Source organism: Candidatus Stoquefichus massiliensis AP9 (assembly GCF_000455285.1).
In the GTDB taxonomy this organism is placed as follows: domain Bacteria; phylum Bacillota_I; class Bacilli_A; order Erysipelotrichales; family Coprobacillaceae; genus Stoquefichus; species Stoquefichus massiliensis.
The window spans coordinates 138,191-195,861 of record NZ_HG005286.1; the positions used below are offsets into that span (position 1 = coordinate 138,191).

Below are 57,671 nucleotides of genomic sequence, written 5' to 3' on the forward strand. Positions count from 1 at the left end.
GGAGTTTTATTTATGAAAGAAATCAATGGCTTATATGCAAATGCTAAAGTCTTTACAGATATTATTGAAGAGAGTGCTTATGAACAAATTCAAACATTGTGTAATCAGTCATTTACAAGTGGTTCTCAAATTAGGATTATGCCTGATGTTCATACTGGTGTTGGATGTGTTATTGGCTTTACAGCTGATTTAAAAGATAAAGTTATTCCTAATATTGTTGGTGTTGATATTGGTTGTGGTATGCTGACTGTTGAACTTGGTCAGCAGTCTATTGATTTACCTCAATTAGACAATATCATTCGTCATTATGTTCCATGTGGAACATCTGTTCATAATGGAAGAATAATTCGTTTTGATAAGTTAAAAGAATTATACTGTTTTCGTTCTTTAAAAGATTCTAAACGTATTGAAAGAAGTATCGGCACCCTTGGCGGTGGGAATCATTTTATTGAGGTAGATATTGATCATTTAGGAAATCATTATTTAGTCATACACACTGGAAGTCGTAATTTAGGAAAACAGGTTGCTGATTACTATCAAAATCTTGCTTATGATTTATTAAGGGGTAAAGAGGAATTATTTGAAAAACAAGAAGAATTAATTGCAGAATATAAAGCATTAGGTAAAAGAAAAGAAATCCAGGCTGCTTTAAAACAATTAAAATTAGAATTTGTAGAAAAAGACATTAATTTACCTAGAAATCTTTGTTATTTAGAAGGAAAATATAAGGCTCAGTATTTACATGATATGTATATCTGTCAAGAATTTGCATCTCTCAATCGTTATATGATTGCAAATACAATTTTAAAGCATTTATTTCATCAATCTATAGAAGATTTTCATTTTTTTGAAACTATTCACAATTATATTGAACCTCAATATAATATTATTCGTAAAGGTGCTGTTTCTGCAAAGAAAGATGAAAAACTGTTGATTCCTATTAATATGCGTGATGGAAGTTTAATTTGTTTAGGTAAAGGAAATCCTGATTGGAATCAATCAGCTCCTCATGGTGCTGGACGTTTATATAGCCGTACAACAGCTAAGGAACAATTTACATTAGAAGAGTTCAAACAACAAATGAATGGAATCTATTCTACATCAATTCATGAAGGGACTTTAGATGAATGTCCTATGGCATATAAATCAATAGATGATATTATTGATAATATTAATGATACTGTTGATATTTTGGAAATTATTAAACCTATTTATAATTTTAAAGCATAAAAGGTAAAAATATGTATAGTACAATTATTAATAAACTCAAGAGAATTGAAGAAACAGAAAATGTAACAATTATATATGCTGTAGAATCAGGAAGTCGTGCATGGGGATTTGAATCAAAGGATAGCGACTATGATGTTCGTTTTATATACGTAAGAAAAATAGAAGATTATTTGAGTTTATATGAAAAACGTGATGTTATTGAATTCGAATTAAATAATATTTATGATATTAATGGTTGGGATATACAAAAAGTATTAAAACTAGCTCAAAAGTCTAATCCAACACTTTATGAATGGATTCATTCTCCTATTATTTACAAATCTTCTACTCTTTGGAATAATCTCCTTCCATTACTTCAGGATTGTTATGATTTATCAAAACTTATTCAACACTACTATCACATGACTCATCAACATTATTGTTTACAACAAAAAACTGTTAAAAACTATTTCTATAGTTTACGTACATTATTATGCTGTTTATGGATTATTCATGAAAACACATCTCCACCTATTTCATTTATAGAACTGATGAAATCACAATTAGATTCAACATATGTACAACAGATTGAAACTTTAATATCTATTAAAAAATCTAGTAAAGAATCGTATATATCTTATGATATGTTTCAATTAGATAAATATATTGAAGAACAACTTCAATATATTCATCTACATCTATATGATTTAAAACAAAATAATCATTTTACTCATAATGACTTTAATTTAGCATTTTTGCATATACTAAAAGAAACATCCCGATGATGTTTCTTTTTCATTCAATAGGTTCCTGATAAAAACGACCAGTAACGCCTTCTGATTTCACTACATTAATAAAGACTTTTGGATCTAATTTCTTTACAAGATGAATAACATCTTTCACTTCATCAGCCCCTACAACAGTATATAACATAGCCTTATTTTCTTTTAAATAACAACCTTTACCTTCTATATGTGTCACTCCATGATGAGTAAAATTCATTAACTCCTGTTCTAAATGATCTGGTTCATTTGTAACAATAAACAATGTAACCTTTTGATCCCTTTGATGAAATCTTTCAATAATCTGTGTAGAAACAAATTGAAAGATTATAGAGTACATAGCTTCTTCAAATCCAAATAACAGTCCAGCTGTTAATAAAATAACAACATTAATACCAAACACAAAATTCCATGATGGTTTTTTTAGCTTATTTGATAAATAAACAGCAATAAAATCAGTTCCCCCACTAGAAGCTTTTCCATGTAATGCAATGACAATAGCAATACCATTTAAAATACCTCCAAATACAGATACCAATAAAGGATCATATGTAATAGGTGTTACTGGAATCAAATCAACAAGAAATGAATTCAAGACAATCATAATAACCGAATAACTTGTAAACTTTTTTCCAATAATTTTAAAACCAATAAATGCAGGTAATGCATTTAAAGCTATATTAATAATTGAATAAGGAAGTGTTAATCCTAAGAATACATTTGCTGATCTTTGTATTAACAAAGATAAACCTGTAAATCCTCCTGGTATTAAATGACCTGCACGAACAAATGATTTGATATTAATAGACATAATTAAAGATGCTACTAAAACACAAATTAAAGATGTTGCGTGCTTTTCCCATTGTTCCTTTTCTTTAGTTTTTGCGTAAACCATACTGTCCTCCTAAAATACGCATTCATTATACGCTTGTATAAACATTAATACAATATTAAATTTGTTTTCTTATCTAAATGTCACAGTATTGTCATATTTATATGCTATAATAATTATAAGAAAGAAGGTATTCAAATGGAAACAGAACTCTGTATTGGAACAAAGCATAATGGTTATACAATTTATACCGAAAAGCAATGTTTAGTCATTCATCAAGTCATGAGTCTTTATGATAATTTAGTCGAAAAAAAAGAAAAGGATGTATTTATTAAATTTAAGGATATTGATTTTATTGAAGTGAATTATTCTACTTATGATTCTGGTTTATGGGGAATGAATTGTATGTTGGTATTAAAAGCACATTTAAAGGATGGTAATATTATTGATTTTCATGGGAAAATTGAAGCGAATCGTGATGATTTTGTTGCTGGATATAAACTCTTACGATCTTTAGATATCCAATTTAAGGATACATTTGGTATTTTAGACTATATCCTTAATTCAAATTTAAAACGTATTGATTATATTCTTACTGAAATGATTGATAATAAGAAATTGAAAGCTTTATAAAAGGAAAAGAAGTTGATTTAATCAACTTCTTTATTGTCTTAACTTTCCTTCTTTTAATAAACGTAGTAATTCTAAATTCTGTCTTGCACTTCCTGTATAATCTTCAATACCGTTTCTTTTTGCAAGTTCTCTACGTGATGAAAATGAAGCATCTACACCAATTTGTGTTAAAGCATCAACTAGTGAGTCACCACGATAAGTTGGATTTGATAAATATTTCATTGTTCCTGTAATACTTTCATTATTAACCCATCCTAATCCATTACCAATGAGATATGGATTTCTTGCATCTCTTACAATTCTAGTAATAGTTCCGTGATTCATATATGGAATTAAAGGAATACTGCTATCTGAAGATATATAGACATGATCAAATGTTACATGGTCTCCTACTTCATATTCTATTGGACCTTCATCAGGTTCTTCTTTATCAAAGTTATTGAAGCCACCTTCTCTAATTTCCACTGGAAAATCTCGATATGCATAATTACGATCTACAGGTGCATTAATCCCTTCTACAAATCCTTTATCAGTATATTGCCACATATCAAAGCCTTCTGCTCCTAATTCATCAGCATATCTTGCAACCCATTTTGTATATCTTGTAAAAAATGCTCCTGTCAATTTTGTTCTCCACCAATAATATGATGCATAGAAACCTGGGAAATAGTTATGTCTTGCTAATTCATCAGCCCATACTCTACAATTTCTTTCAATCTGATCATTAGATAAACGACCAACTCTAGGATCCTCTAAATCTAAATATATTGGATATTCCATTTTATAGTCTGCAATTAATCGTAAGACATGTCTTGCTTCTGATAAAGCATCTCTTTCATTTTGAGCATATGAATAAAGATAAACACCAAAAGGAATTCCTAATCTTGTACATTCATCTGCATTTCTTTTAAAAGTTGGATCATCTTGTCCTGGTATATCCTGTCCATATCCACATCTTAAAATTGCAAAATCAATATGCTTCTTTGCTAATTCCCAATTAATCACACCTTGATACTGTGATACATCTACACCATCTCTTACCATGAATTCACCTCCTTCAAAATACTATATGTTTATTTTCAAATATTGCCTTTACATTTGACACAGTTTTGAGACACTTTATAATATATGTTAATGGGGTGATAATCATGAAAGTCTTTTTATGTGAACCAATACATCAAAAAGCATATCGGCAATTAATTGAAAATTATGAAGTTATAGACTCTTTTGACAATCTTCATGAATGTCAAGTTATCATTAGTCGTAATTTAAAAATTAATCAGTCTCTTATTGATCAATGTCCTTTATTAGAATTGGTTGTTATTCACGGAACAGGTTATGATGATGTAGATATTGACTATTTAAAAGCAAAACATGTTCATTTATGCAATACACCTAGTCTTAACGCTCTAAGTGTTGCTGAACTTATTGTCACATTTGTGTTACAGTTATCGAGGCAAACAATACGTTTACAAAAAAACTATATTGAGGACAAAATACATACAATTGCACCAATTGAATACTTAGGACATGAAATTTCTCATAAAACATTTGGATTAATTGGAACAGGTCAAATTGCATTGAAAGCTGCACAAATATTACATGATGGTTTTCATATGAATATTATTGCATATTCACGATCTTTGACTCCTGATCGTGCAAAAGAATTAAATCTTACTTATTGCCAGTCTATGGAAGAAGTTTTTCAGAAAGCAGATTATGTTTCTATTGGAACATCTTTGAATCAAGATACATATCATATGATTGATAGAAAACTACTTTCTTTAATGAAACCGACTTCTTATTTAATTAACACTTCTCGTGGAGCAATTATTAATGAAAATGATCTATATGAATATTTGAAAGAAAAGAAAATTGCAGGAGCAGCATTAGATGTTTTAGAATTTGAACCCGTCAAACACACGCATCCTCTTTTATCACTTGATAATATTGTTTATACTCCACATATTGGAGGCTCTACAGATGAAGCATTGTTAAGAGTTGGTTTTGCTGTTGTTCAATCAATTGATAGATATAATCGTGGAGAATTATGGAAAGATTTATTGTTTTAACAAATATTGGTGGCTCACTGTTATAATTTTATGTTATAATGTTGAAGCAGAGGTGATAAAATGAAAAAAATATTAATGGGTCTCTTAGCCTTTTGTTCAGTATTATCTATGACAGTTTCTTCTAATCATGTTAATGCTGTTGACTTTGAAGGTAATGAATCTAAATACATAAAATTATGTTCATCTTCTTTAACAAATTCAAATAAAAAAGTTTGTGAAGAATTTAATTCGTATCTAAGTAAAAAGAATAGCAATCTAAAAAAAGAAATAAGTGAAACAAAAAAAGATTTAAGTGAAACAAATAACGATATAAATGAAGTCTCTTCTAAGATTAAAACAATCAATTCACAAATTGATTCTAAAGAAAAGGAAATTGATTATTTACTTACTTCTATTACAAAGATTGAAAAAGATATTGATAAAAAAGAAAAACAAATGCAAGAGCGTTTATATGTTATGCAAACAACATATAATTCTAATTGGTTAGTTGATTTCTTATTTGGTGCAGAAGACTTTTCATCATTCTTCTCACGTCTAACAAGTATTAATGATATTACATCATATGAAAAAGAGTTAGTCGCTGAATTAGCTAAACAAAAGAAAAATTTGAGTTCCCAAAAGGAAACATTGCTTAATGCAAAGGCGGCGTTACAATCACAAAAGAATGCACAAGTTGATTTACAAGAAAAACTTGTTAATTTAAAAGCTACTCAACAAAAAGAAATTGCTGATAATCAGGCAGAAGCAAAGAAAGTAACAGATGCCCAAAAGAAAATAGATGCTGCATTAACTGAATTGATGTCACAAGCACCTAGCGGTGGTGGTGGCGGTGGTTCATTTGTAGCTGGATCATCTGAAGTTGGAAATGCGATTGCTCAAAAGGCACTTTCTAAAATGGGCTCACGTTATTGGTGGGGAGCTAGTGGACCAAATTATTTCGATTGTTCTGGATTAGTTCATTGGGCTCATAACAATGCTGGAGTCAAACTAGGACGTACAACTGCTGCTGGGTATTCTAGAGCTGGTAAAGGAATTTCTAAATCTCAACTTCAACCAGGTGATGTTATTACATTTAGTTATGGTAGTGGTGTTGCACATATAGGAATTTATATTGGTGGTGGAAGTTTTGTTCATGCTGCTGGACAGGGATCTGGTACAGTTGGTCAATATCCAAATCAATGCGTTAAAACTGCACAACTTGATGGATACTGGTCACGTTATGTATACAACTATAGAAGATTATATTAAAAGATTTGGGATTAAAGTCCCAAATCTTTTTTAACATCTCTTTTAATTTTTCTTAATATTTCATAACTTTCATCAAACTTACTTTGATCAACACCATTTAATGGAAGCTCTATAATTTCCTTTATTCCATCTCTACCAATAATACATGGAACACCCATATAAATATCTTTATGCTTATATTCATGATCTAAGTAGGCACTTACACATAATATCTTATTTGAGTCATCAAATATAGATAAAATAAGTTTATTAAGAGATAGCCCTATACCATAATAAGTTGCTTTCTTTCTTTCAATAATTTCATATGCTGCATTCTTTACATCATTATAGATATCATTTAAATCATGCATATCTAATTTCTTTTCATCAACATATTCCATTAATGTTTTACAACCAACATATGTATTCATCCATGATATAAAAGATGAATCACCATGTTCGCCTAAAATATATGCTTCAATATCATCACTAGAAACATCTAGATATTCGCTTAATAAATATCTCATTCTAGCAGTATCTAAAAGTGTTCCTGTTCCAATAACTCTACTCTTATCAATACCCATTACTCTATAAACGACATAACTTAAAATATCAACTGGATTACTTGCAACAATAATAATACCCTGAAATCCACTTCCTTTAATCTTAAGTGCTATATCTTTCATAATACGTGTATTGATTTGAGTTAATTCTAATCTTGTTTGTCCTTCTTTTTGATTTGCTCCTGCACAAATAACAACAATATCACTATCTCTACAATCCTGATAGGTTCCTGCTTTAACTTTAATCTTATGACTGCTATAAGGAATGCCATGATTTAAGTCCATAGCTTCTCCTTTAGCTTTTTCTTCATCTAAATCCATAAGGACTAGTTCATCTATTCCTCCAGTATTTAATAGTGAATAAGCCATACTCATTCCTACCATACCAGTTCCAATCAAAACAACTTTTCTATTTTCCTTCATTATATCACCTATATAAGTATGATATTATTTTTAAATTTTATTCAAAAAGACTTCTTAAGAAGTCTTTTTGAACATAATAATCAAACAAGCACCAATTATTGTTGAAGAAAGCAATGCTATTATAAAATGAATTGGATTATTAATAAATATAACTGTAAATATACCACCATGTGGAAACAACTGTCCACAGCCATAATACATCACTAATGCTCCTGCAATACCAGAGGCAATAATACACGGAAGATGTATTCCTTTTCTATCCTTACTCATATAAGGAATAGCCTCTTCACTAACAAAACATAACCCTTTTATCATGCATTTCCATTTTTCCTTTTGTTCTTTTTCATTAAAAGCTTTTGGATAAATTAACATTGCCAGGCCAATGGCTATTGGTGGAACCATTCCTCCAATCATAGCGGCTGACATAATTTGATACTTACCTAATATAATACTCATAATCCCAATAAAATACGCAGTTTTATTTATAGGACCACCCATATCAATTGACATCATTATACCAATAATTAATCCAATGACTATTAATGTTATTTCATTCAATACCAATTCACTCATTATTACCACTGGATTAAATTCTGACTGATTAACAAATTGTAATAACAATATCATAATGAGTGTTCCACTAAGAGGTATAAGTAGATTAGGTATTATACTTTCTATAACATTAGGAAGATATGAGAAAAGTTTTTTTAAACCTAAAACTAAATATCCTGATATAAAGCCTATTAATATAAAACTAACCATAATATGGGAATAATTTATACAGGATAAAGAAGCTACAAATGCAACAACAAAGGCTGGTTTATCACCAATACTATCTGCAATAAAAGCACTCATGATTGGTATAATTCCAAATCCAATAATCAAATAAATTATCATAGATATATCCTTTAAATATGATATTTGAAAACTCATTTCTACTACCCCATTATAATATGTATTAGGGTCACCTTTTCCAATCCATTCTAAGACAGTTTTTAAAATACCATAAATCATTAAAATCGGTATAACTTGTGATACACCATTCATTAAATGATTATATAAAGTTTTTATAAAATTGAAATTAACTCCTTTTGATGAACTCACATTATTTTCTAAAATAATTTCTTCATCACTCATTGCTTGCTCAAGTATTTCTTTAGCATTATGTATTCCCTTCGCTACTGGAACTTGTATTAATTTTTTATTAGCAAATCTCTTCATTTCCACCTTTTTATCAGCTGCAATAATTATAGATTTAGCTTTTTGAATTTCTTCTTCAGTTAATATATTTTTTATTCCACTTGCACCATTTGTTTCTACTTTAATTTTAATTCCCAACTGTTTTGCAGTTTCTTCTAATGATTTTGCTGCCATATAAGTATGGGCAATTCCTGTTGGACATGCTGTTACAGCAAGAACATCATAACTATCTTCAATTTCATCTTTGATTTCTTCTTCCATTTTCCCAGTTAAAATATTGAGGAAATCATGAGGTGTCTGGGCATTCAATAATTTATGAACTGTTGTTTCATCCATAAGTATCTGAGATAATTGCGCTAGTATTTCTAAATGTTGTGATCCTCCATCTTTAGGAACAGCAATCATAAAGAATACTTTAGCTGGCAATTGATCTAACGAATCAAAGTTAACACCTTCTTGATCTACCATTGCAACTAAAGAAGGGTAATTAACAGTTTCATCTTGAGCATGAGGAATTGCTATCATCTGTCCAACTCCTGTTGAGGATAAATTTTCTCTTGCAAGGATTGCATCTTTATATTTGTCTTTATTTTTTATATGTCCATTTTTATAATGACATTCTATCATAGCATCTAACACTTCTTGTTTATTAGAGTAATGAGAATGAAGGAGAATACTATCTTCTTTTAATAAGTCATTAATATTCATAAACAACCTCTTGTACATTCTTAAAAAGTTCTTCTACTTCCTCTTTTGTTGCTAGGTTATCTGAAAATGCACTTGCACTTCCAGTTGCAACACCCATTTTAAATGCATTGACATAATCATGTGTCTGTACATATCCTGCAATAAATCCCGCTACCATTGAATCACCTGCTCCAACTGAGTTCTTAACAGTTCCCTTTGGTGCCTCACTAAAATAAACTTTTCCATTCTGACAGATGAATAACGCCCCATCCCCAGCCATAGATACGAGAACATTTTTTGCACCCATATCTTGCAATTTTTTTGCATACTTGACTATATCATCTAATCCAGAAAGTTTCACGTGAAACATTTCTTCTAACTCATGATTGTTTGGTTTAATAAGAAATGGTCCGTTTTCAAGAACTTTCATTAATAACTCTCCTGTTGCATCAACAACAATTTCAATGCCTTTATGAGACAGTTTTTTCATAATTTGATAATAAATATCATTTGACACACATTTTGGTATACTTCCAGAAAGGACTAAAACATCCCCTTCTTTTAAATGTTTGAATTGATCATATAACTGCTGTAGATGTACTTCAGTAATTAAAGGACCATTTCCATTTACTTCACTCTCTTTATCACTTTTCATTTTAAAATTAATTCTTGAATATCCATTATGTACATCTATAAAATCAGTTTTTATATTGAAATCTTTTTCTACTCGTTCTTTTATTTCTTGTCCAGTAAAGCCAGCAATAAATCCAAATACTGTACTTTCAATTCCCAAATTATTTAAAACAATTGATACATTAATACCCTTGCCTCCTGGTAATAAATATTCTGATGTTGTTCTGTTGACTTCTCCTAATTGAAAGTGATCAACTGTTACCATATAATCAATTGATGGATTAAATGTCATTGTATATATCATAAAGATTCCTCCTTTATACTTATCTTTATTATACTTTATTTAAAAATAAAAATGAATATATTTCTATACTCATTTTTGATGATATTCTTGATATACTATATTTTTTGAAATATTTCTTTGTTTTGCAACTTCTTTAATTGCATCTTTTGCAGACATACCTTTATTAATATATTCATTCACATGTTCTTGTATACTTTGTTCAAAAACCTGTTCTTCTTCTTTTTCATTATTTCCTTCAACAACAATAACCATTTCACCTTTCATATCATCTACAACCGAAAGAATTTCTTCTATTGTACCTCTATTTATTTCTTCATGTTTTTTTGTGATTTCACGGCATAAAGCTATATTTCTATTACCAAATATTTCTAACATAACAGATAATGTTTTTTTGATACGATGTGGCGCCTCATAAAACACAATTGTTTCTTTATATTTTCTTAATAAATCTAGTTCTTTCTTTTTACGCTTATCTAAATGATCTAAAAAACCATAAAAAAGGAATGGTTGTGGTGCTATACCTGAAACGACTAAAGCATTTAAACAAGCATTAGATCCTGAAATAGGAACTACATTAATATTGTTAACAATACATTCCTTTACTAATTCATATCCTGGATCACTAATTGCAGGATATCCTGCATCACTTACTAAGGCTAAATCATGACCTTCTAATAGAAGATTTATAATTTTAGGAATAGATGTCACCAAATTATGTTCATGATGTGATATTAATTTTGTTGTAATTTCAAAATGATTAAGCAATTTTACAGTATTTCTTGTATCTTCTGCAGCTATAAAATCAACATTTTTAAGTGTATCCACAGCTCTATAGGTCATTTCACTTAAATTACCTATTGGTGTTGCAACAAGAAATAATGTTGGTTGCTGATTTTCAAAACTTTTTTGTCTATTCATCACTATTTTCTCCAAACATTTGTTTTATCTCTTTTGTATATGTTCCATCAGCTTCATGAGCATATAAAGGGGATTCAATTTTTAACCCTTTATTTCCTTTATACATTCCTTCAATAAGAAATATATGTGATTCCCTCCCAACTTTAGGATATACAAATCTTACTCTTTTTGGTTCTATACCATATTTTTGCATACAATTAATAATTTCTATCATACGATCTGGTCTATGTACCATAGCAAATCTACCTTTATTATCAAGGATTGTAGCAGCACATTTTATAATTTCATCTAAACTAATCTTGATCTCATGTCTGGCAATTTGTAAATACTCATTATCATTAAGATTACTTCTTTCTCCTACTTTAAAGAAAGGTGGATTACATACAATAAGTTTAACTTTCATTTGTTCATGTTTGACATACTCTTTAATATCACTATGAATAATTTGAATTTGATGATCTAAATGGTTCATTTCAACATTCTTTTTAGCAAGTTTAACTGCTTCCTCTTGTATTTCTATTCCTATAATCTTTTTATCAGTTCTTCTTGTTAATAATAATGGTATAGCAGCATTATTAGTACCAAAATCAATAATTTCATTAATATCCTTATTAAGAGTACAAAAATTAGCTAATAAAACAGTATCCAAAGAAAAGTTAAACATATCTTTTCTTTGAATAATTTTCATGTTTTTATAAGCTAATAAATAATTAGTGACTTCGTTGGTCATGTTTATGATCCTTCTGAGGTAAAATTTTAATATCACTTAAAGGTACAAAAGAAATATTTCCATCATGTTCTATCTTAACAAGATCACTAATGACGTTTAGACCAACAACACGAACTATTTTATCTTCGTATCTCACACGAGACCCAATCTTTGGAAAACGTTTTTTTTCAATTGTATATGCCTCATCTTCATACTTAAGACAACAAAGTAAGCGACCACAAGCCCCTGATATCTTATCAATATTAATAGCAAGCATTTGATTCTTTGCCATATTAATAGAAACACCATCAAATTCACCTAAAAATGACGAACAGCATAATGGTAAACCGCAAGACCCCAATCCACCTATAATTTTTGATTTATCACGAGGTCCAATTTGGCGCAATTCAATTCTACACTTAAAAACACTTGCTAATTCTTTAAGAAGTTCTCTAAAATCAACACGACTTTCTGATGTATACATAAATATAACCTTTGAAGCATCTAGTGTATATTCACAATTAACAAGATGCATATCTAGTTTATACTCTTTTATAATATCTCGACATATTTCTAATGATTTGATTGCTTTTGTCTTATTAAACTCATACAAATCTAAATCTGCACGATTGGCACGTCTTTTAATTCTTTTTAATTCAGTATCTAGATTGAATTCAGATATATCTTTAAGTTCTGTAATCATCTCACCTAATTCTAATCCTCTCACTGTTTCAACAACGACTTTTTCTCCTTTATGTATATCTAAATCAGTAGAAAAGTAATATGACTTACCAACATTATTAAAACGTATAAGAGCTAATTTTTCTTCCATAAAATCTCCTTTCTATATTTTACACATCATACTATCAATTAATAGCATAACATTTGCATTTGTATTTAATAAATACTCAGTATTTAAAACTAAATCTATCTTTCTAACAATTTCATCATCTGTATCATCTACTCTTTCATATAAACTTCTAAATGATGGATATGTTAAACTCATAGAATGTTTCACGTGAAACAAATCTCTTAATCCAAGAACTAACATATTTAGAAATAATTGAACTTTCTCTTTATCCTTGTGATTTTTCATCAAATGTGTTTGAACATTTATAACAAGATTATCTCTATGACAATATAAATCCTCTATAAAATGAAAGACTTCCAATTTTAATGCTTCTAATAATTCAGACTCAATATATGGTTGACATTCATCATATGTGTCAAACAGTTCAGACAAAACATTAATATCATCCTCAGGTATATCATCATTTATAAGTTGACTTTTCAACAATTTCTTTGAACTTGGTAATAATTGGATAACCTGACAACGTGATTGTATTGTAGGAAGCACACGACTCAAGTTTTGGCATGTGAAGATTGCATATACTCCAGCAATAGGTTCCTCTAATATCTTCAATAGACTATTCATAGCCTCAGGTGTTGAATTTTCAATGTTTTCTAACAGATATATTTTTGCCTTCCCTTCCATTGAAGATTTTGCAAATTGTTCTTGAATATACTCAACACTACCTTTTTTTATTGATTCGTCCTTACCGTTAAAATAAATTAAATCACCATAGTTATGTTCATCAATACGTCTGCAATCATTACATTGATTACAAGCTAATATCTCCTGACTACATATCAAACTTTTTGCTATATAATGAGCAGCTAACCCACTGTTTTTCCCAACAAGTAGAAAAGCATGTGAAATTTTCGAACTTGTAAAACTTTTTATCAATATCTGATATAAAATAGGTTGCTGTTGCTTTAAATCATCATGAAAACTCATATAACATCTCTAATTCTTTCCAACACTTGTTGAAATACACCTTCTATATTCTGACTTGCATCAATTTTTACAATACGTTCAGGAAACATATCACAAATAGAAAGGTATCCTTGATATACATTTTTATGAAAATCAATTTTCTCTAAATCTAAACGATTAACTTCACGATCTTTATTTGCATAAACTCTTTCTAAACCATCTTCTGGCTTAATATCAAAAAAGATTGTTCTTTTAGGTAGAATGTTTTCTGTTGCAAATAAATTCATTTCATAAACTTCTTTCATTCCAATGCCTCTGGCAATACCCTGATAAACCATTGAACTATCAACAAATCTATCACAAATAACAATTTCTCCTCGATCTAATGCAGGGATTACCTTTTCTACTAAATGCTGGCGTCTACTTGCAGCATAAAGCAAAGCCTCTGTTTTTCTATCCATATTTGTATATTGAACATTATGAATAATATCACGTATCTTTTCAGCTATCTCTACACCACCTGGTTCTCTAGTTAAAGTTACTTGATATCCTTCTTTATCTAAAGCCTCTTTAATTAAAGCAGCAATTGTTGTTTTACCACTACCTTCTCCACCTTCAAAAGTAATAAATACTCCTGGCATTTATAACACCTCATTTCTTTCTCTATTATATAAAAAATCAGACAAGATATAAAGCATTATTTAAGAATTCACTAAAGGATAAATTTTAAAACAATACAGAGTATAACACCAAATATATCAAATAAAGAAATCATAATAATATTAAATATATTAAGTGTTAACGTTATATGTGTTATAGATTCAAAAGAATTGAAGACAAATATAAATAATGTTGCAAATAGCAACCTAATGAAAACTCTTGTTATTCTTTTTATCAAAAAATCACCTCATTAACTATATGAGATGATTTATAATTTCTTTCGTCCTTCTAATGATTTTAATAAAGTTAATTCATCCGCATAATCAAGATTACCACCAATAGGCAAGCCATTAGCAATTCTTGATGCTGGTATATTGTGTTTAGCTAATAATTTAGCTAGAAAAAGAGCTGTTGTTTCTCCCTCTCTCGTAGGATTTGTCGCAATAATAACCTCTTGGATATTTTCATTTAATCTGTCAAATAATGATTGAATATTTAAATCCTCTATTGTTTTACCATCCATAATTGACATAGTTCCATGTAGAACATGATATAATCCATGGTATTCTTTTAACTTTTCCATTGCATAAACATCTTTAGGAGATTCAACTACACAAATTGTTGATTGATCTCTTGTCTCATCATCACAAATTTCACAAATTTCACCTTCACAAATATGACCGCATTTCTTACAGTATCGAATATTTGTTTTAAAATCAACTAATGCACTTGAAAATCTTTGAACATGTTCAAAATCCATTTCTAATACATGATAAACCATACGCTCAGCACCCTTAGTACCAATTCCAGGTAACATTTTAAAACATTCAACAAGTTCTTCAAAACTACTAGGATATTCCATTATAGAAATGCAGATACATCAACACCATTTGTTGCTTTATTTAATGTATCTTCCCTTTCTTTTTCTATTTTCTGAACTGTTTGATTAATTGTAATCATTATTAAATCTTCAATATCTTCTTTGCTATCAATATTTAACAATGACTGATCTATATGTAATTCAGTAATTGAAAGATTTCCTTTCATTTTTCCAGTAATCAACTCATTTTGTGAAATAATATCAAACTCTTTTTCATTAAATTGTTTTTTTAGTTTATTTACTTTTCTTTGCATTTGTTGTGCTTGTGCCACTAAATTATTAAAATTCATATCTAATCCTCCTTAAATTCAACTATATCACCGAAAAGTTTAATTGCAAACTCTTGTGCTTCATTTAAATCAACATGATCTAGATCATGTGAATCAATATGCTTTAAAGTTAATTCATGTGGTGGTGGTAATTGTCCTTTTTTCTTTAAATCAATAAATTGACTTCTCATATGTATCCATTCATCTTGTTGAATAGCAATAAATCTATATTCCTGACCCAATATTTCTGTTAAAAAGTGACTTAATTGTTTGTAATTTTTGTAATAATTTACAGCATTAACTGCAGGCTGAAACTCGAACGAAATCACAAGCCCTCCTGGACAGGCTGCAACTGCTGACCCATCACATAACATTGATGCACTTTTTGCAGTATTCAAATTTGCTAAATATCTTTTGATAATTGGCCATCTTTCCTGAATTGTTTCTAATACTTCTCTCTTGGCTTGAACAAGAATATTCATAATATCATTTGGATCTACTTTGACATCATCATCAACATTTGATTCCACTTCTTCTTGTTTTTCAAATTCAAAAACAGGAACTTCTTCTATCTCAGATACTTCTTCTATTGGTTCACCTATCATCATATCAACTATAGGTTCATCATCAATAATAGGTTCTTGGATAATTGGTTCTATTTGAACTTGATTCACTTGCATAATGTCATCCAATGTTACTTCAGTGGGTGTGTCATCTAAAACTGGAGTAGACTGTGAAATACTAGTTGGTTCTTCAGGAATAGAAACTGTCTGCATAGGTGTTATCATTTCATTCTTAACCTGATTACACATTTTTAATATAGCCAATTCAAAATAAATAGTTGGATTAATAACTTTTGCATACTTTTCACTTGCATCCATTAAAATATCTATAAACTCTAATGCTTCTTCACATGATATATGAGGAACAATCATATCCAGATAATACTTAGACAAAACGAATAAAATAGATTCATCACTAGTATTTCTATAGATAACAACATCCTTTAATATATCAACAAGATCTAAAGTCAAACGTTTAATATCTATTCCATTCATTTTCATTTCTTCTAATAATGTTAATGCTTTTTTCATATCTTTTGTAAGTAAGACTTTTAGAAAATCAATCTTATTTTCTAATGATACAATACCATATATCTGATTAACATCTTGAACAGTTAAATGTTTGTCATTAAATGCTAAACATTGTTCTAAGATTGATAAAGCATCACGCATTCCACCATCAGCTAATTTAGCTATCATTTCTAATGCTTCATCATCACATATATTATGTTCATTTGCAATGACATCTTTCATTCTTTGTATGATATCCTGCATACTCAACTTAGTGAAATCAAAACGCTGACAACGAGAAATAATTGTTGGTAATATTTTATGCGGTTCAGTTGTTGCAAGTATAAAAACCACATGAGCTGGTGGTTCTTCCAATGTTTTGAGAAGAGCATTAAATGCTCCAGTAGACATCATATGAACCTCATCTATAATATAAACTTTATATTTTCCTTGAGTTGGTGCATATTTGACTTTTTCAATAAGACTTCTGACTTCTTCAACACCATTATTACTAGCAGCATCTATCTCAATAACATCAGGATGTGTTCCTAAAGTAATTTCCTGACAATTTTCACATTCATCACAAGGTTTTGAGTCTCCTGTACAATTGATTGCTTTTGCTAATAACTTTGCAATAGTCGTTTTTCCTGTTCCACGTGGACCACAAAAAAGATAAGCATGTGCTATTTTATTTTCTTCAACAGCATGTCTGAGTGTTGTAATAATATGTTCCTGTCCAGCAACATCTTCAAATTTTTGAGGACGATACGCTCTATATAATGTTTTATAAGCCATTTTGATCAACTCCTTTGTCAATTATAGCACATTTTAGAGACCATCAAAAGATAATAAAAGATATCTTTCGATATCTTTAACATCCATCAGCAATAACTGATAAAATATCAATAAATATATTGATAAAATCTAAATATAATTCTAAAGCTGATAATAATGCAGCACTTTCTACTTCATGATACTCTGCCTCTTCATACATAATTCTTGCTTTTTGTAAATCATATAAAGTCATACCAGAAAAAATAATAAGATCCAAAAAAATAATGACATAATACATTATAGAACTTTGCAAGAAATATAAAATAATATATCCAATGATAAGTATTGGAAGAACACTCAAACAGATCTTACCAATTGGTGAGAAATCAAAATTTGTATACTTCTCTATTGTATATAATAATCCAAAATACGCACATGTTAACCCAAATGCTAGAATACTTGCGAGAGGAGCAACCATCTGAATCCATAGTGATAAAGTTATACCATTAATTATTGAATAAATAATAAAGTATCTTTTTGCAGATTTTATTGAAAGTTTAGATAATTTTAAAGCTAATAAAATAACAAAAACAATTTCTAATAGACTAGAAACAATAAGTAATATTAAATACCCTATTTCAAAGATTTCTATGAAATTTATTAAAGATAACATAGTTGATGTTATTGTTGTAATGAGTAAAGCTATGAATAACCATTTTAACATAATAGCTTTAAAGTTTGTGTATGGCATCTTTTCGACACTATATTCTCCGTCCATATAATTCATCTCCTATTTAAAATATAAATAATTCAGATGAACTTACTATAAATAAGATGTGTAATTTTTATGTACGATTTCTTTTTAATTTAAAATAACTGGATAATAAATAACAACATTTTTCTTCTAAAATACCACCTATAACTTCTGGATGATGATTGAATTCATGATATTTTAAATATTCAGATATACCATGCCATCTTTGCCCACTAGCACCATACACAACTCGTTTCATACGACTTTGTATAATTGCTCCACTACACATAATACAGGGCTCTAAAGTAGTATAAAGTGTACAATCTTCTAAATGCCACGTTCCTAATTTTAAACATGCTTGTCGAATTGCTAACATTTCTGCATGTGCAGTAACATCATGCAAAGTTTCCTTTTGATTATATGCTTCAGCAATAACTTGACATTCCTGATTCACAATTATTGCACCAATAGGTACCTCATCAAGTTCTTTTGCCAATAGAGCTTGTTGGTATGCATATTCCATATATTTAACATCATCCATATATTTAACTCCTTTGAAAAAAGCCACTACACATAAACGGACATTCTTAATGCTGCTACCTTCCGGTCCTGACATGGTTCGAAGCCGCCTATTGTAATGGCAAGGTTTATTATAACAAGAATTGACTCACAAATCAATAATGTAATTTATTCTTTTTCATAAATGTCTGATAATCTTTATTCCATTGTACATATTTAGGATTATCACGATGATCAGTTAACTCATAGTTCTCTTTTAAATATTGTCCTAAAAACTTTGTGATTTTAGAAGCACCAGAATAATTCAAATGATTTCCCCCATCACGTGTATCAGTCTGCCAGTCAAATCCAGTATCAAATTGATCAATATTAAAATCTATAAAAGGAATATTTAGAGATTTGGATAATCTTTGAACAGATTCATGACGTTTTGTTGTTGCTGTTGTAGCTGATGGAAACCATACAAACATAACTTCAGCTCCATGATCATGCGCTAAATCAATAAACTTCTTTAAATACATTTGTGTCGTTTGTGTTATTGAAGCATTACGATTCTTAGCTAAATACTTAAACCCATCAGGATTAGATTTAATATTATTATGGAAAATATATCCTTTAGACTCCATACGTGTCTTATAATCTGGATCTCTATCTTGAAAATCATTGACAGTTAAATCTTTCCAACGACTATGATATTCAAATAGAGGAAATGCATATTTTAATGCATTATTAATTGCTTCATCAATATCTTCAGCTTCATTTTTAGAAAATAACTCATCTACTTCTAAAATAACTACCTTAGGTTTTTGACATGTTAAAACTTCTTTTAACATATAATATGCCGCAAATATACTTTGTTGTGGTTCTGCACATACATATGATGTATACCCTTGTTCATTCCATATTTGTAAAGGATTCATAGCACTATATAAATCACTATTACCAATAGCCAGAACATCTACAGTATTTTTATTTTCACCATAGAATCCTCTTGCATTTTCATACTTAATTCCGCTTTGATTGCTATTATTTTTAGGTACAAATATAGGAGAAATATAGACCAATAAAAAAGCACAAATAGATAAAAAAATAACAATTTTAGAAATATTTAAAATATGTTTTTTCATATCAACTTTTTCTTCCATTATCTTTTCCTCCTAAAATTGTGCATAGATAAAGCTAACAATATCATAACCTCTACCATATGCTCCAAAAATAATAACAACAAATAATCCAACAATATAAAATGTCCATCTAGGAACAATATTCCATTTTGCAATACTTTTTCTAATCTCAATCCCTTTTTCTTTAAATAAACCAACAATAAATACAACAATAGTTCCAATTAATACAACCATAATATCATTAACACTCAAGCCCAAATGTGCTAAAACAGATATATCAAAATTAAAATTATCAAAGCATGAAATAAACATATGGAAAGCACTAGATAATGTATCAGCTCTAAATATTAACATTCCAATATTGACAATAAGAACAGTTCTTAATACCTGAAATATATGAAAATATCGAGTTTCTTTATTGATATGTAAAGCATTTTTTACTTTATAAAATACTGGTTCCATAAACATACCAATAACCATAATAATATAGTAATACATACCATACATAACATATTTCATACTTGCTCCATGCCATAGACCATTACAAATCCAAACAAAAAACAAAGCAGTTGTTGCAGGTAATAATTTAGATAAATATTCATTACAGTGATTTCTTACAAAATGATTAAATTTCTTAAATGGATTAGATAAAGAAACACTATAAAAGACATAATCTCTTAACCAAGCTCCTAAAGTTATATGCCATCTCTGCCAGAATTCATTAATACTCTTAGCAAAGAAAGGCTGTTTAAAGTTATCAGGTAAATGAACACTAAATATCTGTGCACTACCTCTCACAATATCCATTGCACCAGAAAATTCTGTATACAACTGAATTGTATAAAATATAATTGCAAATACGACACTTATTCCTGAAAATTTCAAATAATCACCAAAAACAAAATTAACGAGCATATTAGCTCTATCAGCAATAACAATCTTTTTAAACATTCCCCACAAAATTAATTGAGTTCCTTGTGTTAAATTCTCATAATGAAAAGAATGTCCTTCATATAATTGATGTGCAACTTGATCATACCTTGCAATAGGACCTTCGACAATTGTGGGAAAGAAAGTTAAGAATAATGCAACTCTCCCAAAATTACGATCAGCTTTATACTTACCTCTATATACATCAATAACATAACTAATAGCCTGTAAAGTATAAAAAGAAATACCTAATGGTAGAAAAAGTTTTAACATCGGTATATGAATATTAAGAAAATCAAATAATGCAAAATTCAATACATCTGCAAAAAAGTTATAATACTTTAAAAAGACCAATGCTCCTAAATTAATCAACAACATAAGAATGACAACCATTTTCTTTTGCCATAATAACTTTTCTTTAAACTCTTTTTTCTGTTGTCGATCTAATAGCTTCTTTACACTTGTAAAGAGATCATTTATTCTATTGAGCCATATTGCACTTAAATAAACAGATAAAGTCGTTAACAAAATAAAAATGACTAACCATAAGCGACTAGCTGCAATATAATATAAATAACTTGCTGATAATAAAACAATCCATTTATACTTTTTAGGAAACACAGTATAGAAAAGAAATGTGCTTCCTAAGAAAAGTATTAAATAGACATAAGTTGTATAAGCCATAAATTATCCTTCGTCTTGCAAACGAGTAATTAAAGCATACATTGCTTCAACAGATTGAAAATTTTCAGGTAAAATATCTAATGGTGTAATTTCAATATCAAATTCATCATTTAACTCTACAGTTAAATTCATAACATCTAAAGAATCTAAAATTCTATCATCAATTAAACTCTTTTCATTTTCAAAATCAACACCAGGTTTTAATCCTTTTAAAATATCTAATAATTCTTCCACTCTATTTTCCTCCCATTTCCTCATAATGACCCTTTAGCCATTTTCTATCGATTTTTCCGTTTTGATTATACGGCATTAACTTCACTTTGACAATAACATTCGGATACATATAATGAGGAATTTTATCAGAAACCCCTTCCATTATCCCTTTATCATCAATTTTACCAGTATATATCAATACAATTTTATCTTTAATCTCATCAAAAATAACTGCACAACTCTGTATTTTCTCTAAAGAATTCACAGCTGCTTCAATTTCACCTAACTCAATACGATATCCCATATGTTTAATTTGGAAATCTTTACGTGTAATATAAATCAATTCACCACGTTCATTATATTTAACCAAATCTCCAGTACGATAAATCATTTCAGGGTATGCTTTATTCAAAGGATTTTGTACAAATGCCTCCTTTGTCTTTTCATCATTATAATAATATCCTAAAGCTAAGAATGAACCTCTTACACATAGTTCACCTTCACGGTCATCACTAACCTCTTGGTCATTTTCATCTAATAAAAAAACATCACAATTTTCACAAGCTTTACCAATTGGTAAGACCTCATCATCATTAAACTCACGATCAACAATATAATAAGTACAAATATCCGTTGTTTCAGTAGGACCAAATAAGTTTGCATACATTGCATTTGGTAACTTCTTACGCCAATAATTTAATTGTTTTGTAGGCATAACCTCTCCAGCAAATAAAATTTTATCAACATATTCTAACATTAGATAGTCTAATACTTTTAAATTTGCAACAATGCATAATGCTGATGGAACCCAATAAATTGTATTCACTTTCTTTTCATTCATATATTCAATAAGCTTAATTGGGAATGAAAATAATGTTTTAGGTAATATATGTAAAGTTGCTCCTGCCATAACTGTACTATAAACATCAGAAACTGACATACTAAAATAAAATGGTGTTTGACTTCCAAATTGTGTTTCTTCAGTAATATTAAATGTTTCTTTATACCAAGATGCATAATTAATGACATTACGATGTGATAAAACTGCACCTTTAGGAACACCTGTTGAACCCGAAGTAAAGAGTGCATATAATGGATCAGTATCAATCATTTGATTTCTAACTTTCATTAATTCTTCACAATTAATCTCTGTTTCCATCATATCTTCATAAAAACATACAGTTTCATGTAATGACTGAGCAAGTTCTTGATGTGCATAATCAGAAATTAATGCTATTGGATGCAATGTTTCAAAAATTGTTTCTATGCGATCTTTGGGCATAAAAGAATCAATCACAACATAGAAATTCCCACTATAAACAACACCAAAAAAACTAGATAAACTTTCAACACTCTTATCCATTAATACAGCAATAGGTTGTCTTTTTTTATGAAGTGATAATAAATATGAACCAATTTTTTGTGAACATTCAAGACATTCACCATAAGTCATCTCACGTTTATCATCAGTAAAAGCAACTTTTGTAAAATATAACTTAGAAGATTCTTCTAAATATTCTAGGATGTTTTTCATAAATGATCCCCTTTCTAAAATACAATGTCATTCTAACAAAAGAATGTGTAAATCTTGTGAAAAACAAAGAAAAGATTTTCTAAAGAAAAAAATGGAGTTTTCCTCCATTTTAACATATCTTATCTTTTCCACCCATATAAGGACGTAAGACTTCAGGAATATTAATCGTTCCATCCTCATTATAGTTATTTTCAATAAAAGCAATTAAAGCACGCGTACTTGCTAAAACAGTATTATTTAAAGTTGCAACATAGTATGTTCCCTGTTCTCCTTTTGTACGAATACCTAAACGTCTTGCTTGAGCATCTCCCAATGTAGAACAAGATCCAACTTCAAAATATTTTTTTTGTCTTGGCGACCATGCTTCTACATCACAAGATTTTTCTTTTAAATCTGCTAAATCACCACTACAGCATTCCAATGTTCTTACTGGAATATCTAAACTTCTAAACAATTCTACAGTATAAGACCACATCTTATCATACCATTCCATAGCATTCTCTGGTTTACATAAAACAACCATTTCCTGTTTTTCAAATTGATGAACACGATAAATACCACGTTCCTCTATACCATGAGCACCAACTTCTTTTCTAAAACATGGAGAATAAGAAGTCATTGTAATAGGTAAATCCTCTTCTTTCACAATTTGATCTTTAAATTTACCAATCATACTATGTTCACTTGTACCAATTAAGTAAAGATCTTCTCCTTCAATCTTATACATCATTGCATCCATTTCTTCAAAAGACATAACACCAGTCACAACATCACTTCTAATCATAAAAGGTGGAATACAATATGTGAATCCCTTATCAATCATAAAATCTCTAGCATAAGAAATCATCGCAGAAGATAAGCGAGCAATATCTCCCATTAAATAATAAAAACCATTTCCACTCGTTCTTCCACTTGCATCCTTATCTAAACCATTAAATTTTGCAATAATATCAGCGTGATAAGGAATTTCATAATCAGGAACAATAGGTTCACCATATTTTTGAATTTCAACATTTTCACTATCATCTTTACCAACAGGTACTGTAGAATCAATAAAATTAGGTATCTTCATCATAATTTCTTTCAATTTAGGACCTAATTCTTCCTCTTTTGCTTCTAAATCTTTTAAAAGGTCAGCCATTTCACTAACTTTCTTTTTATTAGATTCAGCTAATTCTTTCTTACCATCACGCATAAATTGTCCAATTTCCTTAGATAACTTATTACGCATAGCACGAAGCTCACTTGCTTTTGTTAATGTTTCACGATACATTTTATCTAAATCAAATGCTTCATCAACCAAATGTAAACGATCATGCTGGAATTTCTTTTTCATGTTTTCTTTGACTGCTTCTGGATTTTCTCTTAATTTTGCTATATCAATCATTTTTTTCTCTCCTTTTAATAAAATAAAAAGCACCTTTGTAAAGGGACGAATTAATCGTGGTGCCACCCTCATTCTTATCTTACGATAACTTTATATGAGATAACGGATCAGCCGGAAGTGATTAGCTTCTCTTGTTGGGAGATTTCAATAACAGCCAATACTGATTTTCACCAACCATCAGTTCTCTACGATTGTCTGTTATTTACTTAACCAACGCATCGATTTAACACATAGATTATACCACAATGATATATAAGTTCAAACATAAAATTAATTATTGTAAACATCTTCATTTAACATATTTTCTTTTTTAGCAACAATAATTGATGTTGAAGAATCACCAACAACATTTAATGATGTGACGAGCATCTCAATAGGTCTATTTATTGCAAGAATTAATGAATATGCAAGTAATGCAGCATCATTTGTATAACCCATTCCCGTTAATATTGTAAATAAGATGACTGCACCTGCTCCTGGAGCAGCTGGTGTACCAATAGAAGCAATCAATGCCAATATAGCAATGACAGCCATAGAAGTGAAAGTCACATCATAGCCAGAACTTGCTGCTACAAATATAGCTGCAATAACTTGCATAATAGCCGTTCCATCCATATTAATCGTCATTCCTAAAGGTAAAGTAAATGATGCAATTTGTTCACTTACCCCCATTTCCTCAACTGTTGTTTTTTTATTTAAAGGAAGTGTTGCAGCACTAGACGATGTTGAAAAACCAAATAAAGCAACTTTTGCTATTTTTTTCATAAATGGTTTCGGATTGACTTTTGCCATAATCATTAAGTATAGAGGAAAAGCAATCACTAAATAAACAAGCAAAGCAATCAAAACAGTCACAACATATGCCAAAGCAGGCATTAAGTAATCAATACCATATGCTGCAAATGTTCTCGTTAATAGACAAAAGATAGCTATAGGAGCAAATTTATTAATAATAAATGATAAACAAACCGAAATAATATCACTTAACTCAATTAATAGCTTCTTTAATGTTTTTGTTTTCTCTTTTAATTGATTCATAGCAAGTCCAATCGCAACAGCTAAGAATACAATAGCAAGGACTCCACCATTATTTGAAAAAGCCGAGAACAAATTATTAGGAACAATAGATAAAACAATACTTAAAGGATTCGTTCCAACAATTCCTTCTTTAATCACAACATCTGCCACTTCAACAGTATTAAATGCTCCTGTACTATAAACAAAAGCACCAATAATACCAGCAAAAATCAAAGCACAAAGAGTAGTTATAAAAAAAGTTAAAATTGTTTTAGAAGAAATTCTTCCTAATTTCTTTGTATCAGTAATCACACATATTGCTAAAGTTATAGATACAAATACCATAGGTACAATAATCAGTTGTAAAGAATTCACAAACAATTGACCTATAATATAAAACAAACCAATGGCACTTGTTGCGCCTTCTGCTGTAATATCTTGAAAAAAGATGTTATTAATAGTATTCCATGTAGAACTCTGTCCACTAGCCAACAAATTTTCTCTTAACATAATACATCCAAATCCAGCTAATAGACCACAAATCAAAGCAATAACCATCTTTAATGCAAGTTTTTTCCCATTTTTACTTGTATTCATAAGCAACCTCCTAAAAAAATACCCAAATTGTTAACATTATACTATATCTATTATTTTTTTCAATATTAGATTAAAAAATAAACCTAAAATTAGGTTTATTCAGTAATCGTAATATTCACTTTATATTCATCTTTAAGATCCATTGATTTAATAAAAGTTCGAATTGTTTCTTCTGCTTTTTCTTGAGCTTCTTTTATAAAACCTTTTTCTTTCACTCTTGTTTCCATTTTATCTTTTTGATCAATCGCAAACTGATTATAATCAGTAATACTGATTTGATTAAAGATATTCTTAGTTTCATCAAAAACTTCAATACTCTTTTCATCAATTTCATGTGATAGAATTTTAGCAGTTGGAACTTTGATATCAATTGCCTTACCACTCACTTTTACTTCTACAACACTCATATCAATACCTGCTTTGATTTTACCATCATATGAAATAATAAAACTCTTTGTTGTAAAAGGAACTTTCCAGCCATAAAAAGTAGCTTGATTTTCAAATTTTCCCATATTTGTATAATTATATTCTACAGTTGCTAGTTCACTAATACTTTGGATTTGTTGTGATAAAAGATCACTTGTTATCTGTGTTGGTTCTTCTCCACTTGGCCATATCTTACCAACAAAGAAAAATACAACAGCAATGACAACAATAATAATTATATTTTTAAAAGTTTGATTAATATGTATTTTCTTTTCATTTGCCATTTTTCTCACCTACTTTAGATTTATTGTAGAAGAGATTTAAAAATTTGTCAAATTATGTTGATATTTATGTTAAAATAATTTTAAGGAGTGGTGTTTATGAAGAAAAATGGAATTATAATCATTGGAATATGCCTAAGTCTATGTTTACTTTTTGCAGGATATCAGATAAAGTTATCAATGCCTAAAACATATTATTTGCCACAACAAAATATTATCTATATGGATTATAGAGAAAATATTAACATTAAAAATACTATTGCAGATATTGAGAAAATTGAATATCCAATGACTATAGAAGTAACAAATTTTGAATCTTATAATCGCTATATAGCGATAATGACAAAATATGATAATCAAAGATATTTCTATTTATTTAAAAGAAAAATGAGTGATTATTATTATGTAATTCATAAATATAAAATGTCATTAACTGATGAAAATATTTATTATATACATATTGATAATTTAGTATTTATCTTTGGATATAATCAGTATGCTACCAATTTAAATATTTCTGTTCCAAATTCTCATACATATATTGGTAATGAATTTTCTTATCAAAATTCAAATATTATGATTTGTTTACTTGATAATAAAAATGATATTGGACCTATTCGTATTTACGATAATCAAGGAACACAATTAACAGAAGCAAAAAAGTGCGAATAATCGCACTTTTATTCTTCACTATTTTCTACTGTTTCCTCAGATTCTTCCTCTTCAGCTTTTTCAACAACTTCAACACTAGAAACTGTAGCTCCTTGAGAAACTTTAATCAAACGAACACCTTGTGTATTTCTACCAGCCATTTTGACTTGTTCCATTGGTAATCTGATGACAATACCTTCACTTGTAATGATTAATAAATCTTCATCACCATTTACAGCTCTTAAAGCAACTAACTGACCAGTCTTTTCAGTTGTATTGATTGTTTTGACACCTTTACCACCACGATGTGATTCACGATAATCACCTATAGGAGACATTTTACCATAACCATTTTCACTAATTGCCATGATAAATTGACCTTCTCCATTTGTTGTCATACCAATAACATGACCACCATCAACATTAATACCTCTTACTCCAGATGCAGTTCTTCCCATTGGACGAACATCACTCTCTTTAAATCTAATCAATTTTCCATTAGATGCAGCAACTAATATTTCATCATGATCTGTCGTTAATTTAACAGCTACTAATTGATCTTCATCTCTTAAATTAATCGCAATCTTTCCTGATTGACGAATATTTTTAAATTCATCAATTGATGTTTTCTTAACTAAACCACTCAATGTAACAAAGAATAAATATAAATCTTTATCTTCTTCAATATCATCCTTACGAATAGATATCATAGATTTCACATACTCATCTTTATCTAAATTCAATAAATTAACAACTGGTAATCCTTTAGCTGTTCTTCCAAATTCAGGAACATTATATCCTTTAAGACGATAAACCTTACCAAAGTTCGTAAAGAATAATAAATCATCATGAGTACTCATATTAATTAAAGAATCAACAATATCATCTTCATTTGTACCCATACCTTTGATACCTCTACCACCTCTATTTTGAGTTTTATAAGTATCTACAGGTGTACGTTTGACATATCCATTTGTTGTTAAAGAAATAATAACATCTTCAACAGGAATTAAATCTTCATCTTCTAAATCAAATGTACCTTGAATAATTTCAGTCCTTCTTTTATCAGCAAATTTATCTTTAATCTGTAATAATTCTTCTTCAATAATTGATAAAATACGTTCTCTATTTTCTAAAATATCTTTTAAATCTGCAATGAAGGCTAATAATTCATTCAATTCATTCTCTATTTTTTCTCTTTCCAAACCAGCTAATCTTTGTAATTGCATTTCACGAATAGCTTTCGCTTGTCTTTCAGACATATCAAATTCATCCATCAATCTTTGTTGAATAACTTCAGTTGTTCTTGATGAACGAATTAATTCAATAATAGCATCTATTTGATCTAATGCTCTTTTTAAACCATCTAAAATATGAGCACGATCTTCAGCTTTCTTTAAATCATAAGCTGTTCTTCTTTTAATAACTTCTTCTTGATGATCTAAGTAATAGGTAATCATCTGTTTAAGTGTTAATGTCTGTGGTTCATTATTAACCAATGCAATAGAATTAACACCGAATGTTGTTTGTAATGAAGTTAATTTAAATAATTGATTTAAGATAACTTCTGGTTGAACATCTTTCCGTAATTCAATAACAATTCTAATACCTTCTCTATTCGATTCATCACGAATTTCAGTAATACCTTCAATTCTTTTCTCTTTAACATGTTCAGCCATTTTCTCAATTAAACGCGCTTTATTAACCATATATGGTATTTCAGTCACAATAATGGCTTTTTTACCACCATGAATATCAATAATATCTGTTTTTGCACGCATTATTATTAATCCATTACCAGTTTCATAAGCTTTTTTAATGGCAGATTTTCCTAAAATATATGCTCCTGTAGGAAAATCAGGACCTTGTATATAGTTTTCCATTAATTCCATAATTGTAATATCAGGATTATGAGAAACTGCTAAAATGGCATCAACAATTTCACCTAAATTATGTGGTGGTATATTTGTTGCCATACCAACAGCAATTCCAGTTGTTCCATTAACTAATAAATTGGGATATCTTGCAGGTAAAACTTCTGGTTCTGTTTCTTCACCATCATAGTTAGGTACAAAATTAACAGTGTCTTTGTTTATATCTTTCACAAGTTCCATTGATATTTTAGACATTCTTGCTTCAGTATAACGAGCTGCGGCAGCACCATCACCATCAATTGAACCAAAGTTTCCATGTCCATCTACGATCATATAACGATATGAGAAATCTTGAGCCATACGTACCAATGCTTCATAAATTGAAGAGTCTCCATGAGGATGATATTTCCCCATAACTTCTCCAACAATACGAGCAGATTTCTTATATGGTTTATCACTATAACATCCTAATTCATTCATCCCATGAACAATTCTACGTTGAACTGGTTTTAATCCATCTCTAACATCAGGTAATGCTCTTTGAACAATAACTGACATAGCATAGTTGATGAATGATTGTTTCATTTCAGATGTTAACGGTCTTTTTTTAATTCCACGTTCTTCCATTGTTTTCTCCTTTACTATAAATCAAGTTCAGCTTCTTGGGCATTTTCTTGAATGAATTCACGTCTCGGTTCAACTTTTTCTCCCATCAGCATATCAAACATAGCATCAGCTTGCATAGCATCATCTAAATCAATCTGCCATAAGACACGATTTTCAGGATTCATAGTTGTTTCCCATAATTGTTCTGCATTCATTTCTCCAAGACCTTTATAACGCTGAATTGAGAATTTAGCATTAGGTCCTAATTCTTCTTTCTTTCTTTCTAATTCATATTCACTATAAAGATAATGTTCTTCTTTACCATGTTTTAATAAATAAAGAGGAGGCTGTGCAGCATAAACAAATCCTTCTTCAATTAACGGCTTTAAGAAACGATATAAGAAAGTCAACATTAAAATACGAATATGCCCACCATCAACATCAGCATCGGTCATAATAACAATCTTATGATATCTTAACTTACTAATATCAAATTCATCACCAATACCAGTACCAAATGCTGTAATCATAGAACGAATTTCAGCATTTCCTAATATTCTATCTAATCTTGCTTTTTCAACATTTAATATTTTACCACGTAGTGGTAAAATTGCTTGAGTTCTTCTATCTCTACCCATTTTTGCACTACCACCGGCAGAATCCCCTTCGACTATAAAGACTTCACATTCACTAGGATCTTTTGATGAGCAGTCTGCTAATTTACCAGGTAATGCAATACTATCTAAAGCTGTTTTACGGCGAGTCATTTCTCTTGCACGTTTAGCTGCCATTCTGGCATGACTTGCAACAATAGCTTTATTCATAATAATAGATGCGGTATTAGGATTTTCTAATAAAAATTTATCTAAAGCTGCAGATATAATGTTACTCGCTATCTTTCGCACTTCAGCATTTCCTAATTTTGTTTTTGTTTGTCCTTCATATTGTGGATCTGGATGTTTGACTGAAATAATAGCAGTTAATCCTTCACGACAGTCATCTCCACTTAATGATTCATCATCTTTCTTTAGAAAATTATTATTTTTTGCATAAGCATTAATGACTCTTGTTAAAGCTAAACGGAAACCTTCTTCATGTGTTCCACCTTCTTGTGTATTAATGTTATTACAGAAAGAATAGATATTTGGCTGATATCCATCATTATATTGCATACCAACTTCTACTTTAATATCATCAACTTCATCTTCAACATAAATAATTTCTTCATGAATAGCTGTTTTATTTCTATTTAAATAAGCAACGTATTCTTTAATACCACCTTCATAATGATATTCATTGACTTTATGAGATTCTATACGATGATCTTCAAGAATTAATTTTAATCCTTTATTTAAGAAAGCTAATTCTCTAATTCTTTGATTTAAAGTTTCATAATCATAAACAGTTGTTTCACTAAATATTAATGGATCAGCTTTAAAAGTCACAATTGTTCCAGTATCATCACAATCGCCAATAATCTTTAAGTCACTAACTGGAACTCCACCTTTTTCAAAACGCTGATAATAAATATGTCCATCTCTATGTACATGAACTTCTAACCATTCACTTAATGCATTAACAACACTTGCACCAACACCATGTAAACCACCAGAGACTTTATAGCCTCCACCACCAAATTTACCTCCAGCATGTAAAACTGTTAAAATAGTCTCAACAGTACTTTTTCCTGTTTTCGCATGTTTACCAGTTGGCATACCACGACCATTATCAATAACTTTAACAATATCACCTTTTTCTAAGATAACTTTGATTTCATCACAGAAACCTGCTAAAGCTTCATCAATAGAGTTATCTACAATTTCCCAAACAAGATGATGTAACCCTCTAGAAGAAGTTGTTCCGATATACATCCCAGGTCTTTTTCTAACAGCCTCTAATCCCTCTAATACCTGAATATCAGATTCATCATAACTATGTTGTACTTTATTTTCTTCCATTGTCTTCTCCTTTCACATGCCCATTTTCAATGACTATTTTCTTAGCCACATCTATTACATGATGGTGTATACCATCAATTGATGTTGATGTAATAAATGTTTGAACCTTATCTTGAATTAAATTTAATAATTTTGTTTTTCTAACATCATCCAACTCACTTAAAACATCATCTAACAATAAAATAGGATATTCTCCTATTTCTTTTTTTATAAGTTCTAATAATCCAATTTTTAACGCTAATACAATAGATCTTTGCTGACCCTGTGATGCATAAGTCACAGCATCTTTATCATTCAAAAACATCATTATATCATCTTTATGTATACCATTATTTGTTTGACCAAATAAAATATCTTTTTGATAATTCTGTCGATATTTATCCAAAATACACTCATAAGACATATCTTTATAATGAGTTTTATACTCAATTTTTAAATTTTCTTTATGTAAAGCAATATAATCATACATCTTAACCGAAATATCATTTAAAAGTTCAACAAACTCCATACGTTTTTTCATTAAACTCACCTGAATTTCTGCCATTTGTTCAGATAAAACTTCTAGATATTCATCAGCACCTTTATGACTATCATGTAATAACTTCAAATACTTGTTTCTTTCTTTTAAAAGTTTATTGTATTTATTCAAGTTATACATATAAATAGGAGAAATCTTAGATATCTCCATATCCATTAGCTTTCTTCTTAATCGTGGACTTCCCTTAATTAACATTAAATCTTCAGGAATAAACAAAACAACATTCAAATAACCTACATAATCACTTGTCTTTTTTATCTCAGTACGATTAATAAAAGCCTTCTTTCCTAAACGAGAAAGTACAACTTCCAAATTCATATTTTTATCATGTGTAACAATATCTCCCTGAATCTTTGCAAAATCACTTTCAAAAAAAATCAGTTCCTCTACAACCTTAGTCTTAAAACTCTTAGACATAGACAAAATATAAATAGCTTCCAATAAATTAGTCTTTCCTTGAGCATTTTGACCTATAAAAATATTAATATAAGGATTAAATTCAACAGTGCAAGCCTCATAATTTCTAAAATTCTTTAATTCAATACTCTTAATCTTCATTTTTTACAATATATTCAATTCCATCAAAAGAAACAACATCACCATTTCTAAGTTTTTTACCTCTTCTGACTTCAACTTCATCATTCACAATGACTTGTCCATCTAAAATAGCCATTTTAGCACTTGCTCCTGAATCAACAGCATTCACATATTTTAAAAATTGGCCTAATGTAATATACTCTGTCTTAATTTTAATTTCTCTCATTCATAAGTCACCCGATTCTTTTCAAACTGATCTTATTATAGCATAAAAACATCAAAAATGATAGTTTTTATGGCTCATATTCAATATTTAATAAAAAAGATATAAATCTCATTTTTAGATAAAAGTCTCTTAAAACGAAAATTAGGACGAAAAAAAGATATGGAGGTTTTTATACCTACATATCATCTTTCAACGTTTCAATAATATTCTGTTTCTTAAACTTATTCAATCCTACTCTAAATGTCACTAACATAATAAACATAATTACAACAAATGCAATAACATAAGCTATAAAAGATGGTATAAATATTGTCTGTCCTGTTTTAATTTGATCATAGAATAACCATTCAATACCAATACAAATAGGAAAACCATATAATAATGTTTTCATTCCATAAATAAAACTCTCATAAAATAACATCTTAGAAACACCTTTAGGACTCATGCCAACACTTAACATCATACCTAATTCCTTTTTTCTTTTATCAATACTTGCACTCATCATATTAATAATATTTAACATAGTAAATAAAATCATAATAAACACAAAACCATAAATAAATATTTGTGCAATTAAAAAGATTTGTCTGTTTTGTAAAACGGTTTGTGCATAGTCATATGGTGGATAGTTTAATTGATTTAATTCTTTTGTCAATTCCTGATGTTGAGTTGAAAATATATTATACGTGATCGTTGGAACATATTCTGTTTCTACATTAACAACATATTCTACTGGTACAATAAAATATATACTAGAATCTAAGTTTCCATTTCCATAAGAATTATTAAACTGGTCATTTTCAATAAGTTCAATAGAATCAAATAACTTTAATTTTTGTTGATTGGTAATTGATTTATCACCCTGAGCATCATAAGAATTTTCTATAAGTTCAATAGACTTAAAGAAATCTTTATCCATTTTTTTAAATCTATGATCATAAATTTTATAATCATCATTTTCATAATATCCATATTCTCCATTATAAGCCAACATCAGATTATCTTTATATTCAATATTATTATCTTTACATAATTGTTTACGTTTATTTTCACTTAAACCAATAAAAGTCATACAATATTTATTTGTATCTTTATCAACTTCTAAAGGAATATCTAAATAATAAGAATTAATATCAGCATAAATATTAAGATCAGTCATATAATAATAATCATTAACTTTATCATTCTCATTTAAAATTTTATTTGTTTCATTAATAAAATCTTTCTCATAGCCAATATTCATTTGAATATCATATCTATTATATTGATTAGCTTTATTCATCTGATCCATAAAATGATTTCCAAAACTATAGACAGCCACAAAAGCAACCATAGATATCACTAATGAAATCACAATAACACGAGATCGTTTTCCTTGTCTTTTGTAATTCTTTAAAGCTAGTTGTTGAGAAATATTAAATATTTTTTTAGCAATAAAACCTGTTTCTAATTTTTTAGTTTTCATCTTAATTTCATCACTTTTTTTTAATGCGTCTATAACAGAAATTCTGGCTATCTTTCTTGCTGGTAAATATAAAGAAAGAAAAATAGTCACTAATGAAATAATAATAACTAATAATAAATAAAAGAATGATATTTGTGGAAGTATAGTAATATCTAAACTTTTTATTGTTTCTAAATGGTTAATAAAATAAAACGTAATCAATAATCCTATAAAACTTAAGATAATACCTAAAGGTATTGATATAAGTGATAATAGGAATCCTTCAAAATAAACCGAACGTTTCTTTTGTTTAGGTGTTGCTCCAACACTTGATAACATGCCTAAATACTGTATACGATCATGAGTTGAAAGATTAAATGCCTGATAAATAATAAATAAAGATATGATCACAATAATCCCTAATATGAGAGCAACAATATTGTAGATACCTAAAAATAAAGAACTAGAATTTTCTTCAAATATATCCTGAATTGCCAAATATGAAGAATTATATCGCAAACTTCCTACTATTTCATTATTTAACTGATTGAGTTGATCATTGAGTTTTTGACCATGTTCAAATATATTTTTAGAAACATCTTTATCTCTAATATAAAGTGAATAGTAAGCTGATTGATTGCTTAAATCAATATAAGACAATGCACCAAATGAAGATTTATTATAATTTTCACTATTATATTCGCTCATAATTCCAACAATTAGAAAAGTATATTCCTTCTTTTCAGATTCACTATAAAAACTTATTCGATCTCCAATATTTTTATCAAAATTATTTATGTTTAAATAATTTTCTGAAATCATTATTTCACCATGATGATTGGGTAACCTTCCACTCAATAATAAATCTTGATAATCCTCTTTATCAAAATATAAAGAATCACCTCTTTTTAAATTAATATAACTTTTATCTTTAAGCTGATCATCACTATATAATGGCTCAGTACTAGAAAAATAATATTCTTCTATTTGATTATCATTTTCAATAATCTTAAGAAAATCTTTATTATCTGTTACAAAAGCATAATGATAATCACCAACTGTTTTTTCAGTATATTCTTTATAAAATTGTTTTCCTGAATAAAAAGCAATACCAACACAACTAATCATAATAACAGATACAGTAATACAAAGAATTGTTAATATTGTTCTTTTTTTGTTTTGTTTAAGATATCTCAATGTTAATTGATTAATGATTTTCATTTTCTGAGAACCTCATCTTTTTTGATTTGTCCATCTTCAATAACAATAATTCTATCTGCCTGCATTGCAATTCTTTCATCATGTGTAATCATAATTAATGTTTGTTTATACTTTTGTTGTGTAAGTTTTAATAAATCAACGATTTCTTTACTATTTTTGGAATCTAGGTTTCCTGTTGGCTCATCAGCTAAAACAAGAGAGGGAGCATTCATAAGAGCTCTTCCTATTGATACACGTTGCTGCTGTCCACCTGATAATTCTTTAGGTAAATGATTTCTTCTTGATTCTAAATCTAATATTTTTAATAATTCTGTTAATCTACCCACATTAACCTTTTGATTGTCTAATAAAACAGGTAATGTCATATTTTCTTCTACAGTTAATACTGGAATTAAATTATAAAACTGATAAATCAATCCAACTTCTCTTCTTCTAAAAATTGCAAGTTCTTCTTCATTTTGCTGATAAACTTGTGTTCCATTCACAATGACTTCACCACTAGTTGGTTTATCAACACCACCAATTAAATGTAATAATGTACTTTTACCTGATCCTGATGATCCCACAATCGCAATAAATTCCCCCTTGGTAACTGAGAAAGAAATATCATTTAATGCTTTTACCTCATTCTCACCTTTACCATATATTTTAGAAAGATTTTTAACTTCTAATATTTTCATAATAACCTCCCTTTCCTTATTTATTATACCAATTTCATATGACAAGCCTATGACAATAAAGTGACAGAATTGTCACTAAAAAAAGTTTAGATCACCTCATGATAGAAATGAATCATAAACTTCACACCTGGATATGTATTTTCTACAGTAATTGTTCCATTTTGTTTTTCTATAATCATATGTGACAATGCTAATCCAATACCAACACTTTGCTTAGTTGCATTATGTCCTTTATAAAATCTTTCAAATAAATGAGGTAAATCTTCATGAGATATACCTTTCCCATTATCTTGAATAATGATTTCATCATATAAAGGATTATGATTGATTGTTATAGTAATGATGCCTTGTTGTGAAAGATGTTCTACACAATTCTTCAATACATTTGATAAAGCTTCTAAAGTCCAATGATAGTCTATATTCTTCAAAGTTTGACTATCATTATCAACAACAATCTCTAATTCTTTAATATCTATCAATATTTCAAATGGTTTCATTAAATCATTTATAAAATCTTTTATATTTATATTCTCTTTTTTAAATTCAATTGTTCCTACATCTAATTGAGCCATTTTTAATAAAGAAACAACTAACCACTCTATTTTATCTAATAATTGCTGTTGTTGTTTTAAAAGATATTTGATTTCTTGTTCATCAGCTATTTTTAATCTTTCTTGTATAAGATTGAGTGATGTTAAAGGTGTTTTGATTTGATGAGAAATATCTTCTAATGACTGTTTAAGTAGAACTTTATCTTGAACTAATAACTGATTTTGTTCATAGAGACGATTGACTAGTTTAACAATTTCACTTTCTAATATAGAAAGATTTCCTTCTTTAAATTGTTTAACATATAAATCTTTTTGTTGAAATAAGATTTGATTCACTTGTTCAGATATTTCTTTAATATGTTTATTCTTCATATAAAGTTTTACACTTAATATGATAATAACTAATATTAAACCTAATTCAATCATATTATTCTCCTAATTTATATCCTAATCCTCTCACTGTTATAATAATTTTAGGATTTTTTGGATCATCTTCTAATTTATATCTTAATCTTTTAATATATACAGATAATGTATTATCACTAACATCTTCTCCTGTAATATTCCATAATTCATCTAATAAGAACTCTCTTGTAAGTAACTGATGGATATGAGAAAAGAAAATAATACATAATTTGTATTCTAATGCAGATAGTATAATTTCTCTATCTTTTTTATAAACTTGTCCTGTTAATGTATTTAATTTAATATCTAAATATTGATAAATTGTTTCTTGTTTTTGATATCTTCTTAAAACATTTTGAATACGTGATAATAATTCACGAGGTCTAAATGGCTTAGCTATATAATCATCAGCACCTAAGTTTAATCCAGTTACTACACTATATTCATCATTACTTGCTGTTAAAAAGATAATAGGTATATCTTTATAATTTTTGATTTCATGATATAGAGAAAAACCATGTCCTTCTTTTAAGGATAAGTCCAATAATACCAAATCAAATCCTTGATTATCAATCATTTCCATTGCTTGTGTTTGACCATCTGTATTTCTCATTATAAAACCCTCATTTTCAAGAAATAACGTTAAATGATTCACAATATCCAAATCATCTTCAACTAATAATATTTTTTTCATAATCTCACCATTCCCATTATATCGTAAATAAGTAACGAATCAAACAAAAATACTGACCTTAAAGATCAGTATCTTCATTATCATTAAAAACATAGAATCTATTTTTACCACTATTTTTACATACATAAAGAGCTTGATCACATTTATCAAATAAATAACTATGACTCTTTTCATTTTTAACAAAAGTAATACCAATAGAAGCAGAACATTCAAAATTTCTTTCAATTTCTATACTATCGATTTGTTTTAAAATCTGCCTTGCTTTATTTTCAATCATAGCATATGATTCCTGATTATATAAGAAAATAACAAATTCATCTCCACCAAAACGACCTATATATCCATTATCGTAACAATTTTCTTCAAGAATTTTAGCAACTTTTTGAATAATTTGATCACCATAACTATGTCCTAATGTATCATTAATCTTCTTAAAATTGTCTAAATCAACAATCATATATGCATTATAACAAATAGCTGAATTATTATTCTTTAAATAAGTATCTACTAATTGATTAAAAGTTTGACGATTATACAATCCAGTTAAACCATCTCTTTGTGCTTTAAATTCATTCTCTAATTGTTTTAACTTCTCTTCATTAATATTATTAGCATATGCTATCATCAATAATTCATTATTACTACTTTGTCTTTCAAACTGTATTCTATATCTAATCCAAACATATTTATCCAATTTTTCATTATAAGAACGATAATCAATTCTATTAATACCTTCATGATGATGATAAAGATTTTGAATTCTATCATAATTAAAGAAACGTTTCACTCTCTCCTTATCGCTTGAATATGCCTTAGATTCTAATATACTAATAAATTGATCATTATATTCTACATCAATCGCATTATGATAATAACCATCCATTTGGTAAATAACAACTTTTTTACTTTTTAAATTGACTGCAAACATTGCTAAAGCATTAGAGTAAATAGCATTCTTAAACATATGATCTTGTAAAAGAATATTATATTCTTCCATTTCCTCTGTACTGTTCTTTAATGTTCCAATTAATTTATGATTTTCTTCTATATAGATAATAGAAACATGGAACCATGTTTTATCATCCTTGCTGATATATGGGAATTTTGCATCAAATACAATCTTATTTTTATTATCAATAATTTCTCTAAACTTCTCTTTCAAAAGATTTTCATGTTCTTTAGAAACAAAATTATAATTATGCAGATTACTTAAAAAACTATTTAACATAACCTTAGGATAATCATTCCATGCATCCAATGTAAGACTATCTTTATCTATACTATATTCAAAAATACGATCATTTGTTTGTTTCAATATAACATCAATTTTACGGTTACTTGCTTCTAATTTCTTATTAATATCTTTATTTATTTTATTGATTTTTCTAAAATATAAAACAATTAAAATAGTCAAAACAATAAATACAATAATTATTTTTATAATTAACATAAATGCAATATGATTGGTTTGTTCATTCTTTTGAATAACAATATCACGTGAAATAACAGTAAAGACATACCAATTATTAATCTTAACAGGCGTATAATAAACTATTCTTGATTGATTACTTTTATAATCATATGTCACATAACCTGACTTATTTTTCTTAATATTATCATTTATTTCTTCGTAACTTCCATCAATATAATTAACATGACTTTTTAGAAACTCAAGATAGTTATCACCATCATATATTGTATTATGATTTTTAATTTTAGAAATTATATGACCATCTGAGGCAGTTGCAAAAACATATGCTTCATTATTAAATACATCATTATATATAAGATCACGATTTTCATCATTAATTTCAACAATACCTATAATTCCACCATGAATAGAACCATCTTTATAGATTGGATTATAGACAACAATGACTAATTTATGATTATAAGGAGATTCAAATGGATCTGTTATCCCTGATTGACCTTCTAACATTAAATCAACATAATTATTAACTGCTTTAAATTCAATCTTTTCTTTATAGTTATGAACAATTTTATTATTATCTACATACCATAATCTTTGAAACATAATTTGATTTTTTTCAAGATTAGACAATATATCTGAAATATCTTTTTCACTATTATATTCCTCTTCTATTAAACGAGAAGTTATTTTAAGATATTGTGACATTGTTGTGAACTTTTGATTATAGTTATTAGCTGTTTCTTTTCCAACATCTTTTAGGTGATCTAAAGTTGTATTTGTATTGAATTGATTCGTTAAATGGATAAAGTCATAAAATGAAAAAATTGTAAAAACAATTAAAATTACGATAACTATAATTCTTAATAATTTTTTCTTATTTCTCATAATCATTTCCTTTCTCCAAAATAAAAAATAGGTGCAAAGCAACCTATCACAAAATTGCAACTGGCTGCCAATAAAAAGGCCCTTTAGCTTTGCGTCACTTCCTTTCGGAAAGTTTTGCCAAAAATATATACCTCACTATTATATCATATCAGATTTGTTATTCAAGATGACAAATTTGACAAAAAGAAAAAAAGTATGACAAAATCATACTTTTTAATACGTTCTTACTGGTAGAACTAATTGAATAATATCTTCTTTTTCAAAGTCCTTAATAATAAATGGTTTCATTTCTCCAGTAAATAAAACTCTTACCTTATCTCCATTAATACTCTTAATTGCATCATTTAAATATTTAGCACTAAAAGAAATACTTAAAGGGCTTCCTTTATAAAAAGCTTTAGAAAGATTTTCTTCTACAGAGCCTATTTCTTGTGAATAAGATGATAACATAACTTGATCTTCATCCATTGATAACTTAATTATATTCGTTTGTTCATTAGATAATAATGAAGCTCTATCTATAGAATTTAATAGACTAACACTATCAATAGTCATCGAATAATCAAATTCATTAGGAATCAAACGACTTGTATCAGGATATGAACCATCAATTAATCTTGTTTGAATTAATACTGAATCAAAAATAAATAATACTTTACGATCTGATACATACATATCTATGAGTTCATCTTTTTCAATAATACGACTAATTTCAATTAAACTCTTTTTAGGAATAATAATATTAAACGAAACATCTGACTCTATATTTAAAATACGTTTTGCTAAACGATAACTATCAGTTGCTATGCATTCTAAAACATGATTTTTAGCTTTAAAATTAACTCCTGTCAATACTGGTCTCGTTTCTTTTTCACTTGTTGCAAAAGATGTTTGTTCAATAGCAGCTTTAATATCAGTAGATTTCATTTGTAAATTAACACCAGATTTATTTAAATCTATTCTAGGATAATCTATGTATGATGTTCCATTTAAATCAAATCGAGAACTTGCCCCCTCAATTCTTGTAAGTGTTCCATCTACTATATAAATATGAACTTCATCAGAATCAATCTTTTTAATAATTTCTAAAATATATCTTGAAGACAAAACAACAGATCCTTTTTCAATAATTTCAATATTCTCACGAATTGTTGTTTGAATTGTTATATCACTATCACTACCAGTTAATATTAATTCATCATCTTTGAGATCAAATTTTATTCCTGTTAATACCGGTAAAGGACTTTTCATAGAAACAGCTCTAGAAACTTTTGCTAAAGCATTAAGTAATTCTATTCTTTTTATTTTAAAATTCATCTTTTTTCTCCTTTATATTTATTATTATTTAAATAATATCATAATAATAATACTGTGCACAATATGCATATCTTAAAAAAACATTCTTTTTATCGTTGTTTTTCTAAAAATACATGGTGAATAATTTGTGGATAAATGTGCATAACACTATGTGAGTTTCTTTTTAATATCCTCAACTGCCTTACGATAACCCATATCTTTTTGGATTTTATTTTCTACTTTTTTACAGGCTTTCATGACAGTAGAATGATCTCTACCACCAAATTCATGTCCTATTTGTATGAAGGAAATATCTTTGATTAAAGTTCTAACTAAATACATGGCAATATGTCTTGCAATAATTGTATTGGAAGTACGAGATTTAGAATTAATTTGAGTGACTGTTAAATGATAATAATCAGCAACACATTTTTTTATATTTGCTACAGTTAATTCTTTCTTTTGAACTGGTTGTGTATATGTATCACTAAATGCTTCTAAAGCAAATTCTAAATCTATTTCATTATATTTTTTACCACAAATTAATTTATAGAATAGTAATCTCTTTAGACTTCCTTCTAGTTCTCTAACATCAGTATTGAAATGAGATGCAATAAAGTCTAAGACTTCTTCAGTAATTGGATAATCAACATTCTCTATTTCTATCTTTTTTCTTAAGATAGCTTTTGATGTTTCAAATTCAGGAGTATCAATACTTACAGTTAAACCAGAAGAAAAACGGCTAACTAAGCGACTTTCCATTCCTTTTAGTTCACGTGGCGGTTTATCTGAAGTAATAACAATTTGTTTTTTATTACTTATTAAACTGTTAAATATGTTAAAAAAGATTTCACTAGATGATTCTTTTGTTGCCATAAATTGAATATCATCTATAAGTAAAATATCAATATGTCTAAACTTATAATTAAATTCTTCAATTGTATGATTTGCTAATGATTGAATATATTCATTAACAAAGTTCTCACTTGTTGTAAATAATACTTTTGTTGTAGGATTTTTGCTTTTAGCATAATTCCCAATGGCATTTAATAAATGAGTCTTTCCCAGTCCAGAATTACTGTGAATAAATAAAGGACTATAAGATATACCTGGTTTCATAGCTACAGCTAAACATGCGCCTTTAGCTAATCTATTACTATTTCCTACGACAAAATTTTCAAATGTTAAATCGGGATTAAGATTATCTTCAAAGTTTAATAATACCTTCTTCTTAGATGTTAATTTATTATAATCTTCTTCTGTTATAAGTGTTAAATGATAACGACCATTGGTTAAAGTATTATAAATTTCTTCTAAATTCACAAGATATGTTGAAACAAAATCTAAGCTCCATTGTGTATCAATTGTGATTGTAACATCATTATCAACAATATCTCTTACTTGTAATGTTGTGAAGAAAGAATCAAAACTAATCTTATCAATATTGAATTCATCAAGTTTACTTTGAAAGATATTAAGAGTCTTTTGCCAATCTATGTCAAGATTATTCACATATTCACCTTCTTTCATTAAACATTATAGATGAAATTGTGCATAAAATGAAGAACAAAAAATAAATGCACAACTTATTCACATAGTTATGCACATCAAAAAGTGTTGATTATACGATATTTTTTTGGTTATACACAAATTTATGTATTGTGCATTTGTGCATAAATAATTATGCACTGTGAGTAATTGTGCATTTATTTTAAGACACAAGTCTATTCATAAGTTATTCTCTTTCTTGTTCACAATGAAAATATAGATGATATATAGTTCTTTAGATAGTTATCCACAATTGTGCATAAACATTTTCACAATGTGTATGATAAGTGAATATAGATTTAAGCTCACTAAATATATATGCATAAATTTAAATTTTATTCCTATCAATGTGCATAAAAACACTTGTTGAATCTAAGAATTTTCATTATTTTCATTGACTTATAAGGGTAAAACTCATATAATAATGGGGCATATGTTACTGTGTATAAAAAATTTATAGATTTTGGAGGTGTAATTAATGAAAAGAACATATCAACCAAATAAGAGAAAAAGATCAAAAACTCATGGTTTTAGAGCTAGAATGGCAACAGTAGGCGGAAAGAAAGTACTTGCTCGTCGCCGTCAAAGAGGAAGAAAAGTATTATCTGCCTAACGAAAATTCCACTTTAATGTGGTTTTTTTTCTAAAAAAATATGAAAAAAGAATATCGAATTAAGAGAAATGAAGACTTTCAGACAATTATTCATAAGAAAAATTCAGTCGCAAATAGTAAATTTGTCATATATTATCTTAAAAATAATTGTCATATGAGAGTAGGAATCTCTGTTAGTAAAAAGTTAGGTAATGCTGTTGTTCGTAATAAAACAAAAAGACAAGTGAGAATGATGATACAGGAAGTTTTTGAAAAAGATCAAAAAAAGGATTTTATTGTCATAGTGAGACAAAAATTTTTAAAGAGTTCATATCAGGACAATATTAAAGATTTAAAATTTCTCTATAACAAAATAAATAAAAGGATGGAAAAATAAAAATGTATTTAGATCAACGTACAAAGAAATTTTTAAAGGTATTTGCACTATTGGCCTTTGTATTTGTATTAACGGGATGTGGTCAGAATTTAGATTCAAAAGGTCAACTATTACCAGATCGTGCTATTAATGCGGCAACGCCATGGAGTTTAGAAGCAGGATTCTTTGATTTTATTTTAACAATACCAATTGCTAAGGGAATTTTATTTATTAGTGATACATTTGGTAATGTTGCTTGGGGAGTAGTTGGTATGACAATATTCATTAACTTACTAATCTTGCCAATTATGATTAAATCAACTGTTTCTACACAAAAGATGCAGATGTTACAACCAGAAATGGAAAGAATTCAAAGAAAGTATGCAGGACGTAAAGATCAAGCTTCACAAATGAGACAGTCAGCTGAGATTCAAGCTTTATACAAAAAACATGATGTCAGCATGATGAGTTCATTTACAACTTTCTTAACATTGCCAATTATGTTGGCTATGTGGCAAGGGGTACAAAGAATTGAAATTTTATATACTTCTCGTTTATTTGGATTAGAATTAGGGTTAACACCGATGTCTCAAATTACAAGTGGGCATTGGCAATATATATTCATTGTAGCTATTGTAGGTATTACACAATACTTAGCAATTGAAATCAATAATATTATGTTAAAAAGAAATCCACGTTATAAAGTATCTAAACAACAACAATCAATGAAAACAATGAATATTGTTATGACAGCAATGATTGTTTGGTTTGCATTATCAATGCCAACTGCAATGTCATTATATTGGATTACAACAAGTTTAGTCACAATTATTAGAACAATTTATATTCAAATTTATCACATTGAAAAGAAAAGAGAAAAATAAGGACGGACATAACAATGAAAACATATGAAGGAAAAAATGTTGATGAAGTTATCCAACATGCATGTCTAGATTTAGGTATAACTCCAGATCAATTAAATTATGAAATTATTGAAGAGAAAAAAGGATTGTTTTCTAAAAAAGTTGTTATTGAATGTTATACAGAAGATATGGTCCAAGAATATTTGGAAGATTTTATTAGAAAGATTCTTATAGACATGGAGTTTACTGTTGAGACAGTATCATATATCCAAAATGGACGTATTTATTGCAATATTAATACTGATAATAATTCTATTTTAATTGGCAAGAATGGTGTTATTTTAAGAGCATTAAATTTTATAGCAAAGAATGCTATTCAAAATCAATTTAAGAAAAGAATTGAAATTAGTGTTGATATCAATGGATATAAGGAAAATAGATATAAGAAAGTAGCTTCTATGGCGAAACGTCTTGGTAAACAGGTTTTAAGGTCAAAAGTTGATGTTAAACTTGATCCATTACCAGCTGATGAAAGAAAAGTAATTCATCAAGTAATTTCTGAAATGGGTCATCTTAAAACTCAAAGTCAAGGTGAAGGAAAAAATAGATTTATTACAATTTCATATGTAGACTAAAGGAATAACTCATTGAGCTATTCCTTTTCTTTGCGTTGATGTAATTTTAATAAAACAAATCTTGCTATTGGTTGCGCAATCAGTAATTCTACAGCAAACGATATCGCAAAATTTCTAGGCCATTTATAGAAAAACATATAAATAGGTTCCATAGAAATATGTCTTGTACCTATCCAAGTTCCAATCACTGTTAATAAAATAGACATTAAAAAGACAGTACATAAAATATTAATAATAATATGTGAATGAAAACTATCATTTTGCTCTACAATCCTATTTGTTAATGTTTCAGCAGGGATATAAGTGATGAGTACAATAATGATAACACTAATCCAAATTATAGGTAATATACTAAGTACATCTTTATAAACATTTAAGTAAAAACCTGCTTCAAAACAAGTAATCAGTGGAGCTATGATATTAACAGATATAAGAGATATCACCCCCATAAATAAAATAAATTCCTTTTTGTTTCTTGGTAATTTCATATAAAATTCCATTGAATTTCCTCCTTCTTTTGTAAAAAAACAACCCAATATCAAATGATATTGAGCTGATTTCTTCTACGCTAATTTCTATATTATTATAAAAAAATTAAAAAATAATTTCAAGTAAAAATGAAAGCATAATAATTGAAAAAGATGAAAAAAGGTATTATAGTCAACTAAGAAAGAAGGAATAAGATATGTTAAAAGAAGGACAAATTGTTTACTATTTGATGAATGGTTACGTGATGCCAGGAAAAGTTATGGATATAGAAAAATTAGAAAATGATTATGAGTTTAGTATTGAAGGTTACGCTGGATGTTCAGGTCCACATAGAATTTCATCACGACAAATTCATATGAATATCTTTTTAGATGAAAAGGAAGCTCAGCAATATAAAGATAATCCACAAATGTATTTGCCATCATATTGTTAAAGAAGTAGTTTATTAAGATTTTTTTTAATAATTTGTATTTATCAGATAAAATAGATAAGAATTGAAAACAATGTCTCGATATCTGTCTCATTGCAAATATATTTCATCATAGAAAATATATGTTTGCAATCATATTTTGGACAAAATAAAAATTACAATACAATCCATAGATATTCTTGAAAGATATTGATATACTATAGAAAAGTAGGTGAAAAAAATGAAAAAAAGTTCATATTTAATCAAACCAGCTTCATCATTATGTAATATGAATTGTCAATATTGTTTTTATAGTGATGTATCTCATTTAAGAAAAATTTATTCTAAGGGTATTATGAGCAAAGATACAGTTAATATATTGATAGAAAAAGCATTACAAGATGCTGATGAGATAACATTTGCATTTCAAGGTGGTGAACCCACTGTCGCAGGTTTGGATTATTTTCAGTATTTTGTTGAAAAAGTAAAACAGTATCAAAAAAAACATATCATTCATTATGTCATACAAACAAATGGCTATTGCTTAGATGATGAATGGATTTCATTTTTTAAGGAACATGATTTTTTAGTAGGAATTTCATTAGATGGTAATCAAATGATACATGATAAAATGCGAAAAAAAGGCAATCATCCAACTTTTGATATAATTTCTGATCATATAAAAAAAATACAAGATCATCATATTCAATATAATATATTAACTGTTATAACATCTCAGATGATTCAGCATGTCAATGACATATATGAATACTATAAAAAAGAAGGATTTCAATATATACAATTTATACCATGCTTACCTGAACTTGATTATTCAACAGATGGTTATTCATTAACACCACAATTATTTTATGAATTTTATCATCAATTATTTTCATTATGGTACGAAGATTTAAAAAAAGGACAATATATATCTATTTCTTTTTTTGAAGATTTATTAATGATATTTCAAGGTCAATATCCTAGAACATGTGGTATGTTAGGTCAATGCCACATTCAATTGATTATAGAAGGAGATGGTTCTATTTATCCATGTGATTTTTATGCTTTAGATGAATATTGCCTCGGTAATATTCATCACCAAACAATTGAAGAGTTAAGACAATCAATACAAGGAAAAAATTTTTTACAACAGCAAAAAAGATATTCCAAACTGTGCCATCAATGTCAATTTAAGAATATCTGTCATGGACAATGTAAAAGAATGAATATTGTTTATTTTGATGATAGCTACTGTGGTTATCAAGCTTTCTTACAAGAAACATATCAATTATTTTATCAAATAGGACAAGGAAAAATAGGATAAAAACTTATCCTATTTTTGTATAGAGTGATAATTCCCATTCACAATAAATGCTAATTCAGCTAATAAAATTTCAATAAAAACAAACATGATTGTTTGATTATCTAAAAATGATGATGTTGAAGCATTCTCAATAGATGGTAATAAAATATGATAATGAGTTTTTTTCATTAAATCAGTTTCTGCACATGTGACTACAATTGTTGTCACACCATTTTTAGAAACATTTTTAATTAAGTTATAATATTGAATATCAACAGCACGTGTTGTAAATATCAATACAACATCACCTTTCGTTAAACTCTCAAGCATTTGATCCATCAATATAGCATCTGTAATGGCTTCTGCATCAAAACCAATTTTAGTAAATCGATAACGTAATTGTAAAGCAGATAGCCCAGTTCTATTTTTACCTAATATTTTCACGTGTCTTGCATTAGAAAGAACTTTCGCAATTATTTTAACATCTTTTAAATCAATAAAATCATTAATTTGTTTAATATAACCAGCATAAAGAGATGTAATGGAACGAGCTATATCCATATTCTCATTTTCAATTTCTCTAACACCAGAAATAATATAACGAGATAATTCAAATTTAAATTCAGCAAAACCAGAGTAGCCAATTTTTTTACTAAAGCGAATAATAGCTGCTTTTGATGTGGAAATTTCATCAGCTAATGTTTCTATATTATCTCTCACAACAAGGGCAGGATTTTTTTTAATCCACTCATATATAATTTTTTCACTTTTCGTATAGGAATTTTTATAACAATCTAAACGATCAAATGGGTTCATAAAGTACCTCCAATATTTTTTACATATACTTATCATACTAAAATTATGAAATAAAGTCAAAAAAATGAAAATTATTTTAAAATAAAATAAAAATTATAAAAAAAGTTTCAAAAATGTATTGAAAACATTTTCAAAATGAGTATAATATAATTGAAACAAGTTTCAATATCATATGTATACATTTGAAAAAACTTTCAGGAGAGGAAAAGGAAAATGCAAAAATTTATGGCAATCTTGGAATCTAAGCTTATGCCTATAGGTGTAAAGCTTGGTAACAACAGATATCTCAAAGCTATCAACAAAAGTTTCATGTTAATTTTACCATTAACGATTTTCGGTTCAATGTTTACTTTAATTTCAAGTTTTCCAATTACTGCTTGGACAGATTGGTTAGCCCAAACTGGACTTGCAACTTGGTTAGCTTTACCATCAAAATTAACAATTGATTTAATTTCTATTTACACTGTTGTTTCATTAGGGTATGCTTTTACAAAAGAGGAAGGATATGATGGTTTTGCAGGTGGATTAACGGCTTTAGCTTCATTTATTATTGTCACACCATTACTTCAAATCACAACAAATCAAGATACTGTTGTAACAGCAGTTGGTTTTGATTGGTTAGGAGCTAGAGGTTTATTTGTTGCGATGTTTGTTGGTTGTATTTCATCATTATTGTTTATTTTCTTTAATAAGAGGGGTTGGACTATTAAGATGCCAGAAGGTGTTCCACCTATGGTTACACAATCATTTAGTTCATTAATTCCTATGTTTCTAGTTGGAACTATTTTCTTAGTTATTGCCTATTTATTCAGTTTAACATCATATGGAAGTTTACATAGTCTCATTTATACATTTATTGCTGCACCTTTACAAAAAGTAGGGGGAAGTTTTGGAGGTATGATTGTCTTTACATTAGCACTTCATGTTTTATGGTTCTTTGGTTTACATGGTGGAAATATTGTTAATTCAATCAGTAATCCGTTCTTAATGCCACTTGCATTAGAAAATTTAGCTGTTTATCAAGCAGGTGGAGTTCCTGAACATATCTATACAACAGCATTTAAGAATACATATCAATTTGGTGGTGCAGGTATGACAATTTCATTATGTATATTAATGATATTTATTGCCAAATCAGAAAGATTTAAAACTTTAGGTAAATTAGCATTACCAGCCAATATTTTCTATATTAATGAACCAGTTACATTTGGTACACCATTGGTATTAAATACAACATTAGTGATTCCATTTGTTTTATCTCCATTAATTATTCAAGTATTAGCTTATGGTTTAACAGTTATAGGTGTATTACCTGTTTTAATTGGATATCAGATTCCATGGTCAATGCCACCTATTATAAGTGGATTTATTCAAGGTGGATGGAGAGTCGCTTTATATCAAGTTTTCAGTATAGTCTTAACATTTGCAATATACTATCCATTCTTTAAAGTTTGTGATAAACAAGCTTGTTTAGAAGAATCAGAATTAAAAGAAAACGTTTAGGAGGGTTTTTATGAGTCAAAAACCAAATATTGTGTTATTTGTAGCTGATCAAATGAGATGTGATTCATTACATCATATGGGAAATGAGGCATCAGTTACACCAAATTTAGATAACATTCTAGAAGAGGGAATTTCTTTTGAGAATGCGTATTGTCAAAATCCAGTATGTGTTCCATCAAGATGTAGTTTCTTGACAGGATTATATCCACATACAACTGGACATCGTACAATGCATTATTTACAAAGACATGAAGATGAACCAAATATCTTAAAAGAAATGAAGGACAATGGATATGAAGTGATTTGGATTGGACGTAATGATGTTGTACCAGGGGATAAGGCAAAAACAATTTATTGTGATGAATATTATGATGGTGTTTCTTTTGAAAATAAAAGAGATAGTACAAATAATCAATTTACACCACAAGGAACATCTAGAGAAATTACAGAAGAAGATATAAAAGATGATAATTTCTATTCTTTCTATATTGGTAAATTAAAAGATGGTAATGGATATGGAAAACAAGACTGGAACTGTATCCAGAGTGCTTTAGAGTATATTGATAGAAAAAGTCAAAATCCTGATAGTAAGCCATTCTTCTTATATTGTACGATATCATTCCCGCATCCTCCCTATGCGTGTGAAGATCCATGGTATTCAATGATAGATAGAAGTCTTGTTCCTACAAGACGTCCTTCAATCGCTACTTTAAAAGATCGTGCAAGTATGTTATATGGCATTGAATCTAAACAAAATCTTCAAAACTGGAGTGAAGAAAGATTTACAGAATTACGTGCAACCTACCTAGCAATGGTATCACGTTTTGATCATCAGTTTGGAATGATTTGTGATAAATTAAAAGAACATGATTTCTATGACAATACAAATATCTTTGTCTATAGTGATCATGGTGATTATACTGGGGATTATAATATTACTGAAAAAGTTCAGAACTGTTTTGAAAATCCAATCAGTAATATTCCTTTATTGATTAAACCATCAAAACATTTTGAAGTGAAACCAAGAAAAACAAAAGCTTTGGCAGAATTATTAGATTTACCTGCAACAATCGCTGATATGTGTAATATAGAGTTATCATATACTCAGTTTGGAAAATCATTGGTACATGTTTTATCTGGTGATGAAGAACATAAAGATGCTGTTTTCTGTGAAGGTGGCCGTATTCATGGAGAAGTTCAAGCAATGGAAAAAGGGCATGGTCCAACGTCACCATATTGGCCAAGATTAAGCACGCAGTCAAGTGAAGGTCCAGAACATACCAAAGCATTAATGTGTAGAATGGGAAATTTAAAATATACAATAAGATTGTATGAAAAAGATGAATTGTATGATTTAGAAAAAGATCCATTAGAATTAAATAATGTTGTTGATCTTCCAGAATATCAAGATATTATAATGAAGTTTAAAGAACGAATTCTCTATTATTATATGGAAACTGCAGATTTTGTTCCTCAAGGAAGAGATCAAAGATAATTATTGAGCAATATTTGGTTGAATAATATAAGAAATAATCTAAATAAAGATTATTTCTTTTCTTTTGGAATAGAATAAATTTCTTTGTATTTATCCTATAAAATTGAGACAAATCTGAGAAAAGTCAAATGTAATTTCATGATATAATAGACATGTTGTCAGTTCCTCCTTGAAAGGAGGTGAGAGCATTGTTGAATGAGATTTTTATCTCTATAATCACTTCTGTCATAGCAGGTATTATTTTGTATTATATCTGCAAATGGCTTGACAAAAAGTGAAAACTGATGATAAGCATAGAAAACCCAAGGGGCCAATCCCTTGGGTTTTCACTTGAGAACATTGTCTCGATTCTTATCTCTTTGCAAATATATTCTAGCATAGAATAAAAGGTATTGCAATATTATTTTATGACAAGATAGTGATAATCATTCATAAAAATATAAATAAATAGATATTTTATAAAGATATTGTTATACTATAAAAGAAGTAGGTGAAAAAAATGAATGATGATATTATTGTTGCAATAGCAACATCTCGTTTAGAAGCCGCTATATCTATTATTAGATTAAGTGGTAAGAATTCTATTGCATTTGTCCAACAATTCTTTACAGGAAAGATTCTTGATAAAGATAGTCATACAATTACATATGGTTATATCAAAGATAATAATGAAAAAATTGATGAGGTTTTAGTAAATATTTATCGTGGAAAAAAGACATTTACTGGTGAAGAAATGGTTGAAATTAATTGTCATGGTGGCGTGTATATTACCCAAAAAGTCTTAAATCTTTGTTTAAAAAAAGGAGCGAGAATGGCTGAACGTGGTGAATTTTCAAAACGTGCATTCTTAAATGGTCGTATTGATTTATCACAAGCTGAGGCCATTAGTGATTTAATTACAGCTAAAAATGATTATGCAACTTCTTTAGCATTAAATGGGATTCAAGGACATATTAGCCATTTTATTGAAGATTTACGAGAAGACTTAATCCAAATTATTACTCAAATAGAAGTCAACATAGACTATCCCGAATATGATGATGTTGAAGAATTAACTGCTGATTCATTACTCCCAAGAAGTGAATTATTACGACATAAGATGAAACGAATTATTGAATCATCAAAAAATGTTCATTTATTAAAAGATGGTATATCTACAGTTATTATAGGTAAACCTAATGTTGGAAAATCTAGTTTGCTAAATGCTTTGCTTAATGAAGAAAAAGCAATTGTGACTGATATTGCTGGTACAACAAGAGATGTTGTAGAAGGAACAATTCGTTTAGATAATCTTATCTTAAATATGATTGATACAGCAGGTATTAGAGAAACAGATGATATTGTTGAAAATATAGGTGTTCATAAATCAAAAGAATTAATCCATAAAGCAGATTTAGTGATTTTAGTGATTGATGGTTCTCAACCTTTAACACAAGAAGACAAAGAATTAATAGAATTATCACAAGATACTCAAAGAATTATTGTTATAAATAAGAAAGATCAAGGGCAAATCAATTATATAGATGGTATCCCTATTAGTGCTAAAGATAATGATATTGAGCCTTTAATTGAAAAAATCAAATCAATGTTTGAATTAGGACAAATTACATCTGGGCAAGATGATATTCTTGCTAATGCCAGACAAATTCAATTATTAGAACAAGCAAGTCAGTCATTAAATAATGCTATTGAAGCAATGAAAAACCAAATTCCAACTGATTTAATTGTGACTGATTTATATGAAAGTTGGGAAAACTTAAAAGAAATATTAGGAGAAAGAGCAAAAGAAGATTTATTAGATGAATTATTCAAACGCTTTTGTATAGGTAAATAAGATGGGAAAGTATCATTTTTTATCAGAAAGATTTTATAAGTTTTTTAGATATTTAAGAGTTGTAGGACTTATCAGTTTGGTTATCTTTTTAGGGGTTACTGCATTTAATCGAGGAAACCCAACGCTTTCAATCATTAGTTATGTTTTTATGTTAATTATGTTTGCATGTTTATTTGAATGTATTGTTCTATATGTATTACATATTATTTTAAAGAATAAATAAGATATATGTTATAATGAGGTTAACAAGGGGTTAGTCTCATTTTCTATTTGAAGGGAGGAATCTTTAATGACAAAAGAACACCACTGTGGGAGAAATATTTTCTTTATAGTATTGGGTATTATCGTCATTTTCTATATTGTTTTGAATAATTTATATATGAATTCTAACTACGACCCTTTAACATCAAGTTATATAGGAGCCATTATGCCATTGCAAATCGATGATTCAACTTCTATGACTTGTGAGAGAGAAACAAATATTGATGTGAATTATAATTTATTAGTTAAAGATAAATATACTTTAACTAATAATAGTTCTCAAAGAAAAAAATTAAAACTCTATTATCCAAGATATGGAAATGATATGGAAGAAAGAATGAATATTGCAGATATATTGTTAAATAATCAATTTATTGATTATCGTATTATAGTAAGTGGCATGTATATTGGGACAGATATTGAGCTTAATGAATCAAGCCAAGAATATTTCAATCATATAAAATCAACACATAATCAAGTATTATTAAAAGAATTAGAGGAATATCTAAATCAAAAAGTTTATGTTTATGAATTTATTAATATACGTTATCCAAAGGTAGAAGAAAGCAGTTTTATGAAAATCGAATATACCAATAATCCTAAAATATGGGTAGATAGAATAAGCAAATCAAATGATGAGAGCCATCAAAATAAATCCTATACTATACAATTAAATGAAGAATATCACCAACGAACACCTAGGCTTATTTCTACAGAAAAATTAGAAAATATGAAATTAATAGGATATCAGTATAATCATGAAGAAATTGATCCAAGTATATCTGCTGAAGTTAAAGAATACAAAACAAATCTAAAAGAAGCCATTACTCTGTGTATTAATGATTATATTGATCAATCTAATAATAGGGAAAAAAATATATTGGATAAATCCTCTATTTGTCAAAGTTACTTTAAACAAGAAGAAAAATCTTTTAAGATAAATCATTCAATAGATGAATTGTATATAGAAAACATTCTATCAAATAATATTTATTATAAATATTATAATGAAATAGATATACCCGCTCAATCATCAATAACAATGCAATATAACTATGAATTATATGGAACAAAAGTTTATAATGAAGAAGAGAAAGGTCTTTTTCATTATATGAGTGATTATTTAACTGATTTGGAAATAACAAAACAAAAAGTCATTCTTAATGTAGAAAGTAATCATGAGATAGAAGATAATGATATGGGATTTGTTTTAAAGAAAAAAATTCAAGAAAAAGAAATGAATATAAATCAAGAAAAATATTTTGTGAAATTAAAAGAAAAGTAATGTGGCTTACCCACATTACTTTTTAAATGCTGTTCCAAAATGAAGAGCAATATAAGCTAATTCATGTTCATTAAATGATTTATGATAGTGTTTTTCAACAACTGAATTAAAGATTTGTGCACATTTATACTCAGTTTGATGTTGTGATTGAATTTGGTCTTTTAATGGATTATTTGTAAGTTGTTGATCGTTTTGAAGTCTATCTAATGCAGGATAGAAATGTAATGTCATACCTGTATAAAATTCTTTCTTTTTTCTTAAATCATAATCAAGTTCTTCTTTAATACATTGAATTGTTTCATTAATAATATCTTCCATTTCATCATCACATAAATCAAATTCACAATTAAAATCAATATCTAATAAGTTAATATTTGCTAAATACATAGTTGTATAACTTGTTTGGTTGTCATCAATTGTGATATCAAATTGTTTTTCAAGATTTTTTATAATTTCTTGTGCTGCTGGATAATATTCATGCTCTTTTAAGTGATTAATCTGACTTTCACTTGTAGGAATATATGTTCCATTTAATTCCCTTGAAACACATAAAGATAAATGAATGATTAAGTTATCAAATGATGACTCAGATACTTGAATATGATGTTTTTCAATCATAGATTTTACAATCTCTTCAATAATTTCTTTTCTATTTTCATATTGACTATCTAATTCTATAACCATACTTCCTTACCTCGCTTTTCATATAATATATTATTTGTCATTAAATGTCCATAATAAATATTACTTTTTTGTAAACGTTATCTTTATATCCAAATATTCACAATTTGTGAGAAGTCTCATAGGAAATCCCCAAGATCCATATCCACTTGTTACAATTAAAGAAAAGTCTTCTTTCTGTAAAATACCATTAGCATTATCATATATCAATGCGGTTGCTAATGTCATGGGAAATATTTGTCCCCCATGAGTATGACCTGATAACTGTAAATCAGCAATATCCTTAACATCTTGATATCTTTTTGGATTATGATCTAAAACAATTGTTGGGAGTGATGTATCCATTCCTTTTGTTATTTCATCAATTGAAAGTGAATCATGATTAATAACATCTTCTCTCCCTACTATATTAATGAAACCATCAATACATACATACTTTTCATTCAATAATTTAATATTATGTTTTTCATATATTGATTGATCTAGAATATTTGCATAATGTTCATGATTGCCATTCACAGCATAGATTCCATATGTTGTTTTGATTTTTGATAAAGAATTCATAACATCATTAATCATTTCAATAGGTGTTGTTTCATCAAATAAATCACCAATTAGAAAAACAAAGTCATACTGTTCTTGATTAATTTTCTTTACAAAATTTTGAATATCTTGTAAATATGTTCCTGTCCCAATATGCATATCACTCACAGCAGCAATTTTTAATGAAGAAAGTGTTGATTCTTTATGAATCATAATATCATAAGATTTTTTTGTTTTATCATAATGAGTCGCATATCCAAAACTCGTGATTATCATACCAATCACACCAACAATAATCAACATTTTTCGTTTAGGTAATTTATGTAAAAAATACATAACTCCTTGATATATAGCAAATAAAATCATTGTAATAAATACAGTTAATATATAGAATTGAGCTATAAGAGTTAATATAAAAAATAATTGATGATAAGGATGAATAAAGATTTTAATGGAAATTATAATGAGTGATAGTAAAGTGATGCAGCTTATCATTATTTTATGTGAATATTTTAAATGTTTAAATACATAAAGAAAATATAAAAAAGGTGCTATAATAATAAAGAGAAACATAAGAATAAAAAATATCTTCATAGTTATACCTCATTTCTTGGTAACAAGTATATCACAAATCAATAAAAAATAAAGGTTGCTTTCATATAAGTGTTGTGATAGTATTAAGTCAAGATAGAGGCGCAAGAGTTATGAATTCTTTTATAATAGATGCAACTAAAAAGAAAGAGGAACAATTGCCGAAGGTGTAATGGTTTGCATGTCATTATGTCCTGGGGGTATGGAGAATATCTATGCCACTGTCACTTTAAGATATTAAAGTGGGGTGCTATTGCGTTAATATACTCTTATTGATTGCAATGGTATCATTGCAATTTTTTGTTTATAGAAAGAAGGCGAATATATGGAAAGAAATTTAGTGACACATGTAGAATGC

Annotated in this window: 57 protein-coding genes, 1 other RNA gene, 2 riboswitches and 1 other annotated feature (1 of these 61 cut by a window edge); of the genes, 19 read left to right on the forward strand and 39 right to left on the reverse strand. The window is 28.2% G+C overall.

From position 1 onward, the window contains the following. Positions 1 to 1,230 (forward strand): RtcB family protein (locus BN350_RS04845; protein ID WP_231385233.1); only part of this gene is annotated, 1,230 nt, incomplete at its 5' end. Positions 1,231 to 1,241: 11 nt separating this feature from the next. Next, positions 1,242 to 1,994 (forward strand): nucleotidyltransferase domain-containing protein, encoded by a 753-nt coding sequence (locus BN350_RS18505; RefSeq protein WP_044600125.1) that lies wholly within the window; start codon positions 1,242 to 1,244, stop codon positions 1,992 to 1,994. Between the two features lie 10 nt (positions 1,995 to 2,004). On the opposite strand, the gene BN350_RS04855 is transcribed toward BN350_RS18505, so the two are convergent. Beyond that, a complete protein-coding gene (locus BN350_RS04855; RefSeq protein ID WP_028042576.1) occupies positions 2,005 to 2,886 on the reverse strand; it encodes a YitT family protein in 882 nt (293 codons plus the stop codon). A gap of 135 nt (positions 2,887 to 3,021) precedes the next feature. On the opposite strand from BN350_RS04855, the gene BN350_RS04860 reads away from it, so the two are divergent. Then, complete coding sequence (locus BN350_RS04860; RefSeq protein ID WP_028042577.1) at positions 3,022 to 3,456, forward strand: hypothetical protein; 435 nt, start codon at positions 3,022 to 3,024, stop codon at positions 3,454 to 3,456. A 30-nt stretch (positions 3,457 to 3,486) separates the two neighbouring features. Here BN350_RS04860 and BN350_RS04865 read toward each other — a convergent pair whose 3' ends face one another. Continuing rightward, on the reverse strand, positions 3,487 to 4,500 hold the full coding sequence (locus BN350_RS04865; RefSeq protein WP_028042578.1) for a glycoside hydrolase family 25 protein: 1,014 nt from the start codon (positions 4,498 to 4,500) through the stop codon (positions 3,487 to 3,489). A 104-nt stretch (positions 4,501 to 4,604) separates the two neighbouring features. Between BN350_RS04865 and BN350_RS04870 the strand changes: the two genes are divergently transcribed. Beyond that, the gene (locus BN350_RS04870; protein ID WP_028042579.1) at positions 4,605 to 5,528 is read left to right on the forward strand and encodes an NAD(P)-dependent oxidoreductase; all 924 of its coding nucleotides are present in this window, start codon (positions 4,605 to 4,607) and stop codon (positions 5,526 to 5,528) included. A 60-nt stretch (positions 5,529 to 5,588) separates the two neighbouring features. After that, positions 5,589 to 6,776 (forward strand): C40 family peptidase, encoded by a 1,188-nt coding sequence (locus tag BN350_RS04875; protein ID WP_028042580.1) that lies wholly within the window; start codon positions 5,589 to 5,591, stop codon positions 6,774 to 6,776. 11 nt (positions 6,777 to 6,787) lie between these two features. Here the strand turns inward: BN350_RS04875 and BN350_RS04880 are convergent, their stop codons facing one another. The 22 genes from BN350_RS04880 to BN350_RS04975 form a co-directional block, all read right to left on the reverse strand. Then, entirely contained in the window at positions 6,788 to 7,741 is a 954-nt protein-coding gene (locus BN350_RS04880; RefSeq protein ID WP_028042581.1) for an L-lactate dehydrogenase, read from the reverse strand. A 54-nt stretch (positions 7,742 to 7,795) separates the two neighbouring features. Continuing rightward, positions 7,796 to 9,649 carry a PTS fructose transporter subunit IIABC gene (locus BN350_RS04885; protein ID WP_028042582.1) on the reverse strand — a complete coding sequence of 618 codons (1,854 nt, stop codon included), beginning with the start codon at positions 9,647 to 9,649 and terminating at the stop codon, positions 7,796 to 7,798. Beyond that, positions 9,639 to 10,565 (reverse strand): 1-phosphofructokinase, encoded by a 927-nt coding sequence (gene pfkB / locus BN350_RS04890; protein ID WP_028042583.1) that lies wholly within the window; start codon positions 10,563 to 10,565, stop codon positions 9,639 to 9,641. Before pfkB ends, BN350_RS04885 begins: the two co-directional genes overlap by 11 nt. A 69-nt stretch (positions 10,566 to 10,634) precedes the next feature. Further along, the gene (gene rsmI / locus BN350_RS04895; RefSeq protein ID WP_028042584.1) at positions 10,635 to 11,483 is read right to left on the reverse strand and encodes a 16S rRNA (cytidine(1402)-2'-O)-methyltransferase; all 849 of its coding nucleotides are present in this window, start codon (positions 11,481 to 11,483) and stop codon (positions 10,635 to 10,637) included. Next, positions 11,476 to 12,213 carry a tRNA1(Val) (adenine(37)-N6)-methyltransferase gene (locus tag BN350_RS04900; protein WP_028042585.1) on the reverse strand — a complete coding sequence of 246 codons (738 nt, stop codon included), beginning with the start codon at positions 12,211 to 12,213 and terminating at the stop codon, positions 11,476 to 11,478. The genes rsmI and BN350_RS04900 overlap by 8 nt, the downstream gene beginning before the upstream one ends. Beyond that, complete coding sequence (locus BN350_RS04905; protein ID WP_028042586.1) at positions 12,194 to 13,024, reverse strand: PSP1 domain-containing protein; 831 nt, start codon at positions 13,022 to 13,024, stop codon at positions 12,194 to 12,196. The genes BN350_RS04900 and BN350_RS04905 overlap by 20 nt, the downstream gene beginning before the upstream one ends. A 12-nt stretch (positions 13,025 to 13,036) precedes the next feature. Continuing rightward, a complete protein-coding gene (locus tag BN350_RS04910; RefSeq protein ID WP_028042587.1) occupies positions 13,037 to 13,990 on the reverse strand; it encodes a hypothetical protein in 954 nt (317 codons plus the stop codon). Next, a complete protein-coding gene (gene tmk, locus BN350_RS04915) occupies positions 13,987 to 14,610 on the reverse strand; it encodes a dTMP kinase (RefSeq protein ID WP_028042588.1) in 624 nt (207 codons plus the stop codon). The genes BN350_RS04910 and tmk overlap by 4 nt, the downstream gene beginning before the upstream one ends. A gap of 71 nt (positions 14,611 to 14,681) precedes the next feature. Continuing rightward, a complete protein-coding gene (locus BN350_RS20200) occupies positions 14,682 to 14,867 on the reverse strand; it encodes a pro-sigmaK processing inhibitor BofA family protein (RefSeq protein ID WP_261797113.1) in 186 nt (61 codons plus the stop codon). A gap of 30 nt (positions 14,868 to 14,897) precedes the next feature. Beyond that, on the reverse strand, positions 14,898 to 15,491 hold the full coding sequence (gene recR, locus BN350_RS04920; protein WP_028042589.1) for a recombination mediator RecR: 594 nt from the start codon (positions 15,489 to 15,491) through the stop codon (positions 14,898 to 14,900). Further along, the gene (locus BN350_RS04925) at positions 15,491 to 15,799 is read right to left on the reverse strand and encodes a YbaB/EbfC family nucleoid-associated protein (RefSeq protein ID WP_028042590.1); all 309 of its coding nucleotides are present in this window, start codon (positions 15,797 to 15,799) and stop codon (positions 15,491 to 15,493) included. Before BN350_RS04925 ends, recR begins: the two co-directional genes overlap by 1 nt. A gap of 2 nt (positions 15,800 to 15,801) precedes the next feature. Continuing rightward, positions 15,802 to 17,646 (reverse strand): DNA polymerase III subunit gamma/tau, encoded by a 1,845-nt coding sequence (dnaX, locus tag BN350_RS04930; protein ID WP_028042591.1) that lies wholly within the window; start codon positions 17,644 to 17,646, stop codon positions 15,802 to 15,804. 76 nt (positions 17,647 to 17,722) lie between these two features. Beyond that, entirely contained in the window at positions 17,723 to 18,403 is a 681-nt protein-coding gene (locus BN350_RS04935; protein ID WP_028042592.1) for a Bax inhibitor-1 family protein, read from the reverse strand. A gap of 67 nt (positions 18,404 to 18,470) precedes the next feature. After that, entirely contained in the window at positions 18,471 to 18,920 is a 450-nt protein-coding gene (locus tag BN350_RS04940; protein ID WP_028042593.1) for a nucleoside deaminase, read from the reverse strand. 16 nt (positions 18,921 to 18,936) lie between these two features. Further along, positions 18,937 to 19,024, reverse strand: an RNA gene (gene ffs, locus BN350_RS20205) — signal recognition particle sRNA small type. Positions 19,025 to 19,053: 29 nt separating this feature from the next. Next, positions 19,054 to 20,043: a hypothetical protein gene (locus tag BN350_RS04945; RefSeq protein ID WP_028042594.1), complete on the reverse strand. Its 990-nt coding sequence runs from the start codon at positions 20,041 to 20,043 to the stop codon at positions 19,054 to 19,056. Positions 20,044 to 20,055: 12 nt separating this feature from the next. After that, positions 20,056 to 21,636 carry an MBOAT family O-acyltransferase gene (locus tag BN350_RS04950; protein ID WP_028042595.1) on the reverse strand — a complete coding sequence of 527 codons (1,581 nt, stop codon included), beginning with the start codon at positions 21,634 to 21,636 and terminating at the stop codon, positions 20,056 to 20,058. A 3-nt stretch (positions 21,637 to 21,639) separates the two neighbouring features. Further along, entirely contained in the window at positions 21,640 to 21,870 is a 231-nt protein-coding gene (locus BN350_RS04955) for an acyl carrier protein (protein ID WP_028042596.1), read from the reverse strand. 1 nt (position 21,871) lies between these two features. Next, on the reverse strand, positions 21,872 to 23,383 hold the full coding sequence (locus BN350_RS04960) for an amino acid adenylation domain-containing protein (RefSeq protein WP_028042597.1): 1,512 nt from the start codon (positions 23,381 to 23,383) through the stop codon (positions 21,872 to 21,874). Between the two features lie 109 nt (positions 23,384 to 23,492). Continuing rightward, complete coding sequence (gene serS / locus BN350_RS04965) at positions 23,493 to 24,770, reverse strand: serine--tRNA ligase (protein ID WP_028042598.1); 1,278 nt, start codon at positions 24,768 to 24,770, stop codon at positions 23,493 to 23,495. 38 nt (positions 24,771 to 24,808) lie between these two features. Beyond that, positions 24,809 to 24,998: a binding site (T-box leader), on the reverse strand. A 42-nt stretch (positions 24,999 to 25,040) separates the two neighbouring features. Next, a complete protein-coding gene (locus tag BN350_RS04970) occupies positions 25,041 to 26,384 on the reverse strand; it encodes a dicarboxylate/amino acid:cation symporter (protein ID WP_028042599.1) in 1,344 nt (447 codons plus the stop codon). A 95-nt stretch (positions 26,385 to 26,479) separates the two neighbouring features. Further along, positions 26,480 to 27,094 carry a DUF4230 domain-containing protein gene (locus BN350_RS04975; RefSeq protein WP_044600126.1) on the reverse strand — a complete coding sequence of 205 codons (615 nt, stop codon included), beginning with the start codon at positions 27,092 to 27,094 and terminating at the stop codon, positions 26,480 to 26,482. A gap of 96 nt (positions 27,095 to 27,190) precedes the next feature. On the opposite strand from BN350_RS04975, the gene BN350_RS04980 reads away from it, so the two are divergent. Continuing rightward, complete coding sequence (locus BN350_RS04980) at positions 27,191 to 27,763, forward strand: hypothetical protein (RefSeq protein ID WP_028042601.1); 573 nt, start codon at positions 27,191 to 27,193, stop codon at positions 27,761 to 27,763. A gap of 8 nt (positions 27,764 to 27,771) precedes the next feature. On the opposite strand, the gene gyrA is transcribed toward BN350_RS04980, so the two are convergent. The 11 genes from gyrA to dnaA form a co-directional block, all read right to left on the reverse strand. Next, positions 27,772 to 30,243, reverse strand: coding sequence for a DNA gyrase subunit A (gyrA, locus tag BN350_RS04985; RefSeq protein WP_028042602.1), 2,472 nt, complete (start codon positions 30,241 to 30,243; stop codon positions 27,772 to 27,774). A gap of 14 nt (positions 30,244 to 30,257) precedes the next feature. Beyond that, positions 30,258 to 32,180 carry a DNA topoisomerase (ATP-hydrolyzing) subunit B gene (gene gyrB, locus BN350_RS04990; protein ID WP_028042603.1) on the reverse strand — a complete coding sequence of 641 codons (1,923 nt, stop codon included), beginning with the start codon at positions 32,178 to 32,180 and terminating at the stop codon, positions 30,258 to 30,260. Then, positions 32,167 to 33,276, reverse strand: a complete 1,110-nt coding sequence (gene recF, locus BN350_RS04995; RefSeq protein WP_028042604.1) for a DNA replication/repair protein RecF — start codon at positions 33,274 to 33,276, stop codon at positions 32,167 to 32,169. The genes gyrB and recF overlap by 14 nt, the downstream gene beginning before the upstream one ends. Further along, complete coding sequence (yaaA, locus tag BN350_RS05000) at positions 33,266 to 33,481, reverse strand: S4 domain-containing protein YaaA (RefSeq protein WP_028042605.1); 216 nt, start codon at positions 33,479 to 33,481, stop codon at positions 33,266 to 33,268. The genes recF and yaaA overlap by 11 nt, the downstream gene beginning before the upstream one ends. Positions 33,482 to 33,656: 175 nt before the next feature. After that, on the reverse strand, positions 33,657 to 36,146 hold the full coding sequence (locus BN350_RS05005) for an ABC transporter permease (protein WP_028042606.1): 2,490 nt from the start codon (positions 36,144 to 36,146) through the stop codon (positions 33,657 to 33,659). Then, entirely contained in the window at positions 36,143 to 36,826 is a 684-nt protein-coding gene (locus tag BN350_RS05010; protein WP_028042607.1) for an ABC transporter ATP-binding protein, read from the reverse strand. Before BN350_RS05010 ends, BN350_RS05005 begins: the two co-directional genes overlap by 4 nt. An 86-nt stretch (positions 36,827 to 36,912) precedes the next feature. Further along, on the reverse strand, positions 36,913 to 37,803 hold the full coding sequence (locus BN350_RS05015) for a sensor histidine kinase (protein WP_028042608.1): 891 nt from the start codon (positions 37,801 to 37,803) through the stop codon (positions 36,913 to 36,915). Position 37,804: 1 nt separating this feature from the next. Further along, positions 37,805 to 38,476: a response regulator transcription factor gene (locus BN350_RS05020; RefSeq protein WP_028042609.1), complete on the reverse strand. Its 672-nt coding sequence runs from the start codon at positions 38,474 to 38,476 to the stop codon at positions 37,805 to 37,807. A 58-nt stretch (positions 38,477 to 38,534) separates the two neighbouring features. Next, the gene (locus BN350_RS05025; protein ID WP_028042610.1) at positions 38,535 to 40,793 is read right to left on the reverse strand and encodes a diguanylate cyclase; all 2,259 of its coding nucleotides are present in this window, start codon (positions 40,791 to 40,793) and stop codon (positions 38,535 to 38,537) included. Between the two features lie 52 nt (positions 40,794 to 40,845). Continuing rightward, a riboswitch (cyclic di-GMP riboswitch) is annotated at positions 40,846 to 40,922 on the reverse strand. Positions 40,923 to 41,006: 84 nt separating this feature from the next. Further along, positions 41,007 to 42,110 (reverse strand): DNA polymerase III subunit beta, encoded by a 1,104-nt coding sequence (dnaN, locus tag BN350_RS05030; RefSeq protein ID WP_028042611.1) that lies wholly within the window; start codon positions 42,108 to 42,110, stop codon positions 41,007 to 41,009. 147 nt (positions 42,111 to 42,257) lie between these two features. Next, the gene (gene dnaA, locus BN350_RS05035) at positions 42,258 to 43,601 is read right to left on the reverse strand and encodes a chromosomal replication initiator protein DnaA (RefSeq protein WP_028042612.1); all 1,344 of its coding nucleotides are present in this window, start codon (positions 43,599 to 43,601) and stop codon (positions 42,258 to 42,260) included. A 514-nt stretch (positions 43,602 to 44,115) separates the two neighbouring features. On the opposite strand from dnaA, the gene rpmH reads away from it, so the two are divergent. From rpmH to BN350_RS05055, 4 genes are read left to right on the forward strand one after another with little or no spacing between them, the layout of a single operon-like run. Continuing rightward, positions 44,116 to 44,250 carry a 50S ribosomal protein L34 gene (gene rpmH / locus BN350_RS05040; RefSeq protein ID WP_028042613.1) on the forward strand — a complete coding sequence of 45 codons (135 nt, stop codon included), beginning with the start codon at positions 44,116 to 44,118 and terminating at the stop codon, positions 44,248 to 44,250. Between the two features lie 40 nt (positions 44,251 to 44,290). Further along, entirely contained in the window at positions 44,291 to 44,626 is a 336-nt protein-coding gene (rnpA, locus tag BN350_RS05045) for a ribonuclease P protein component (RefSeq protein ID WP_028042614.1), read from the forward strand. Between the two features lie 2 nt (positions 44,627 to 44,628). Beyond that, positions 44,629 to 45,489 (forward strand): YidC/Oxa1 family membrane protein insertase, encoded by an 861-nt coding sequence (gene yidC / locus BN350_RS05050; RefSeq protein ID WP_028042615.1) that lies wholly within the window; start codon positions 44,629 to 44,631, stop codon positions 45,487 to 45,489. Positions 45,490 to 45,503: 14 nt separating this feature from the next. Beyond that, a complete protein-coding gene (locus BN350_RS05055; RefSeq protein ID WP_028042616.1) occupies positions 45,504 to 46,103 on the forward strand; it encodes a Jag family protein in 600 nt (199 codons plus the stop codon). 17 nt (positions 46,104 to 46,120) lie between these two features. Here the strand turns inward: BN350_RS05055 and BN350_RS05060 are convergent, their stop codons facing one another. Continuing rightward, complete coding sequence (locus BN350_RS05060) at positions 46,121 to 46,603, reverse strand: DUF2798 domain-containing protein (RefSeq protein WP_028042617.1); 483 nt, start codon at positions 46,601 to 46,603, stop codon at positions 46,121 to 46,123. A 185-nt stretch (positions 46,604 to 46,788) separates the two neighbouring features. Between BN350_RS05060 and BN350_RS05065 the strand changes: the two genes are divergently transcribed. After that, positions 46,789 to 47,025, forward strand: a complete 237-nt coding sequence (locus BN350_RS05065) for a hypothetical protein (RefSeq protein WP_028042618.1) — start codon at positions 46,789 to 46,791, stop codon at positions 47,023 to 47,025. Positions 47,026 to 47,242: 217 nt separating this feature from the next. Then, positions 47,243 to 48,325 (forward strand): radical SAM/SPASM domain-containing protein, encoded by a 1,083-nt coding sequence (locus BN350_RS05070; protein WP_028042619.1) that lies wholly within the window; start codon positions 47,243 to 47,245, stop codon positions 48,323 to 48,325. Positions 48,326 to 48,334: 9 nt separating this feature from the next. Here the strand turns inward: BN350_RS05070 and BN350_RS18510 are convergent, their stop codons facing one another. After that, the gene (locus tag BN350_RS18510) at positions 48,335 to 49,120 is read right to left on the reverse strand and encodes a MurR/RpiR family transcriptional regulator (protein ID WP_044600127.1); all 786 of its coding nucleotides are present in this window, start codon (positions 49,118 to 49,120) and stop codon (positions 48,335 to 48,337) included. A gap of 213 nt (positions 49,121 to 49,333) precedes the next feature. On the opposite strand from BN350_RS18510, the gene BN350_RS05080 reads away from it, so the two are divergent. The 6 genes from BN350_RS05080 (at position 49,334) to BN350_RS05100 (ending at position 55,498) form a co-directional block, all read left to right on the forward strand. Further along, complete coding sequence (locus BN350_RS05080) at positions 49,334 to 50,623, forward strand: PTS sugar transporter subunit IIC (RefSeq protein WP_028042620.1); 1,290 nt, start codon at positions 49,334 to 49,336, stop codon at positions 50,621 to 50,623. A 10-nt stretch (positions 50,624 to 50,633) separates the two neighbouring features. Next, a complete protein-coding gene (locus BN350_RS05085) occupies positions 50,634 to 52,118 on the forward strand; it encodes a sulfatase family protein (RefSeq protein ID WP_028042621.1) in 1,485 nt (494 codons plus the stop codon). 179 nt (positions 52,119 to 52,297) lie between these two features. Then, positions 52,298 to 52,396, forward strand: coding sequence for a type I toxin-antitoxin system Fst family toxin (locus BN350_RS21820; RefSeq protein WP_147573524.1), 99 nt, complete (start codon positions 52,298 to 52,300; stop codon positions 52,394 to 52,396). Positions 52,397 to 52,617: 221 nt separating this feature from the next. After that, the gene (gene mnmE / locus BN350_RS05090; protein ID WP_028042622.1) at positions 52,618 to 53,952 is read left to right on the forward strand and encodes a tRNA uridine-5-carboxymethylaminomethyl(34) synthesis GTPase MnmE; all 1,335 of its coding nucleotides are present in this window, start codon (positions 52,618 to 52,620) and stop codon (positions 53,950 to 53,952) included. Between the two features lies 1 nt (position 53,953). Continuing rightward, positions 53,954 to 54,175 (forward strand): hypothetical protein, encoded by a 222-nt coding sequence (locus BN350_RS05095; protein ID WP_028042623.1) that lies wholly within the window; start codon positions 53,954 to 53,956, stop codon positions 54,173 to 54,175. 66 nt (positions 54,176 to 54,241) lie between these two features. Then, a complete protein-coding gene (locus BN350_RS05100) occupies positions 54,242 to 55,498 on the forward strand; it encodes a hypothetical protein (RefSeq protein ID WP_028042624.1) in 1,257 nt (418 codons plus the stop codon). A gap of 15 nt (positions 55,499 to 55,513) precedes the next feature. Here BN350_RS05100 and BN350_RS05105 read toward each other — a convergent pair whose 3' ends face one another. Beyond that, the gene (locus BN350_RS05105) at positions 55,514 to 56,182 is read right to left on the reverse strand and encodes a BglG family transcription antiterminator (RefSeq protein ID WP_028042625.1); all 669 of its coding nucleotides are present in this window, start codon (positions 56,180 to 56,182) and stop codon (positions 55,514 to 55,516) included. A 60-nt stretch (positions 56,183 to 56,242) separates the two neighbouring features. Then, the gene (locus BN350_RS05110) at positions 56,243 to 57,058 is read right to left on the reverse strand and encodes a metallophosphoesterase (protein WP_231385234.1); all 816 of its coding nucleotides are present in this window, start codon (positions 57,056 to 57,058) and stop codon (positions 56,243 to 56,245) included. Between the two features lie 344 nt (positions 57,059 to 57,402). Next, positions 57,403 to 57,574: riboswitch (Lysine riboswitch) on the forward strand. Positions 57,575 to 57,638: 64 nt separating this feature from the next. Here BN350_RS05110 and BN350_RS05115 point away from each other — a divergent pair. After that, a protein-coding gene (locus BN350_RS05115) for an ACT domain-containing protein (RefSeq protein WP_028042627.1) crosses the window boundary here: on the forward strand, positions 57,639 to 57,671 show its 5' end (the start). It continues 435 nt past the right edge of the window; the window shows 33 of its 468 coding nt (coding positions 1–33); the start codon lies at positions 57,639 to 57,641; its stop codon lies off the right edge, out of view.

Coding starts and splice junctions, on each gene's coding strand:
- BN350_RS18505 (WP_044600125.1), top strand. CDS start 1,242: ATGTATAGTACAATTATTAATAAACTCAAGAGAATTGAAGAAACAGAA.
- BN350_RS04855 (WP_028042576.1), bottom strand. CDS start 2,886: ATGGTTTACGCAAAAACTAAAGAAAAGGAACAATGGGAAAAGCACGCA.
- BN350_RS04860 (WP_028042577.1), top strand. CDS start 3,022: ATGGAAACAGAACTCTGTATTGGAACAAAGCATAATGGTTATACAATT.
- BN350_RS04865 (WP_028042578.1), bottom strand. CDS start 4,500: ATGGTAAGAGATGGTGTAGATGTATCACAGTATCAAGGTGTGATTAAT.
- BN350_RS04870 (WP_028042579.1), top strand. CDS start 4,605: ATGAAAGTCTTTTTATGTGAACCAATACATCAAAAAGCATATCGGCAA.
- BN350_RS04875 (WP_028042580.1), top strand. CDS start 5,589: ATGAAAAAAATATTAATGGGTCTCTTAGCCTTTTGTTCAGTATTATCT.
- BN350_RS04880 (WP_028042581.1), bottom strand. CDS start 7,741: ATGAAGGAAAATAGAAAAGTTGTTTTGATTGGAACTGGTATGGTAGGA.
- BN350_RS04885 (WP_028042582.1), bottom strand. CDS start 9,649: ATGAATATTAATGACTTATTAAAAGAAGATAGTATTCTCCTTCATTCT.
- pfkB (WP_028042583.1), bottom strand. CDS start 10,565: ATGATATATACAATGACATTTAATCCATCAATTGATTATATGGTAACA.
- rsmI (WP_028042584.1), bottom strand. CDS start 11,483: ATGAATAGACAAAAAAGTTTTGAAAATCAGCAACCAACATTATTTCTT.
- BN350_RS04900 (WP_028042585.1), bottom strand. CDS start 12,213: ATGACCAACGAAGTCACTAATTATTTATTAGCTTATAAAAACATGAAA.
- BN350_RS04905 (WP_028042586.1), bottom strand. CDS start 13,024: ATGGAAGAAAAATTAGCTCTTATACGTTTTAATAATGTTGGTAAGTCA.
- BN350_RS04910 (WP_028042587.1), bottom strand. CDS start 13,990: ATGAGTTTTCATGATGATTTAAAGCAACAGCAACCTATTTTATATCAG.
- tmk (WP_028042588.1), bottom strand. CDS start 14,610: ATGCCAGGAGTATTTATTACTTTTGAAGGTGGAGAAGGTAGTGGTAAA.
- recR (WP_028042589.1), bottom strand. CDS start 15,491: ATGGAATATCCTAGTAGTTTTGAAGAACTTGTTGAATGTTTTAAAATG.
- BN350_RS04925 (WP_028042590.1), bottom strand. CDS start 15,799: ATGAATTTTAATAATTTAGTGGCACAAGCACAACAAATGCAAAGAAAA.
- dnaX (WP_028042591.1), bottom strand. CDS start 17,646: ATGGCTTATAAAACATTATATAGAGCGTATCGTCCTCAAAAATTTGAA.
- BN350_RS04935 (WP_028042592.1), bottom strand. CDS start 18,403: ATGGACGGAGAATATAGTGTCGAAAAGATGCCATACACAAACTTTAAA.
- BN350_RS04940 (WP_028042593.1), bottom strand. CDS start 18,920: ATGGATGATGTTAAATATATGGAATATGCATACCAACAAGCTCTATTG.
- BN350_RS04945 (WP_028042594.1), bottom strand. CDS start 20,043: ATGGAAGAAAAAGTTGATATGAAAAAACATATTTTAAATATTTCTAAA.
- BN350_RS04950 (WP_028042595.1), bottom strand. CDS start 21,636: ATGGCTTATACAACTTATGTCTATTTAATACTTTTCTTAGGAAGCACA.
- BN350_RS04960 (WP_028042597.1), bottom strand. CDS start 23,383: ATGAAAAACATCCTAGAATATTTAGAAGAATCTTCTAAGTTATATTTT.
- serS (WP_028042598.1), bottom strand. CDS start 24,770: ATGATTGATATAGCAAAATTAAGAGAAAATCCAGAAGCAGTCAAAGAA.
- BN350_RS04970 (WP_028042599.1), bottom strand. CDS start 26,384: ATGAATACAAGTAAAAATGGGAAAAAACTTGCATTAAAGATGGTTATT.
- BN350_RS04975 (WP_044600126.1), bottom strand. CDS start 27,094: ATGGCAAATGAAAAGAAAATACATATTAATCAAACTTTTAAAAATATA.
- BN350_RS04980 (WP_028042601.1), top strand. CDS start 27,191: ATGAAGAAAAATGGAATTATAATCATTGGAATATGCCTAAGTCTATGT.
- gyrA (WP_028042602.1), bottom strand. CDS start 30,243: ATGGAAGAACGTGGAATTAAAAAAAGACCGTTAACATCTGAAATGAAA.
- gyrB (WP_028042603.1), bottom strand. CDS start 32,180: ATGGAAGAAAATAAAGTACAACATAGTTATGATGAATCTGATATTCAG.
- recF (WP_028042604.1), bottom strand. CDS start 33,276: ATGAAGATTAAGAGTATTGAATTAAAGAATTTTAGAAATTATGAGGCT.
- yaaA (WP_028042605.1), bottom strand. CDS start 33,481: ATGAGAGAAATTAAAATTAAGACAGAGTATATTACATTAGGCCAATTT.
- BN350_RS05005 (WP_028042606.1), bottom strand. CDS start 36,146: ATGAAAATCATTAATCAATTAACATTGAGATATCTTAAACAAAACAAA.
- BN350_RS05010 (WP_028042607.1), bottom strand. CDS start 36,826: ATGAAAATATTAGAAGTTAAAAATCTTTCTAAAATATATGGTAAAGGT.
- BN350_RS05015 (WP_028042608.1), bottom strand. CDS start 37,803: ATGATTGAATTAGGTTTAATATTAGTTATTATCATATTAAGTGTAAAA.
- BN350_RS05020 (WP_028042609.1), bottom strand. CDS start 38,476: ATGAAAAAAATATTATTAGTTGAAGATGATTTGGATATTGTGAATCAT.
- BN350_RS05025 (WP_028042610.1), bottom strand. CDS start 40,793: ATGAGAAATAAGAAAAAATTATTAAGAATTATAGTTATCGTAATTTTA.
- dnaN (WP_028042611.1), bottom strand. CDS start 42,110: ATGAATTTTAAAATAAAAAGAATAGAATTACTTAATGCTTTAGCAAAA.
- rpmH (WP_028042613.1), top strand. CDS start 44,116: ATGAAAAGAACATATCAACCAAATAAGAGAAAAAGATCAAAAACTCAT.
- rnpA (WP_028042614.1), top strand. CDS start 44,291: ATGAAAAAAGAATATCGAATTAAGAGAAATGAAGACTTTCAGACAATT.
- yidC (WP_028042615.1), top strand. CDS start 44,629: ATGTATTTAGATCAACGTACAAAGAAATTTTTAAAGGTATTTGCACTA.
- BN350_RS05055 (WP_028042616.1), top strand. CDS start 45,504: ATGAAAACATATGAAGGAAAAAATGTTGATGAAGTTATCCAACATGCA.
- BN350_RS05060 (WP_028042617.1), bottom strand. CDS start 46,603: ATGGAATTTTATATGAAATTACCAAGAAACAAAAAGGAATTTATTTTA.
- BN350_RS05065 (WP_028042618.1), top strand. CDS start 46,789: ATGTTAAAAGAAGGACAAATTGTTTACTATTTGATGAATGGTTACGTG.
- BN350_RS05070 (WP_028042619.1), top strand. CDS start 47,243: ATGAAAAAAAGTTCATATTTAATCAAACCAGCTTCATCATTATGTAAT.
- BN350_RS18510 (WP_044600127.1), bottom strand. CDS start 49,120: ATGAACCCATTTGATCGTTTAGATTGTTATAAAAATTCCTATACGAAA.
- BN350_RS05080 (WP_028042620.1), top strand. CDS start 49,334: ATGCAAAAATTTATGGCAATCTTGGAATCTAAGCTTATGCCTATAGGT.
- BN350_RS05085 (WP_028042621.1), top strand. CDS start 50,634: ATGAGTCAAAAACCAAATATTGTGTTATTTGTAGCTGATCAAATGAGA.
- mnmE (WP_028042622.1), top strand. CDS start 52,618: ATGAATGATGATATTATTGTTGCAATAGCAACATCTCGTTTAGAAGCC.
- BN350_RS05095 (WP_028042623.1), top strand. CDS start 53,954: ATGGGAAAGTATCATTTTTTATCAGAAAGATTTTATAAGTTTTTTAGA.
- BN350_RS05100 (WP_028042624.1), top strand. CDS start 54,242: ATGACAAAAGAACACCACTGTGGGAGAAATATTTTCTTTATAGTATTG.
- BN350_RS05105 (WP_028042625.1), bottom strand. CDS start 56,182: ATGGTTATAGAATTAGATAGTCAATATGAAAATAGAAAAGAAATTATT.
- BN350_RS05110 (WP_231385234.1), bottom strand. CDS start 57,058: ATGTATTTTTTACATAAATTACCTAAACGAAAAATGTTGATTATTGTT.